Source organism: Salmonella sp. SAL04214 (assembly GCF_046550615.1).
In the GTDB taxonomy this organism is placed as follows: Bacteria; Pseudomonadota; Gammaproteobacteria; order Enterobacterales; family Enterobacteriaceae; genus Salmonella; species Salmonella enterica.
In genome coordinates this window covers 1-57,671 of record NZ_JBGDXT010000004.1, presented here as the reverse complement: position 1 = coordinate 57,671, position 57,671 = coordinate 1, and the positions used below count along the sequence as shown (strand labels likewise).

Below are 57,671 nucleotides of genomic sequence, written 5' to 3'. Positions count from 1 at the left end.
CCGCCGACCGAGGTATGGTTTTCCGCGGTCATCACCAGGCGACCGGGCTTCGACGCCTGCTCAATAATCGCTTTTTCATCAAGTGGCTTGATTGTCGGCACGTGCAGTACGGCCACGCTGATATTATCGGCGCGTAGCTTTTCAACCGCCTCCAGAGCACGCATGGTCATCAGCCCGGAAGAGATAATCAGCACATCATTGCCGTCCTCCAGCAGTTTCGCCTTGCCCAGCTCAAACTGATAGTCGTACTTATCCAGCACCAGCGGCACCTTACCGCGCAGCAGGCGCATATACACCGGGCCGTTATGGTCAGCAATTGCCGGTACCGCCTGCTCTATCTCCAGCGCATCGCAAGGATCGACGATAACCATGCCGGGAATGCCGCGCATAATCGCCAGATCTTCGGTTGCCTGGTGGCTTGGGCCATAACCCGTCGTCAGGCCCGGCAGCGCTGCGCAGATCTTCACGTTCAGATGCTCTTCGGCGATCACCTGATGGATAAAATCATAGGCGCGACGGGTGGCAAACGCAGCGTAGGTGGTAGCGAAGGGAATAAATCCCTCTTTCGCCATGCCCCCCGCCGCGCCCATCAGCAACTGTTCCGCCATTCCCATCTGGAAAAAGCGATCCGGGAAAGCCTGGGCGAAAATATGTAGATCGGTATATTTTGACAGGTCCGCGGTCATACCGACGATTTCCGGGCGCTGCGCCGCCAGTTTTGACAGCGCGACGCCAAACGGCGCAGGGATCGTCGCCTGGCCTTCATCGGCGATAGAAGCAATCATCGCGGACGTTTTTAAACGTGGTTTACTCTGGCTCATTACAGCACTCCTTCCGGTTTGTTAGCGTCCAGCACCGCAATCGCTTTTTGCCACTCGTCAGCATCGACGCGAATAAAATGGTTCTTATCGCGGGTTTCGAGGAACGGCACCCCTTTGCCCATCAGCGTGTCGCAGAGAATGACCCGCGGCTGGTTGCCGGCATGACTTTTCGCGTTGTCAAAGGCCGCAATCACCGCGGCCAGATCGTTACCGTCCACGCGCTGTACGTACCAGCCGAAAGCGGCCCATTTTTCATGCAGCGGCTCAAAGCCGAGGATTTTGCGCGAATCGCCGTCCGCCTGCTGTTTGTTGACATCAACGATGTTAATCAAGTTAGTCAGGCCATAGTGGGCTGCCGACATCGCCGCTTCCCAGGTTGAACCTTCGTCCAGTTCCCCATCCGACATAGAGTTATAAACCCAGGACGTGCTGCTCTTTTGCTTCAGCCCGAGCGCCATTCCTACGGCAATGGACAGCCCCTGCCCCAGCGAACCACCGGACATCTCCATCCCCGGCGTGTAGGTCGCCATCCCCGACATCGGCAGGCGGCTGTCGTCGGAACCGTAGGTTTCCAGCTCCTCTTCCGGGATAATTCCCGCTTCCAGCAGCGCCGCATAATAGGCGATGGCGTAATGGCCGTGAGAGAGCAGGAAGCGGTCGCGCCCTTCCCACTCAGGGTCTTCCGGACGGTAGGTCATCGCGTGGCTGAACGCGGTTGCCAGCACATCGGCATAGCCCAGAGCCTGGCCGATATAGCCCTGTCCCTGAACTTCCCCCATTTGCAGGGCGTAGCGGCGGATGCGCCACGCCGCTGCGGCGACTTTTTGTGATTCGGTCATCTTCATCTCATTGCCTCGCTTAGTGAATTAACATGCCGCCGTTAACATCCAGGGTGATACCGGTGGAGTAGGACGCGAGATCGCTTCCCAGGAACAGCGCGGCGCGCGCGATGTCTACCGCATCGCCCAGGCGGTTCATCGGGATCCCGGCAAGGATGTTGGCCGTCATTTCATCGGTCAGCTTACCGGCGGTGATGTCGGTCTGAATCAGCCCCGGAGTGATGCAGTTTACGCGGACGTTATCGGGGCCAAGCTCACGCGCCATCGCCCGCGCCAGACCGAGCACGCCGGCTTTTGCCGCGCTGTAGTGCGGGCCGCCGAAGATACCGCCGCCGCGCTGGGCGGAAACGGAGGAGATGCAGACAATGCTGCCGGATTTTTGCGCTCTCATGACCGGGATAACCGCCTGTGACATCAACAGCGTGCCGCGCAGGCTGACGTCAAGCACCGCGTCATAATTAGCGCGCTTAATGTCCATTAGCTTCAGCGGCTGAGTAATACCGGCGTTATTCACCAGTACATCGACCCGACCATATTTAGCTATGATCTGTTCAATTGCCGCCTGAACCTGAACTTCGTCAGCGACGTTTGCCGCCAGCCCGAGATGACCTTCGCCTAATGCCGCAGCCGCGGCTTCACTGGCTTCGCCATTGAGGTCGATAATGACCACTTTAGCGCCGTTTTCAGCAAATAATTTCGCGGTAGCAAAACCCAAACCGCGTGCGGAGGCCGCGCCAGTAATAATGGCGACTTTATCTTTTAATAACATATTTTCACTCCATGACATTACGTCATATTAATTAACAGGATATATTTCCGTTATTGTGGCTCATCGAGGAAGAGAATAACCACCAGACCAATTGCTGCGCAGATACCGAAATAGGTAAATACAGAATTAAAGCTGCCGGTCTTATCAAGTAAAAAACCCGCAGCCATCGGAGCGACAAACCCACCGAGGTTGCCGCCGCTATTGATAATAGAAGAGGCAATGGGATAAGTTTTCGTATCCGAAACCGCCATACCGTATGCTGTGAATGCGGGCCAGCCAATATTCAGGCATAAACCGACGAAGAATAACCCAACACATACCGCCCAGGTGCTTGCCGGAATATTCAGCATAATTAACATCATGACCACGGTGGAAATAGCGGTAAACATCATCGTTGGCTTACGACGACGGCCTAATACTTTATCCGAAATCCATCCGCCGCCAATCGCGCCAATAAACCCGCCGATGCACGGCATACTGGCTACAAACCCCATACTCATGACATCAAAACCGCGCTCTTTTACTAAATAGAGCGGAATCCAGGTTAATAAGCCGTACAGCACGCTAACCATCATAAAATAGGCCAGGCAGTCACCGAGGATATTTTTGGAGGTGAATAATCCTTTTGCCGTATCGATAGGCGCCATTTTTTTCACCCGAATAATTTTATCCAGCAAAGTGAAACGATCGGCAATTAATATATTTTCCCGTACGGTGTTTTTATGGATATCACGCCCGGCATTAATCTCCTCCAGCTCACTTTGCGAAACAAATCCGCTCTCTGAAGGTTTTGACTTAACCAGTAAATACCAGGCAATCGCCGCCACGATCCCCGGGATCGCAAAGGAGAAAAAGACCCACCGCCAGCCCCAGGTGACCGCAATCCACACCGCCAACGGCGGCACGATAATCGGCGCAAACATGGTGGCCGCGATATAAACGCCGGTTGCCGTGGCTTTCTCTTTCGGCGGGAACCAGTTATTAATCGTTGAAGCCAGCCCCACCGGGCATGGTCCTTCGCTAAGCCCCAGTCCCAATCGCACCATCTTCAGGCTAAACACCGAACTTACCGTGCCCATCAGCCAGGTGAAAGCGGAAAAGCCGAAAATTGATAGTGAAACTAACCCCCGCGTGCCGCGTTTGGCGATAAAAAAACCTGCCGGGATCTGGCTTACCGCGTAGCCAAGGAAAAACATACTGGCGATGGCTCCGGCTTCAAAGTTGTTGATATGAAACTCATCAATGATAAACGGCAGCACCGCGCCGATATTGGTTCTGTCGGCGTAATTTATTGCATACACCAGGAAAATCATCGTCAAAACCACCAAACGATATTTTGTCTTCCTGGCGTCAGTACAGACTACAGTATCTATACGTGACATAGGGTATCCTCATTATTGTTTTATATTTTCGCGAACCTTACCGCATCGCGCCTTGTTATCAGGCCTGTGGTTGCAATATAACAATCCCCAAAAGAAACGGTATTCAAAAAACCTCAATTATGAATGAGGAAAATTTGCTTCGTGACTGGATTCAAATTATTGTCGAATCAGCTTGACCGACAGAAATGGCAGATAAAACTGTTAACTTCATCACGAATTACCCCATAACTTATTTTTCGCCTATGTTAAGCTGACCAGGTATTAGGGGAGTAACTGCTGAATTTACTTCCTGGGGTAATAAAATTGGGCGATCATCATTCCATTCACCGGAGATAATCATGAACCAGCCACTACAGAATAAAAGCTTGCCTGTGCCATCTTTACGCAATATCCAGGCATTCATTGAAGTGGCTGATACCAACAGCCTGAATCTGGCAGCTGAAAATCTCAATGTTACGGCCTCCGCGGTAAGCCATCAGATAGCCAGTCTGGAACAGTATCTGGGAAAGAAACTTTTTTCGCGCAGCAGTAAAGGCGTCGTATTGACCGCGATTGGTGAAAAATATTTAAAAGAGGTTTCGGGGGCGTTAAACATTATTGGACAGGCTACCAACCAGGTCATAAATGATATTCACCAGGATTATTTACGCATACATTCAGCACCGAGTTTTGGATTACTATGGTTGATGCCCCGTCTGAATAAATTTCGCCAGGCCTGGCCTGAGCTTAAAATTAGCCTGACCTGTTCTTACGAAAGTATTCAGTTCTCCCGTGATAATATCGACATCGATATCCGCCACGGCCTTTCACAATGGCCGACGCTGGTCGTCAAAACCATAAAAAATGAACGTATGCTCCCCTATACGTCATCGACTTATTTAGCGAGTCATAGCATTCAAAACATTGAAGATTTACTGGGTTGCGATCTTATTCATTCAGATAGCACGCTGATCAACTGGAGCAACTGGCTGTCCTGGCATAAGGTTCGCGGCTGGAATAAAAACTTTATTTTTAATTTTGACCGTTCCTATATGAGCATTGAGGCTGCACGTATGGGCATGGGGATTATTCTTGAAAGCAATTTACTGGCCGGACAAAGCGTTAGCCAACGCCACCTGGCGCCCGTTTTTACGACTGACGTGAGTATGCCGGTTAACGCTCACCACTTCGTTTTGCCACACCACAATGAACAAAAAGAGAAAGTGAGGATATTCTTTAATTGGGTTTCCAAAGAGCTAAGCCGCGAAGGATTTCAGATCTAATAGCTGGCGGTAGACAAACCTGAAATGTGCGCCTAAAGTTAATCAATCGATTGATTAAGACTTAGGGCGTGTGATGAATATTCCCACCACGACCACCAAGGGCGAGCAGGCGAAAAGTCAGCTCATTGCCGCCGCGCTGGCACAGTTTGGCGAGTATGGCCTCCATGCCACCACGCGCGATATCGCCGCGCTGGCGGGGCAAAATATTGCCGCTATTACTTACTATTTCGGCTCAAAAGAGGATTTATACCTCGCCTGCGCCCAGTGGATTGCCGATTTTCTTGGCGAAAAATTTCGCCCCCATGCTGAAAAAGCGGAACGTCTGTTTAGCCAGCCTGTCCCTGACCGGGACGCCATACGCGAGCTTATTCTGCTCGCCTGCAAGAACATGATTATGCTGCTGACGCAGGAAGACACCGTTAACCTGAGCAAATTCATTTCACGCGAGCAGCTCTCTCCCACGTCGGCCTATCAATTGGTTCATGAACAGGTTATCGATCCGTTGCACACCCATCTGACAAGATTGGTTGCCGCTTATACCGGCTGCGACGCCAATGATACGCGCATGATTTTGCATACCCATGCCTTACTGGGCGAAGTGCTGGCGTTCCGTCTCGGCAAAGAAACTATTCTGTTACGTACCGGCTGGCCGCAGTTTGATGAAGAAAAAGCGGAGCTGATTTACCAGACGGTAACCTGCCACATCGATCTTATTCTGCACGGTTTAACGCAAAGGAGTCTGGACTGATGAAAAAACCTGTCGTTATCGGACTGGCAATCGCAGCGATCGTCGCTGTGATTGCCGGTGGAACCTGGTGGTATCAAAGTCGGCAGGACGATGGGCTGACGCTATACGGTAATGTCGATATCCGTACCGTCAATATCAGCTTTCGCGTCGGCGGCAGGCTGGCGTCGCTGAATGTTGATGAAGGCGATGCCATCAAAGCCGGACAGGTGCTCGGCGAACTGGATCACGCGCCATACGAAAACGCGCTGATGCAGGCGAAAGCTGGCGTGTCGGTCGCGCAGGCGCAATATGATTTGATGCTGGCAGGCTATCGCGATGAAGAGATAGCCCAGGCCGCCGCCGCCGTCAGACAGGCGCAAGCCGCCTATGACTACGCGCAAAACTTTTATAACCGTCAGCAAGGATTGTGGAAAAGCCGCACCATTTCCGCTAACGATCTGGAAAACGCCCGCTCATCGCGCGATCAGGCGCAGGCGACTCTGAAGTCCGCGCAGGATAAACTGAGCCAGTACCGTACCGGTAATCGTGAACAGGATATCGCCCAGGCGAAAGCCAGCCTGGAACAGGCAAAGGCCCAACTGGCGCAGGCGCAGCTTGATTTACAGGACACCACGCTTATCGCGCCTGCCAACGGAACCTTGCTCACCCGCGCGGTCGAGCCTGGCAGTATGCTGAACGCCGGCAGCACGGTATTAACGCTCTCGCTGACCCGCCCCGTCTGGGTGCGCGCCTATGTTGATGAACGCAACCTCAGTCAGACGCAACCGGGGCGCGACGTTCTGTTGTATACCGACGGTCGTCCTGACAAACCTTACCACGGCAAGATTGGTTTCGTTTCACCCACCGCGGAATTTACGCCGAAAACCGTCGAAACGCCGGATCTGCGTACCGATCTCGTCTATCGCCTGCGCATTATCGTCACCGATGCGGACGATGCGTTACGCCAGGGGATGCCAGTCACGGTGAAATTTAATGACGAGGCACGGCATGAGTGAGGCCGTTATTACGCTGCACGGTCTGACGAAGCGCTTTGCGGGAATGGATAAACCCGCCGTCGCGCCGCTCGACTGTACCATTCATTCCGGTTATGTCACCGGGCTGGTAGGGCCGGACGGCGCAGGAAAAACCACGCTGATGCGTATGCTGGCGGGCCTGCTCAAAGCCGATGGCGGCAACGCGTCCGTATTAGGCTTCGACCCGATACAAAACGACAGCGAGCTGCACGCGGTTCTGGGCTATATGCCGCAGAAATTCGGTCTGTATGAAGATCTTACCGTCATGGAGAACCTTAATCTCTATGCCGATTTGCGCAGCGTTACCGGCGAGATACGGGAAAAGACCTTTGCCCGTTTGTTGGAATTTACCGCCCTCGGCCCTTTCACTGGCCGTCTGGCGGGGAAATTGTCCGGCGGGATGAAGCAAAAACTGGGGCTGGCCTGTACGCTGGTCGGCGAACCGAAAGTGCTGCTGTTGGATGAACCGGGCGTTGGCGTTGACCCGATTTCACGGCGCGAGTTGTGGCAAATGGTCCACGAACTGGCGGGCGACGGGATGCTAATCCTCTGGAGCACCTCCTACCTCGACGAAGCCGAACAGTGCCGCGATGTGCTGCTGATGAATGAAGGCGAGCAGCTCTATCAGGGCGAACCTAAAGCGCTGACGCAAACGATGGCCGGTCGTAGCTTTCTGATGAGCAGTCCACAGGAAAACAACCGTAAGTTGCTACAGAGAGCGCTCAGACTGCCGCAGGTGAGCGACGGCATGATTCAGGGACGTTCGGTACGCCTGATCCTGAAAAAAGAGGCGACCGCAGCAGATATTCGCCAGGCCGAAGGGATGCCGGAAATCACCCTCAATGAGACCGCGCCGCGCTTCGAAGATGCGTTTATCGATCTGCTTGGCGGAGCGGGAACCTCGGAGTCTCCGCTGGGTTCAATCCTGCATACGGTTGAAGGCACTGCCGGCGAAACGGTGATTGAAGCGCAGGAACTGACGAAAAAATTTGGCGATTTCGCGGCCACGGACCATGTTAATTTCGTCGTACAGCGCGGCGAGATTTTTGGCCTGCTCGGCCCGAACGGCGCGGGTAAATCAACCACCTTTAAAATGATGTGCGGCCTGCTGGTGCCGACATCCGGCAAGGCGCTGGTGCTGGATATGGATCTGAAAGTCAGCTCCGGCAAAGCCCGTCAGCATCTGGGCTATATGGCGCAAAAATTTTCGCTTTACGGCAACCTGACGGTTGAGCAGAACCTGCGTTTTTTCTCCGGCGTCTACGGTTTGCGGGGCCGCGCGCAAAATGAAAAAATTCAGCGCATGAGTGAAGCGTTTGGTCTGAAAAGCATCGCGTCGCATCCCACCGATGCGCTGCCGCTGGGCTTTAAACAGCGACTGGCGCTGGCCTGCTCGCTGATGCACGAACCGGATATTTTATTCCTTGATGAACCAACGTCCGGGGTTGATCCCCTCACCCGCCGTGAATTTTGGCTGCACATTAATAGCATGGTGGAAAAAGGGGTCACGGTAATGGTGACGACCCACTTTATGGATGAGGCGGAATATTGCGATCGCATCGGACTGGTTTATCGCGGGAAGCTTATCGCCAGCGGTACGCCGGACGATCTCAAAGCGCAGGCCGCCGATGAGCAACAGGCCGATCCGACGATGGAGCAGGCCTTTATCACTCTCATCAATGACTGGGATAAGGAGCATACGCATGAGTAAGTCTCTCTCCTGGCGCCGCGTGCGTGCGTTGTGCGTCAAAGAGACGCGCCAGATCGTGCGCGATCCCAGTAGCTGGCTGATTGCGGTGGTGATCCCGCTGCTGTTGCTGTTTATTTTTGGTTACGGCATTAACCTTGACTCCAGCAAGCTGCGGGTGGGGATTCTGCTTGAACAGCAAAGCCAGGAGGCGCTGGATTTCACTCATGCGATGACCGGTTCACCCTATATCGACGCGACCATTAGCGATAATCGTCATGAATTAATTGAAAAAATGCAGGCTGGACGCATTCGCGGACTGGTGGTGATTCCGGTGGATTTCGCGCAGCAAATGGCGCGCGACGGTGACAGCGCGCCGATTCAGGTGATTACCGACGGCAGCGAGCCAAACACCGCCAACTTCGTTCAGGGTTATGTTGAAGGCATCTGGCAAATCTGGCAACAGCAGCGGGCGGAAGATCGCGGCGACACCTTTGAACCGCTCATCGACGTCCAGACGCGCTACTGGTTTAACCCGGCGGCGATCAGTCAGCATTTTATTATTCCCGGGGCGGTGACCATTATCATGACGGTAATTGGCGCAATCCTCACCTCGCTGGTCGTTGCCCGCGAATGGGAGCGCGGCACGATGGAGGCGCTGCTCTCAACCGAAGTGACGCGTGTTGAACTGCTGCTGTGTAAGCTTATTCCCTATTACTTTCTCGGTATGCTGGCGATGCTGCTCTGTATGCTGGTATCGGTGTTTATTCTCGGCGTGCCGTATCGCGGTTCGCTGGTGATTCTGTTTATCATCACCAGTCTGTTTTTACTGAGTACGCTGGGGATGGGGCTGTTGATTTCCACCATCACTCGCAACCAGTTTAACGCCGCGCAGGTGGCGCTGAACGCCGCGTTTTTACCCTCGATTATGCTGTCCGGATTTATCTTCCAGATAGACAGTATGCCTGCGGTGATCCGCGCGGTGACCTATATTATTCCGGCGCGCTATTTTGTCAGCACCCTGCAAAGTCTGTTTCTGGCCGGCAATATTCCGGTCGTGTTAGGCGTTAACGTACTGTTTTTAATCGCCTCGGCGGTGATGTTTATTGGCCTGACGTGGCTAAAAACCAAACGACGGCTGGATTAAATATGTGTATGGATAATTGTCGTCGTAGGCCGGATAAGGCGTTCACGCCGCCATCCGGCATTATGCCTGATGCGCTTTGCTTATCAGGCCTACAAACTGGACTGAGAGGACGGACATGTTTCATCGCTTATGGACGTTAATTCGCAAAGAACTGCAATCGCTTTTACGCGAACCGCAAACGCGCGCGATCCTGATTCTGCCGGTGCTGATTCAGGTCATCCTGTTTCCGTTCGCCGCGACGCTTGAAGTCACTAACGCGACTATCGCTATCTACAACGAAGATAACGGCAAACATTCGGTAGAACTTACCCAGCGCTTTGCCCGCGCGAAAGCGTTTACCCATGTGCTATTGCTGAACAGTCCGCAGGAGATCCAGCCGACTATCGATACGCAAAAAGCGCTGCTGCTGGTGCGCTTCCCGGCGGATTTCTCGCGGAATCTGGATACCTTCCAGCCTGCGCCGATGCAACTCATTCTTGATGGACGTAACTCCAACAGCGCGCAAATCGCCGCCAATTATCTGCAACAGATCGTCAAGGAGTATCAGCAGACATTGCTGGACGGCAAGCCAAAGCCCAACAATAGCGAACTGGTGGTACGCAACTGGTATAACCCGAATCTGGACTACAAGTGGTTTGTGGTGCCCTCGCTGATCGCCATGATCACCACTATTGGCGTGATGATCGTCACTTCGCTGTCCGTCGCCCGCGAGCGTGAACAAGGCACTCTGGATCAGCTGCTGGTCTCTCCGCTCACCACCTGGCAGATTTTCGTTGGTAAAGCGGTGCCGGCGCTGATTGTCGCGACCTTCCAGGCCACGATCGTGCTGGCTATCGGCATTTGGGCATACCAAATTCCCTTCGCCGGTTCGTTAGCGCTGTTTTATTTCACGATGGTGATTTACGGGCTGTCGCTGGTAGGGTTTGGCCTACTGATATCATCGCTTTGCGCCACGCAACAGCAGGCGTTTATCGGCGTCTTTGTCTTTATGATGCCGGCGATTTTGCTCTCGGGGTATGTCTCGCCGGTGGAAAATATGCCGGTCTGGCTGCAAAACCTGACGTGGATAAATCCTATCCGCCACTTTACTGATATTACCAAGCAAATTTATCTTAAGGATGCGAGTCTGGGAATTGTCTGGGGAAGTTTGTGGCCGCTACTGGTGATAGCGGCCACCACGGGTTCAGCGGCGTATGCGATGTTTAGACGCAAAGTGATGTAGCTTTTTATCTTTCGCCAGTAGCGAGACCACGGCGGGCCCGGCCAGGATAGCCAGCCCCGCCAGCGCCAGCAAAACATTGTTTTGCAATACGCGGGATAGCAGCCAGAGGACAATCAGCGCGGTGCCGAAGTACCAGGTGGTAGTCAGCTCTTCCAGCACATCCGCCACATCGCGCCAGCGTTGCTCATGATGGCGCTGCAACGCCAGCATCAGCAGTACCGTCACGCCATAAAGCACGCATAATCCCAGGCCGACGCGCACTAATGTGCCGCTCATCCAGCCTATTACCAGCATCGCCACTACCAGTAAATGCAACATAATCTGCCAACAACCGAGGCCGGTTGCGACACGAACGCGTTGTTGCCACTTCATGGCTTTTCTCCTGAAGCATTTTTCTCTCATTATTCAGAGTACCGAACTTTACGGAAAATTCCGTAAGACCGCATCTTTTTGTGACGACGACTACACTATTTCAATCAGGATAGTGACGCGGACAGGAAGAAAATGACTCAACACACGCGAAATTTTTCATTCAAAGTGCTCACAATTAATACGCACAAAGGTTTTACCGCCTTTAATAAACGCTTCATCCTGCCGGAGCTGCGCGACGCCGTCAGAACGGTCGGCGCCGATATCGTCTGTCTGCAAGAAGTGATGGGCGCGCATGAAGTACATCCGCTGCATATCGAAAACTGGCCGGACACTACCCACTATGAATTTTTGGCCGACACCATGTGGAGCGATTTCGCCTATGGCCGCAATGCGGTCTATCCGGAAGGCCATCACGGTAACGCGGTTCTTTCTCGCTATCCCATTGAACATTATGAAAATCGCGACGTCTCGGTCGGCGGTAGCGAAAAACGCGGCGTGCTCTATTGCCGCATTACGCCGCCCATGCTCAACCGCCCTATCCACGTCATGTGCGTACATCTCGGCCTGCGGGAGAGCCACCGCCAGGCGCAGTTAACCATGCTGGCGGGATGGGTGAATGCCTTGCCGGAATCAGAACCGGTGCTGGTGGCCGGAGACTTTAATGACTGGCGGCAAAAGGCCGGCCCGCCGTTAAACGCGGCCGGGCTGGAGGAGATATTCACCCGTGCCCATGGCCGACCGGCGCGCACATTCCCGGTGAGTATGCCGCTGCTGCGACTCGATCGTATTTACGTCAAGAATGCGAACGCCAGTTCTCCTACGGCGCTACCGCTGCGGAACTGGCGACATTTATCAGACCATGCCCCCCTTAGCGCGGAGATCCATCTATGAAATGCGGCTGGCGTGAAGGTAATCAAATTCAGCTACTGGAAAACGGCGACCAGTTCTATCCTGCCGTGTTTGAGGCTATCGCTCAGGCACAGCAAAAAATCATTCTGGAAACCTTTATCTTGTTTGAAGATGAGGTGGGTAAAAAACTCCATGCCGCTCTGCTAAAAGCCGCACAGCGCGGCGTAAAAGCCGAAGTATTACTCGACGGCTACGGCTCTCCCGATCTCAGCGACGCGTTTGTCGGCGAATTAACCTCGGCGGGCGTGATTTTCCGCTATTACGACCCCCGCCCGCGTCTACTGGGGTTGCGAACCAATATCTTCCGCCGAATGCACCGCAAAATTGTGGTGATTGATGATCGTATTGCCTTTGTCGGCGGCATTAACTACTCCGCCGAACATATGTCGGATTACGGCCCGCAGGCGAAACAAGACTACGCGGTACGGGTCGAAGGGCCTGTTGTGGCCGATATCCTGCAATTCGAAGTCGAGAATCTGCCGGGGCAAAGCCCCGCGCGCCGCTGGTGGAAGCGCCATCACCAGGCTGAAGAAAACCGTCACCCCGGCGAAGCGCAGGCGCTGTTTGTCTGGCGGGATAATGAAGAGCACCGCGACGATATCGAACGTCATTATCTGAAAATGCTGACCCAGGCAAAGCGTGAAGTGATTATCGCTAACGCCTATTTTTTCCCCGGCTATCGCTTGCTCCACGCAATGCGTAAAGCCGCCCGCCGTGGCGTGAGCGTAAAACTGATTGTCCAGGGGGAACCAGACATGCCGATAGTCAAAGTCGGCGCGCGGTTGCTCTATAACTATCTGGTGAAGGGCGGCGTGCAGGTTTATGAATACCGACGCCGTCCGCTGCATGGCAAAGTGGCGCTGATGGACGATCACTGGGCCACGGTAGGGTCGAGTAATCTCGATCCGCTCAGCCTGTCGCTTAACCTTGAAGCTAACCTGATCATTCACGATCGTACTTTTAACCAGACCCTGCGCGATAACTTACAAGGCATCATCGTGAACGATTGTAAGCAGGTCGATGAGTCTATGCTGCCGAAACGCACCTGGTGGAACCTGACCAAAAGCGTGCTGGCGTTCCACTTTTTACGTCATTTCCCGGCGCTGGTCGGCTGGCTACCTGCGCATACCCCGCATCTGGCGCAGGTTCCCCCGCCTGCCCAGCCAGAAATGGAAACCCAGGATCGCGTTGATCCAGAAAATACAGGAGTGAAGCCCTAATGGCTAAATCGCATCCGCGCTGGCGGCTGGCTAAAAAAGTGCTGACCTGGCTGTTTTTTATTGCGGTCGTCGTTCTGCTGGTGGTTTATGCTAAAAAGGTCGACTGGGGTGATGTCTGGACCGTCATCCGCGACTATAACCGCACGGCGCTTTTAAGCGCTGTGGGACTGGTGATCGTTAGCTATCTTCTGTACGGCTGCTACGACCTGCTTGGACGGCTTTATTGCGGCCATAAGCTGGCGAAGCGACAGGTGATGTTGGTATCGTTCGTCTGCTATGCCTTTAACCTGACGCTCAGCACCTGGGTCGGCGGGATCGGGATGCGTTACCGACTATACTCTCGCCTCGGGTTGCCCGGCAGTACTATCACGCGTATTTTCTCACTCAGCATTACCACTAACTGGCTGGGCTATATTCTGCTTGGCGGCATCATTTTTACCTTCGGCATTGTCCAGCTTCCCGACCACTGGTATATCGATGAAGGCACGCTACGTATTCTCGGTATCGTTTTATTGTTGATTATCGCGGTCTATCTGTGGTTTTGCGCCTTTGCGAAGCGGCGGCATATGACGATTAAAGGGCAGAAACTGGTGCTGCCGTCATGGAAATTCGCGCTGGCGCAGATGGCGATCTCCAGCGCGAACTGGATGGCGATGGGCGCCATTATCTGGCTGCTGATGGGTCAGGATGTGAACTATTTCTTTGTGCTGGGCGTACTGCTGGTGAGCAGTATCGCGGGCGTCATCGTGCATATTCCGGCAGGCATCGGCGTGCTGGAGGCCGTATTCCTTGCGTTGCTGGCGGGCGAACATACGTCGCAAGGCACGATTATCGCCGCCCTGCTCGCGTACCGCGTGCTTTACTATTTTATTCCCCTGTTGCTGGCGCTGGTGTGCTATCTGATCCTGGAGAGCCGGGCGAAGAAGCTGCGGGCGAAAAACGAGCGGGCGATGGCAAAATAAATTTAAGCAGACGCGTTTTCGCTTTCCTGCACAACGCGTTTTATCCGGTAAAAATAAACATATGCTGAGAAAAAAGACGTATTCATCTGTAAGCGGGAAAAAAGCAGCAATGACCAGCTAAACAGCAGCAGGAGCACTTCGTGAAACTCGCCCATGAATACTGATGACAGGGTACAGAACGTTGCCAACGTAACGGAAATAATGGCCAGTAATAGCGCATAGCGGTAAATAATGACCCCGCTCATTCTTCCTTTAAGCAGGAGCTGATTTGACGGGGTAAGAAAAGCGATATAGCCCACGGCCAGAAAGAAGACCAGCTCCAGATGCTTTTTATTGTGCAGCTCAAACTGCGCAATAACCATGTTTATACTGACGATCCATGTCATGGTCATCATGATCGCCGTAAGCCCAATAACGCCTCCGTGAGGAATACCTTGTTCATACCAGTTTTTTTTGTAGTGGCTGGCCGGATACACAGGTAACTTAATTTCTGGCGGGATCAACTGCCCTTTTTTCACCAGCTCCGCCAGTGTTTTTCCTGTTAGCCACGTCATCAGGTTCATGGGCTTATCATTTCCTTGTCTGTGAGGTGAGATATTTTTGTAATGCGACTCGCACTAATCGACGCCCCAGGCAGAAACGAATCATCATCGTAAACGTTTCGCCATTCATCACCCATCGGCAAAGCACAACCATAATAATAGCGATAACCAGATCACTCTTTAGTTCGCTATTTTGATGGCACAACACGTCAAATAATCCAGTACCGCAGAGCATAATATTTAATAAAAACAGTAAAACGCAGAGGCGCAACCCCAGGATAAACCCCTTGGCAATAAGCCATACCTCAGCCATAACACATAGCATCATACCTATAGCACTGCCAAAATAAATAATTATATTTAGTGGCCAATACAGGATAAACTTATCAAAAACAAAATGCGCACTGCACACACCTCCCACAAGAAGCATAAAACTAAACGCGCAAACAGGCGCAGGATTAGGTAATGAATGTTCCCATGACAATCCGGTAATGAAATGAGAAATCAGCGCTGGTGGGCATTTCTTATTAAAATCCTCGCCGCCATTTTTAATGGCGCGAGTGACGTCTTTAGCTTCACAAAACGCTAACCAAAATTGTTTGCCACATAATTTACTCATTATACCCATCATCACCAACCTGAATAAAAAACCTGCAACGCCTACGGCCTGAAAGATAATAGTATTTCCAGAATCATCAAAATGATATAACGACACAGCGTAACCACAGCATTAATAATGCCAAGGTAAAGCGTCAGCGCGCCAGGTAAAGCGCAACGAGACAGGGATGAAAACTCGCTGTGGTATAACATGCGGGCATAACCATGAAGTGTCGATTTTTCTAGTGCTGTAATCAATGTCCACACCAATACCGTCAGCACACTGACTATCCAGACCAGAGTGCTACTGGCCACCAGGCTATTGACAACTATCGCAGCAATGATCCCGCTTACCGCCATGAAGATTAACGGCCTGAATAGACCAGAACTGATATTCAGGTAGAAAATAAATAAGGCATTAAGACTAAACATGATTCCAACAATCACGAAAATGGTCGCGCCACCTGAGAAAAGGTAAGCTAATGACACGCCGGTAAGCGTAATGATGGCAATATATATCAACGTTACGACAACAGTGCCAAAGCGGGAAAGACAGGTAACGGTCCCATACCCCAGGCCAAGCAAAAGTGCTGATATCCATAAAACAACAACAGGTTGAACGTGGGTTATCAAAAAATGAGTATACAACGTTAACCATATAATGCCGGCGGTACACCATAGTCCCAACGCAGTATACCAATAGGTAAGGGATAACATTGTCGCGGGAATAAATGCTATTTGCCGTATACGTATTGCAGCCAGAGGTCCCACTTGTCATTTATCACTCTTCACATGATCACGGTGATAAGAATGGCAAGCGCAGGAAAACATTTCTAAGATATTTATGCTGTTTCGCCCTAAATATAGTCCTAAAAAAATCCTGGCGCAGGGCCAGGATTTTAAGAGATCGCTATAATTAGCGGCGATTACCAAAAATACGCAGTAACATCAGGAACAGGTTGATAAAGTCCAGGTACAGCGTTAACGCGCCGAGAATCGAATATTTACGCAGATTAGCGCTATCGCGGGTATCTATTTGCTCGCCGATATTTTTCAGTTTCTGCGTGTCATAGGCGGTCAGACCGACAAACACCACCACCCCGATATAGGTTACCGCCCACATCAGCGCTTCACTCTTCAGCCAGAAATTGACCAGCGACGCCAGAACGATACCAATAAGCGCCATAAACAGCATATTGCCGAAACCGCTAAGATCGCGTTTAGTGGTGTACCCGTACAGGCTCATGGCGCCAAACATTCCCCCCGTCACCACAAACGTGCTGGCGATAGAGGAGTAGGTGTAAACGATAAAAATACTGGATAACGTCAATCCGGTTAGCGCCGAATAGAGCATAAACAGCGTGGTCGCCATTCCGGCGCTAAGTTTATGCACCAGTCCCGACAGAACAAACACCAGCGCAAGCTGGGCAATAATTAAGCCAAAGAAGGTGATCTTACTGGAAAAGACAAACATCATGACGGCTGGCGTATTAGCCGCATACCACGCGATAAACGCGGTCAGTAACAGTCCGACCGTCATCCAGCCATACACTTGCGCCATATAGGTCTGCAGGCCGGATCGCGCCTGCACTATTGAATCAGATCGTGGAAATCTGTCCATGATGAACTCCTGTGTGGAAATGATACCCTAAAGCGTATCACATTCTGCTACCAACGTTTCGCCAACTGCTGGTCGCTGTCGCGCGCTTCGACCCAGCGATCGCCTTCCGGCGTGGCTTCACGCTTCCAGAACGGCGCACGGGTTTTCAGATAATCCATAATGAACTGACCGGCGTCGAACGCGCTACTGCGGTGCGCGCTGGTGACGCCGACAAACACAATCTCATCGCCCGGCCATAATTCGCCAACGCGATGAATCACCGTGACCCGCCCCAGCGGCCAGCGGGAACGCGCCTTCGCGACGATCTCCGCCAGAGCTTTCTCAGTCATGCCGGGATAATGCTCCAGCGTCAGCGCCTTAACGCTATCGCCCAGGTTATGATTGCGCACTTTTCCGGTAAAGGTGACGACCGCGCCGTCTTCGTCGCGCGCCGCCAGCCAGGAATATTCCTCCCCGACGCTAAACGGCGCAGGGCCGACTACAATTCGCGTTTCACGCATGTTAGCCCCCCGTGACTGGCGGGAAAAACGCCACTTCATCGCCCGCCGTCAGCGGATGGTCAAAACTTACCAGCGTCTGGTTGACCGCCGCCAACAGCTTGCCGTCTTCCAGCGCCAGCGCCCAACGATCGCTCTTTGTCGCCAGATGCTGTCGCAGCAACTCAACGGTGGAAAAATCTGCTGGAAGATCCAGCGAATCAGTTCCTGTAAGCTCGCGAACCTGGGCGAAGAAAAGCACCTTAATCATGCGTATCCACCTTAAAATCCCCCGATTTGCCGCCGCTTTTCGCCAGCAGGCGCACCGGACCAATTACCATATCTTTTTGTACCGCTTTGCACATGTCGTAGATGGTTAACGCCGCGACGGACGCCGCGGTTAATGCTTCCATTTCGACACCGGTTTTACCGGTCAGACGGCACAGAGACTCAATACGTACGCGGTTATGCTCCGGCTCGGCCTGAAGCTGAATCTCCACTTTACTTAGCAGTAGCGGGTGGCACAGCGGGATCAGCTCCCAGGTGCGTTTGGCGGCCTGAATACCGGCAATTCGGGCGGTCGCGAAAACATCGCCCTTGTGGTGTTTGCCATCAACAATCATCGCCAGCGTTTCACTACGCATGGTAACGAATGCTTCCGCACGCGCTTCACGAACGGTTTCCGCTTTCGCGGAAACGTCCACCATGTGCGCTTCGCCTGCGGCGTTTATATGGGTTAATTGCGACATCGTTATTTCTTTAAATGAGGGTGAAAATTACATGGGCGTGTACGGGCATCCAGCTGCGGCGCAATGATATTCTCCCATGCGGTTCTGCACGCTTTTGTGGAGCCCGGCATGGCGAAAATCAAGGTGTTATTCGCCACGCCAGCTACCGCGCGCGACTGCAGAGTTGCGGTGCCGATCTCTTCAAACGAGAGCATGCGAAACACTTCGCCAAATCCTTCCACTTCACGATCGAACAGCGGCAACAGCGCTTCCGGCGCCTGATCGCCTTCGGTCAAACCGGTCCCACCAGTTATCAATACGACCTGCACCTCATCACTGGCGATCCAGGCGGAAACCTGGGCGCGAATCGCGTAACGGTTTTCTTTAACGATGGCTTTCGCCACCACTTCATGCCCGGCCTCCTGCGCCGAATCACGCAGATAATGACCGGAGGTGTCGTCTTCTTCGCCGCGTCGGCTGGAAACAGTAAGAATAGCGATGCGGGTCGGGATAAATTCAGCGCTGACCTGACTCATCTGAAATCTCCTTATTAAGGATTAACCGCCAATGTAAGATAAATTTTGCGTAATACCAGTATTGCTCTGGTGAAGGAAATGGGTCTGCTTTTTCTCCCGCAACGCGTCGGAAATACGTTCCTCAAGCGCGTATTGCTGCGCATCATCCTGTAACAGGTCGCGTAAACTTACGCCGCCGTCGCCAAACAGACATAAATGCAGCTTACCGACAGACGAAACACGCAGGCGGTTACAGGTGGCGCAGAAATCTTTTTCATACGGCATAATGAGACCGATCTCACCGGCGTAATCGGGATGACAAAAAACCTGCGCCGGACCATCGCTACGCTGGCGGAGCTGGTGGATCCAACCGCGCTTAATCAGCTCGTCGCGTAATACCTGACCCGAAATATGATGTTTGCGGAAGAGATCGCTCCCCTCGCCCGTCTCCATAAGTTCAATGAAGCGTAGCTGAATGGGGCGAGGCTGAATCCAGGCAAGGAAGGTATCCAACTGATGGTGATTCACGTCGCGCATCAGCACTGTGTTGACTTTCACCTTTTCGAAACCGGCGTCAAAGGCGGCATCGATGCCCGCCATCACCTGGCGGAATTTGTCCTGACCGGTAATCGCATGGAACTGACGCGCATCCAGACTATCCACGCTAACATTGACGCCCGTCAGCCCCGCTTCGCGCCAGTTCGCGGCATCGCGCGCCAGTCGATAACCGTTAGTGGTCACCGCGATCTGGCGAATAGCATCATTTTCACCCACGGCGGCAATGATGTCGGTAAAATCGCGGCGTAATGAAGGCTCGCCGCCGGTAAGACGCACCTTCTCCGTGCCAAGACTGGCAAAAGCGCGCGTAACGCGACGAATTTCATCGACGGTAAGGAAACCGTTGTTAGTGACGCCGCCAGGTTTGTAGCCATCCGGCAGGCAGTAGGTGCAACGAAAGTTACACACATCGGTAATCGACAAACGCAAGTAGTAAAACTTACGCGCGAAAGCATCGGTAAGTTGTGAAGCCATGTACACCTTTCCAAATACGGGAGGCGGAGTCATTTCTTCCTGCGCCCTGGTGGCAAACGTTAAACGTTGTCACGGCCAAAGCACCATATCAAAAATGACCCAGGTGCAGAGGCTAGAGTGTTTACTGTGGTTACGCCGATACTAGCGTGTAAATGACAATTTCGCCATCACGCTTTCGCTATATAAACATATACATAGCGATATGATCGTGCTATTTAGCGACAGAATACGTGAAAATCACACTTTTACATTGATATATATCATTTAGCCGTGGTAACGCCCTCGCTATAAAGGGGTAGTCGGGAATAATTAATTGTCTTTTAGCCGGTCGGCTAATTGCTGAAAACCCGCGACTTGCGCTACTGTAGCGCTGCTTATTTGACTTCAGGAATTTTTATGCGCAATCGTACGCTGGCTGACCTTGATCGTGTCGTTGCCCTCGGCGGAGGGCATGGATTAGGACGCGTCCTCTCCTCGCTTTCTTCTTTAGGTTCGCGCCTGACCGGCATTGTGACTACCACAGATAACGGGGGGTCAACTGGCCGTATTCGCCGCTCGGAAGGCGGGATCGCCTGGGGCGATATGCGCAACTGTCTGAATCAGTTAATTACCGAACCCAGCGTCGCATCCGCTATGTTTGAGTATCGTTTTGGCGGTAATGGCGAACTTTCTGGTCATAACCTCGGAAATTTGATGTTAAAGGCGTTAGATCACCTGAGCGTGCGGCCTCTGGAAGCGATTAATTTAATTCGTAATCTGCTTAAAGTGGACGCGCAGCTGATCCCGATGTCGGAGCTACCGGTAGATCTGATGGCGATTGACGATCAGGGGCATGAGATTTATGGCGAGGTGAATATCGATCAGTTAGCGACTCCGCCGCAGGAGATCATGTTAACGCCAAACGTTCCGGCGACGCGGGAAGCGGTACAGGCCATTAATTACGCGGATCTGATTCTGATTGGCCCTGGCAGTTTTTATACCAGCCTGATGCCTTGCCTGCTGCTGGATGAACTGGCGCAGGCGCTGCGGCGCACCCCAGCGCCAATGGTGTATATCGGCAATCTGGGTCGCGAACTGAGTCTGCCCGCCGCCAGTTTAACGCTGGTCGATAAGCTGGCAATGATGGAGCAATATATTGGCAAAAAAGTCATTGACGCAGTAGTGGTTGGGCCGCGAGTTGACGTCAGTGCGGTGAACGATCGGCTGGTGATTCAGGAAGTGCTGGAGGCCAGCGATATCCCCTATCGCCACGATCGTCAGTTATTACATAATGCGCTGGAAAAAGCGCTACAGGCGTTGGGTTAAGCCCGTTTACCGACGACGCTGCGCTTATCAGAAGCCTGTTTACACCGAAGGGTAAACAGGCTCTCTCCCCCTTCTGATAAACTGCGTTCAGCTACCGCCAGTAGGCGCTCATGAGCGAGCTCACCTCTTTTTTCAGCAATATATTCTCCATGAGCTCAGTACAGAGTGACTGATTAATTTCTTCCATTATTTTTTTCCCAATAGCACGCTCTGCGTCAGAGTCGTCTGCTATTCCTAACGCTTCCAGTTCAGCATTGACCCGGCTCTGATACTCATCCGTTTCAATACACTCAGCCCTTTTGTCCATCATTTCACGCCACTCTTCTGGCGCTATACGCTCCAGCACTTTATGCCACGGCCCCCACAGCGCAAACCATTTGTGAAAATCCCTATTTTCAGCAATTTTTATCCTTATTTCCGCATCGTCCAGGTCAGACTCAGTAATACCCGAAACGTTATAGAACCGCATATCCTGGGTCATTGTTGTCAGCGACAGCGACTCTCGTAACTGATTCTGAAAACCCAGGTATACTTCGACTTCGTCAATAAAAAACAGCCGTTTTACCTTTTCTCTGGCGAGCGATTCTATTTGCTCCAGCCGAAAAATTTCACGCCCCGCCATAATCAGTTCCGCTAAGTGGCTATCAAAGGCGCCTCTTTCAGCATCATGAACCAACGTCGCTTCCTGCATTTGGTGGTATGCCAGTGTGACCCGATCTTCACAGCTTATCGTTGCATCCATCGCTATAAAAAATGCGGTTTCTCTTAGTGTGCTATCATCAGCCAGGCGCATTAGCCAGGCGGAGACTTGTTCCTTAAAATCCGGGTGTCGGGTGTTCTGCGTATCGCTAAGACGATCCAGAAACATGCTGAAGGCTGCCGCGTTTACTTCCGTCTCAAACGCCCGCCATTGGTTGACGTCTTCCTCCTCGAGATTGGTTAGCCACCCCTGGACAGCTTGATGCAGTGGTCGAGTTACCCGAACAATTGAAAAGTCGCCCATGGCAAAAAATACCTCGGGTCCCTGATAACCCGCAGAGGACATTAGCCGCTGCATATTCTGTATCGTTCGTTCTGAAAAAGGATTATGTTCTACGATTATTCTTGTAGGTCGAGGTCCCTCACCACGAAAACGGGGTAACGACTCCGGGAGACGGACCAGGCGATTGCGAGAGGCCTGCATTATTTGTAATGCCGCCGGGAGGTTTTCCGGTAGATTACTCAATGCGTTACGGGAAACGTCCAGCGTTGTTATCGTGGGAGGTAGTGTTTCAGGCAGAACAGTAATCTGATTTTTACTTACATCCAGGAACTGTAATTCTGGTGGTAACGATGCGGGCAGACTGGTTAAGGCATTTTCACCGGCCTCCAGATTCTTCAGGCCCGGCGGCAATGTTTCAGGCAGAGCGGTTAACGAATTACTCTGCACATTCAAATGGGTAATCCCTGACGGAAGATGTTCTGGCAGTGTCCTTATGCGGTTATCATAAACGCTCAGGTACCGAAGTTCCTCAGGTAGATTTTCAGGTAAGGAACTAATTTTATTATGGAAAAGATCCAGCGATTGAAGCGCTGAAGGCAAACGTTCCGGTAATTCAGTAATACGGTTAATGCTCAGCTCCATTTTCTTTATGGTATCCGGTAACGTGGCAGGGATACTGGTTAGCTGATTACTGCTGGCATACAGGGTCTTTATATTTCCCTGTAAATTTTCCGGAAAACTTTTCAGTTCATTGTTATCGAGTATCAGAGTAGTTATCTGCTCAGGAATACAGGCGGGTATAGTGGTAAGTCCTAATATTTTCAGACGGAGTTCCGTCTTATTATTTTTCAGGCAGTCACGCATCCGTTGTACGGCTTCTTCACGATTTGCTGCCTCTTCCGCTGGCGCCGCTTTTACCCACTCAGACCAGATTAACTCATAATTCACAGCATCTTTGGAGCCGGAAGCGCTACTCGCCTGCTCGCTTTCTGTCACACGGGTATAGGTGACTGACTTTCCCCCTCCCTCAACGGTATAGCCCTCTGTATTAAAAACTATAGACAGAATTTCCTGACTATTTTCACTCAAAATACAGTATTGGTCTGCCCCCCCTCTACTATACTGAATATTATCCGCATACGCCGGGAAAGCTAACATCCTTAAACATTCAAACTTGCTTTTGATCTCTTCTGGCGAGGCGGTTTCAGGTGGATGACAAAGATAAGCGATGCAGCTTTGTGCTTCAACCTGATGTTCTGAAGAGAAAAAGGCACTTATTTTATTCCATATCTCTTCTTTTAAAGGCACCTCTGTTGATGCCTCATTGCTAATACTTTGCTGCCTTGCCGTAGATTGTATATTAGTAATATTAAACATATTTTCCCTACCTGATCTGAACGTAACCTAAAGTAACAGATAAGGATATTCTCAACTTTAAATAAGAGGTCCTGGTCGTCATTATTTCGGACAAATCATTCAGTATTTGCAGCGCTTGACTTATAAATGCTCACGCTTCCATCACCTCTTTTTTATGTAGGATGATGTTATCTGTTGCCATGACACGATTTCAACGAACTCACATAAGATTAAAATGACGATCATAAGGATAGCTATACCGATAATACGGGGCGTTTTTTTTCATAGCCGAGGAGAGAGGGAAAATTAGCGTTGGGTTCAGCCTCAACGCTAATTTTCTTCAGTTGTGATTAAACTAGCTAACTCATTGATGTTTTTAGTTTTTCGACAATCCCGTTAGTCAAAGCCTGTCACTGTTTTTCATTCCTGACTGACTTAGCCCTTACTATTGCACTGAAATTCTCAAAAGCGAGCCATGGTAACGATGACTCGCTGGCGATCGACACATTGTCAGGACGCCGCGATAAACAACTCGCGTAACTGGTGCAACTGGTCGCGAATTTGCGCGGCTTCTTCAAACTCCAGATTTTGCGCGTGCTGCATCATTTGCCCTTCCAGTTCATGAATTTTCTGCTGCAACGCTTTCGGCGTCATATCCAGTTCGACAATTCCGGCTTTTGCCGTAGAACGGCCCTTGCCTTTCCCCTTCGCTTTGGTTTTCGCAATGTTCTGCCCCAGCGCCAGAATGTCGACCACTTTTTTATTCAGCCCCTGCGGAGTGATACCGTGCTCTTCGTTGTACTTCTGCTGCTTCTCGCGACGTCGCTCGGTTTCGCCAATCGCCTTCGCCATCGACGGCGTGATTTTATCGCCATACAGAATCGCTTTACCATTAACGTTACGCGCCGCGCGTCCTATGGTCTGAATCAGGGAGCGCTCGGAGCGCAGAAAGCCCTCTTTATCGGCGTCCAGAATCGCCACCAGCGAGACTTCCGGCATATCCAGCCCTTCGCGCAGCAGGTTAATCCCCACCAGAACGTCAAACTCGCCCAGACGCAAATCGCGGATGATTTCCATGCGCTCCACGGTATCAATATCTGAGTGCAGGTAACGCACGCGCTCGCCGTGCTCTTCCAGATATTCGGTCAAATCTTCCGCCATCCGTTTGGTGAGCGTAGTGACAAGGACACGCTCATTAATGGCCGCACGCTGACGAATTTCGGACAGCAGATCGTCCACCTGGGTCGCCACCGGACGCACTTCAATAATCGGGTCCAGCAGCCCGGTCGGTCGCACGACCTGATCCACCACCTCATCACCAGATTTTTCCAGCTCATAGTTGCCGGGCGTGGCGGAAACATAGATAGTTTGCGGCGCTAAGGCTTCAAACTCCTCAAACTTCAGCGGACGGTTATCCAGCGCCGAAGGCAGACGGAAGCCATACTCGACCAGCGTCTCTTTGCGCGCCCGGTCGCCGCGGTACATGCCGCCTATCTGCGGGATGGTGACATGAGACTCATCCACCACCAGCAGTCCGTCGGCGGGCAGATAATCGAACAAGGTTGGCGGCGGTTCGCCCGGCCCGCGGCCCGACAGAAAGCGGGAATAGTTTTCAATGCCTGAGCAGTAGCCCAGCTCGTTCATCATCTCTAAATCGAACTGCGTGCGCTGGCTTAATCGCTGCTCTTCAAGCAGCTTATTATTTGCCAGCAAGACCTTACGCCTGTCCGCCAGCTCATCTTTTATCTCTTCCATCGCCTGCAGAATACGCTCGCGCGGCGTCACGTAGTGCGTTTTGGGATAGATAGTATAACGTGGCACCGTTGACTCTACCTGCCCGGTTAACGGGTCGAACAGCGACAGGCGTTCCACTTCTTCATCAAACAGCTCAACGCGTAGCGCGATGTCGTCAGATTCAGCCGGGAAGATGTCGATCACTTCGCCGCGCACGCGAAAGGTACCACGCTGAAAAGCTTGATCGTTACGGGTGTATTGCAATTCCGCCAGCCGACGCAAAATCGCGCGCTGGTCAATCAGCATTCCCACCGTCAGATGCAGCATCATTTTCAGGTAGAGATCCGGATCGCCCAGACCGTAAATCGCGGACACGGAAGCCACCACCACGACATCGCGTCGCTCAAGCAACGCTTTCGTTGCCGACAACCGCATTTGCTCAATATGTTCGTTTACCGAAGCGTCTTTTTCGATAAACGTATCCGAACTTGGCACATACGCTTCCGGCTGATAGTAGTCATAGTAGGAGACGAAATACTCGACCGCGTTTTCCGGGAAAAACTCTTTCATTTCGCCGTAGAGCTGCGCCGCCAGGGTTTTATTGGGCGCAAGCACCATCGTTGGCCGCTGCAAGTCCGCAATGACGTTGGCGATGGTGAATGTCTTCCCGGAGCCGGTCACGCCCAATAACGTCTGATGCGCCAGCCCGTCCTCCAGCCCCTCTTCCAGACGACGTATAGCGTCCGGCTGATCGCCAGAAGGTTTAAAAGCGGAATTCAGTTTGAACGGTTTACTCATGAGCGGCTACCTGAAGGAGTGAGCGGGCAGGGGTGTAATTTTACTCTCGACGGTGAATATTGCCAATAAAAAATACTGGATGAAAAAACAGTAACACTCCAGTGTATAATGGCTATCGGCAGATACCCCACGCTATTTAGAGGTAAAACATAGACAGTCGCGGGGTAAAATTCCAGCAGTGTGCTGGTTATCCCCAGACCAGAGTCTTTTTTAACATTTGTCAAGTCGAATGATGAAAGTTTTATGTCAACGTATCCCCCTTCCTTTACAACCATTGATTTTATATAACTTGCTGTCTGAAAAGGGATATTTTCTCAAGCCGTCTTTCGCGCCAATTTAGTCGCAGGCCGCGTCGCCTCTCGCTTACGTTGTGTTTTCTAACTCTAATACACAAGGTTATCCACAGGAATAGTGGATAACTGCTTCCAGCCCGTATCCCCTGCCGCCTGGCAAAATCAGCCCCTGACGTTTTCGCCGGGCGATAAAAAAAAATTATCGCTATTTTTGGCAGATTATTGGCTAACGAGAAGGGAAAAATTGAAGCGTACACGCTCACATTTTGCACATTTTTAGCATGGCGACGTCAGGAGGGTCTGGCGAAAGAACAGCAGGATCGTCTGATCCTGCAAGAAGGCGGTTTTTAGGCGCGGTCAGGCGTGTTCCAGGGGGCTAAGGTCCAGATACTGTCCTGTCGCCGCCTGCGATGGAGAAACGCCCAGCCACGGGATTTCCCCTAACAGCGGGGCCGGTATGACGCGGCGAAGCGTCGCGAGATATTCACCATGACGCGCGCCTGGCGGCTGTACGTCGTTGGCTATCCATCCGACAAGCGGTAATCCGGCCTGTTCTACCGCCAGCGCCGTCAGCATGGCGTGATTAATACAGCCCAGCTTGACGCCAACAACCAGAATCACCGGCAGCTGCTCCGTCTGTACCCAGTCGGCAAACGTCAGCGTGGCAGAGAGCGGTGTAAACCAGCCGCCCGCCCCTTCTGTCAACACCCAGTCTGCCTGCGCCTCCAGCGTTCGCAATCCGCGTGATAATACCGCCGCGTCTATCGCCCGGCCTTCGTCGGCGCTAACGATGTGGGGAGAGGTAGGCTCGGCAAAAGTATAAGGATTGATAGCGGAATAAGGTTGCGGCAGGCTGCTGTTACGCTGCAAGGCCAGGGCATCGCCATTGCGTAGCCCGTCGGTTGTCATTTCGCTGCCGGAAGCGACGGGCTTATAGCCTACGGTTTGATAACCTAATTGCGTTGCGGCCTGCAATAAGGCGCAACTGGCAACCGTTTTACCGACTTCAGTATCAGTACCGGTCACAAAATAGCGTTTAGTCACGTTCAATCACTCCCATAAAAAGATGGTACGTCAGCGGATATTTCCCCTGCCGCTGCGGCCATGCCAACTGAATCTGTCTAAGCCGGGCGCGGGTTAATACATCCGACTCCCGCCCTTCATGAAGATGGGTGGCGCCAATGCCTTTAAGCGAGCGCATCGCGCTCAGGGCATCCTCAAACCACAATGTCATCGCCTGAGTATGACGAGACGCCCGCCAGCCGCGCAGCGCGTGGTCAATGGCCTCTTCCGGCAAAAAGCTATTCGCGTGAGCGCGATTATCGACGGCCTGCCATGCCTGACGCAGCTCCGGCAACGACCCCTGGCACAAGGTGGTAAACGCCACCACGCCGCCGGGCCGTACAACCCGATACAACTCGCTCAACGCATCACGTAAATCGCTACACCACTGGACCGCCAGGTTGCTCCAGGCCAGGTCAAAAACTTCGGCGTCATGGGGAATCGCTTCGATATCCGCCAGCAAATAGTGATGCGCCGCCTGACGATCGCGAGCCTGTTGCAGCATCGGCAGCGAAAGATCCAGGGCGGTCACTTCGCTCCCCCGCTCTCGCCAGTAACGACTCATACGTCCGGGGCCGCAGCCTGCGTCCAACACACTGGCAAACTGGCGGCCTGCCAACAGCGTCAGCAGCGCATCCGCGCTGTGTTGCTGCAAAGAGGCGTGCTGTTCATATTGCGATGCGGCCCGGCCAAACGCCGCCGCAATAGCCTGCTTATTCACCTGCGCCATGCAGCACCTCCAGCAGACGGTCGATATCACACGCTTCATGCGCCTGCGTTAACGTTAAGCGCAGGCGCGCCGTACCGACAGGCACCGTCGGCGGACGAATCGCCGTCGTCCAGCATCCTTGTTGACGCAGCGCCTCCGCCAGGCGCAATGCACGGCTGTTATCGCCCACGATTAACGGCTGGATGGCGCTATGGGCATTCAGTAGCGTAAACCGGGACGCGTTAACGCCGGCCCGAAAGCGCTGAACCAGAGCGGCGAGTTTTTCGCGCCGTTCACGACCTTCATCGCTACGGATCACCGCCAGCGAGGCGCTTAACGCCTGCGCCTGGGCGGGCGGCATACTGGTGCTGTAAACCAGATGACGGGCAAATTGCAGCAGATAATCCGCGACGCTTTCCGAGCAGAGCACCGCTGCGCCGCTGACGCCAAACCCCTTACCGAAAGTCACCACCAGCAACTCAGGCTTCACCCCCCGTTGCCAGCAGGTGCCGCGCCCCTCATCGCCAGTCACGCCGATGCCGTGCGCATCATCAACCAACAGCCAGGCATGATGCCTGCGGGCAATGTGCTGGATTTCCGCCAGCGGCGCGCTGTCGCCGTCCATGCTGTATACACCTTCTGTCACCACCAGTTGCTGGCCCACGCAGGGCGATTGCAGTAAACGCGACAGATGCTGCGTATCGTTATGGATAAAGCGGCGAAGCTGCGCCGGACTCAGATTGGCGGCCTCCAGCAGGGAAGCATGACTCAACCTGTCGGCCACAATCCGGTCATTTTTTTTCATTAAGGCGGTAATGACCGCCTGATTCGCCGCAAAGCCAGAGATAAACAGCAGCGCGCGTGGATATCCTAACCATTGCGCCAGTTCCTCCTCTAACGCCTGGTGCGCCACGGAATAACCGCTGATATGACCCGACCCGCCGCTGCCGACGCCAAAACGTATCGCTGCCTGTTGCCAGGCGCGAATAATCTGCGGGTGTTGACTTAAGCCGAGGTAATCATTGCTGGAGAAGTTAAGATACTGTCGCCCGTTCGCTACCAGCCAGCGTCCGGCGCCCTGCGACACCACATAGCGGCGGCGCAACGTATCCGTCGCCCGACGCGCCGTCAGCGCATCGTCGACGCGTTGTTGCCAACTCATAAGGCTGCCGCGTTGTAATAATCATCGGTGTCAGGCGTCATCAGCGTCTGCTCCAGACGTTGCTGCTGCTCGTTATCGCCCGCCAGCACCCTGGTCTGCTGCGGATTCAGCCCCAGCTTACGGAATAACTGCAGATCCTTGTCCTCTGCCGGATTTGGCGTAGTTAACAATTTGCAGCCATAGAAAATCGAGTTCGCCCCGGCCATAAAGCACATCGCCTGGGTCTGCTCGTTCATCTGTTCACGTCCTGCGGAAAGACGCACGTATGAGGTCGGCATCATGATGCGCGCTACGGCGATAGTACGAATAAAATCAAACGCATCCACGTCATCGTTATCCGCAAGCGGCGTGCCTTTCACCTTCACCAGCATGTTAATTGGCACGCTTTCCGGCGGCGTCGGCAGGTTCGCCAACTGCAACAACAGTCCGGCGCGATCGGTAACCGTTTCGCCCAGACCCACAATGCCGCCGGAGCACACTTTAATCCCTGCTTCACGGACTTTTTCCAGCGTGTCGAGGCGCTCCTGATAGGTACGGGTAGTGATGATATTGCCGTAAAACTCCGGCGAGGTATCGAGGTTGTGGTTGTAGTAATCCAGCCCGGCGTTAGCCAGACGCTGCGCCTGGCTCTCGTTCAACATGCCGAGCGTCATACAGGTTTCCAGCCCCATCGCTTTGACGCCCTGTACAATCTGCTCCAGATAAGGCATATCGCGTTCATGCGGATTCTTCCAGGCCGCCCCCATACAGAAGCGGGTCGAACCGGCGTTTTTCGCTTTACGGGCGGAGTCCAGTACCTGCTCTACCTCCATTAAACGCTCGGCTTCCAGCCCGGTTTTATAGCGCGAGCTCTGCGGGCAGTATTTACAATCCTCCGGGCAGGCGCCGGTTTTGATCGACAGCAGCGTACTAACCTGTACCTGCTGCGGATCGAAATGCTGGCGATGAATTTGCTGCGCTTCAAACAGCAATTCCAGCAGTGGTTTTTCAAATAATTCGGTTACTTGCGACAGTGTCCAGCGTGGGTGGCGAGCCATCGGGCTTCTCCAAAATATGTTGTTTGTTTTTGATATGGTGTAGACTCGTAAACCTAAATCTTTTTAATTTGGTTTACAAGTCGATTATGACAACGGACGATCTGGCCTTCGATAAACGCCATATTTGGCATCCTTACACTTCCATGACCTCGCCGCTGCCGGTATATCCCGTTGAGCGGGCCGAAGGCTGCGAGCTGGTTCTCGCCTCGGGCGAACGCCTGATTGAGGGGATGTCCTCCTGGTGGGCGGCCATTCATGGTTATAACCACCCGCAATTGAATGCGGCGATGAAAGCGCAAATTGACGCCATGTCGCATGTCATGTTCGGCGGCATAACCCATCAACCTGCGGTGAATCTGTGCCGTAAGCTGGTCGCGATAACGCCTGAGCCGCTGGAGTGTGTCTTTCTGGCCGACTCTGGTTCGGTGTCGGTAGAAGTGGCCATGAAGATGGCGCTGCAATACTGGCAGGCGCGGGGCGAATCGCGTCAGCGTTTTCTGACGTTTCGCCACGGTTATCATGGCGACACGTTCGGCGCGATGTCGGTGTGCGATCCGGATAACTCCATGCACAGCTTGTGGAAAGGCTATCTGCCGGAGAATCTGTTCGCGCCGGCGCCGCAAAGCCGGATGGATGGCGAATGGGATGAAAGCGACATCGCGCCATTTGCTCGCCTGATGGCCGCGCATCGCCATGAAATAGCCGCCGTGATTCTGGAACCTATCGTTCAGGGCGCGGGCGGGATGCGCATATATCATCCACAATGGCTCAGGCGTATTCGTAACATGTGCGATCGCGAAGGCATTCTGCTGATTGCCGATGAAATAGCCACCGGGTTTGGCCGTACCGGCAAACTGTTCGCCTGCGAGCACGCCGGGATCGCGCCGGATATTCTGTGTCTCGGCAAAGCCTTAACCGGCGGCACCATGACCCTCTCGGCAACGCTCACGACACGCCAGGTTGCAGAGACTATTAGCAACGGCGAGGCGGGGTGTTTTATGCATGGCCCGACGTTTATGGGGAATCCGCTGGCCTGCGCCGTCGCCTGCGCCAGCCTGACGCTGCTGGAAAGCGGCGAATGGCGTCAGCAGGTGGCGTCTATCGAGTCTCAGTTACGTGCTGAGTTAGCCCCCGCGCAAAGTTCGCCCTGGGTGGCGGATGTGCGGGTGTTGGGCGCGATTGGGGTGGTTGAAACCACGCACCCGGTCAATATGGCGGCGCTTCAACGCTTCTTCGTCGGGCAAGGCGTCTGGATCAGGCCGTTCGGCAAGCTAATCTACCTGATGCCGCCCTACATTATTCGTCCGGATCAACTGCGCCGTTTGACCCAGGCGGTCAATGACGCGGTACACAATGAAACATTTTTTAGCCATTAATCAGCGGTAAGCGATGCTGCTTCTGGCTACACTTCTGGTGAGTCAAAAGGAGAGCGCATGAAACTTATCAGCAACGATTTGCGCGATGGAGATAAACTTCCTCATCGCCACGTTTTTAACGGTATGGGCTATGATGGCGATAATATTTCGCCGCATCTGGCCTGGGACGACGTGCCGATGGGCACCAAAAGTTTTGTCGTGACCTGTTACGATCCCGACGCGCCGACCGGCTCCGGCTGGTGGCACTGGGTGGTGGTGAACCTCCCGGCGGATACGCGCGTACTGACCCAGGGGTTCGGCTCAGGCCTGGTGGCCGTACCAGACGGCGTCATTCAGACGCGTACCGATTTCGGTAAAGCGGGCTACGGCGGCGCGGCGCCGCCTAAAGGGGAAACGCACCGCTATATCTTTACGGTTCACGCGCTGGACGTCGAGCGTCTTGATGTTGATGAAGACGCCAGCGGCGCGATGGTCGGCTTTAACGTGCATTTCCATTCGCTCGCCAGCGCCTCGATCACGGCGATGTTCAGTTAAACGCTGTGCCGGATGGCGGCGTAAACGTCTTACCCTGCCAACGGGTTGGGTAAGCCGAATAAACGCCGCGCCATCCGGCAGCATTCACATAAAGTCCGGCACCAGACGCTGTAACGCGCCTTGCGCCAGCAGCGCCGTCGCACACTCAATATCGGGCGCGAAAAAACGATCCTGCGTATAGTGCGCCACCCGCTCGCGCAGTGTCTGCCGCGCCTGTTCCAGTAACGAGCTGGAGGTTAACCCTTCCCGTAAATCTATCCCCTGACAGGCCGCCAGCCACTCCACGGCAATGATGCCGCGGGTATTCGCCGCCATTTCCCAGAGTCGCCGTCCTGCCGCCGGGGCCATTGAGACATGATCTTCCTGATTCGCCGAGGTCGGCAGGCTATCCACGCTGTGCGGGTGCGCCAGCGCTTTATTCTCGCTGGCGAGCGCCGCGGCGGTGACCTGGGCAATCATAAAACCGGAATTAACGCCGCCATTTTTCACCAGGAACGGCGGTAACTGCGACATATGTTTATCCATCATCAGCGCGATGCGCCGCTCCGATAGCGCGCCGATTTCCGCTATCGCCAGCGCCAGATTATCCGCCGCCATGGCAACCGGTTCAGCATGGAAGTTACCGCCGGAGATCACCTCCCCCGCATCGGCAAAGACCAGCGGATTATCGGATACCGCGTTGGCCTCAGCCAGCAGTACCTCTTTCGTCTGACGTAACTGGGTCAGACAAGCGCCCATTACCTGCGGCTGGCAGCGAAGGGAATACGGGTCCTGAACTTTATGACAGTGGTGATGTGATTCAGCAATAGCACTGGTATCGGTCAACAGATGCCGGAACAACCGCGCGGCGTCAATTTGCCCCTGTTGTCCGCGCGCGGCATGAATGCGCGCATCAAAAGGACGGCGCGATCCCAGTACGGCTTCGGTGGTCAGCGCGCCGCAGACGACGGCGGAGGCAAATAACTCCTGTGCCTCAAACAAACCGCGCAGCGCGAAGGCCGTTGACGCCTGGGTGCCGTTAAGCAGCGCCAGCCCCTCTTTGGCCGCCAGCGCGACAGGCTCCAGTCCGGCCTTTTTTAGCGCCGTCTGCGCCGGAAGCCATTCACCCTGCCAGCGCGCTTTTCCTTCGCCAAGCAGCGTCAGCGACAGATGCGCCAGCGGCGCTAAGTCGCCCGACGCGCCAACCGAGCCTTTTGCCGGAATCAGCGGATACACGCCAGCATTCACCAGAGCGATGAGCGCCTCTATCACGCTCAACCGAATCCCGGAAAACCCGCGCGCCAGACTATTGATTTTCAATACCATGATCAGACGCACCATCGCGTCATCCAGTGGGTCGCCTACGCCCGCGGCGTGAGACAGCACCAACGATCGCTGTAGATTTTGCAAGTCTTCATCAGCGATGCGCGTCTGCGCCAGCAGGCCGAAACCGGTGTTGATGCCGTAGGCGGTACGCCCTTCGGCAACGATATCATTGACGCACGCGACGCTGGCGTTAATGCCGTCAATGGCGCTGGCGTCCAGCCGAAGCTGTACCGGATGACGCCAGACATCGTACAGTTGAGAGAGGCTTAGCTGCCCCGGAGTGAGAGTCATGGTGTTCATATCAGCCTTTCCCCTGCGTCGCCGCAACCATCGGTAAATTCAGACCTTGCTCAACAGCGCATTCCACCGCGAGATCATATCCGGCATCGGCATGGCGCATGACGCCCGTCGCCGGATCGTTGTGTAACACGCGGCGAATACGCGCGGCGGCCTCATCAGTGCCATCACAGACAATCACCATACCGGCGTGTTGCGAAAAACCCATCCCCACCCCGCCGCCATGATGGAGCGATACCCATGTCGCCCCGCTGGCGGTATTCAGCAACGCATTTAACAGCGGCCAGTCGGAAACCGCGTCGGAACTGTCGCGCATCGCTTCGGTTTCACGGTTAGGGCTGGCGACAGAACCGGAATCCAGGTGATCGCGGCCAATCACAATGGGCGCGGATACCTCGCCGCAACGCACCATTTCGTTGAACGCCAGTCCCAGTTTTTGCCGCCACTCCAGGCCTACCCAGCAGATACGCGCCGGTAACCCCTGAAAATGAATGCGCTCGCGCGCCATATCCAGCCAGTGATGCAGATGTTTATCCTCCGCCACTATCTCTTTGACTTTGGCATCGGTTTTATAGATATCCTGCGGATCGCCGGACAGCGCCACCCAGCGAAACGGCCCGATACCACGACAGAACAGCGGACGAATATAGGCTGGCACAAATCCCGGAAAATCAAAGGCGTTTTCCACCCCCATCTCTTTCGCCATCTGGCGAATATTGTTGCCATAGTCAAAGGTCGGCACGCCCATTTGACTGAACGCCAGCATCGCCCGAACATGCGCCGCCATGGAACGTTTCGCTGCCTGCATCGTCCCGTGGGGATCGGATTGCGCGTTTTTCTGATACTCCTCCCAGCGCCAGCCGGAGGGCAAATAGCCATGTAGCGGATCGTGGGCGCTGGTCTGATCGGTCACCAGGTCCGGGCGCACGCCGCGATTAACCAGTTCCGGCAGGATATCCGCCGCATTCGCGCACAGGGCGACGGACACGGCTTTCCCCTCGCGGGTGTAGCGCGTAATGCGGGCCAGCGCGTCATCCAGCGTGGCGGCCTGCTCATCCACGTAGCGAGTACGCAGACGAAAATCGATACGGCTTTGCTGGCATTCAATCGTCAGCGAACACGCTCCGGCCAGCGTCGCGGCTAGCGGTTGCGCGCCGCCCATGCCGCCCAGTCCGGCGGTCAGCACCCAGCGTCCCGCCAGCGTGCCGTTATAGTGCTGACGCCCCGCCTCGACAAAGGTTTCGTATGTTCCCTGCACGATTCCCTGGCTGCCGATATAGATCCAGCTTCCGGCCGTCATCTGACCGTACATCGCCAGCCCTTTCGCATCCAGTTCGTTAAAGTGTTCCCATGTCGCCCAGTGGGGAACCAGGTTGGAGTTGGCGATTAATACCCGCGGCGCGTTGTCGTGCGTTTTAAATACGCCGACCGGTTTGCCAGACTGAATAAGCAACGTTTCGTCCGCCTCCAGCCGGGTGAGCGCATCAACAATAGCGTCATAGCATTCCCAGTTGCGCGCGGCGCGACCAATCCCGCCGTAGACCACCAGCTCATGCGGATTTTCCGCCACGTCAGGATCGAGATTATTCATTAACATCCGCAGCGGGGCTTCTGTCAGCCAGCTTTTCGCCGTTAATACCGTGCCTCGGGGCGCGCGGATAGTCTGCTGACGATACTTGCTTTCAGGCATAGCAATGACTCCTCATTATTATCGGTCTGCCATCGCCAAATAACGCTAAAACGCCACTATCAGGCACCGCCGCAGACCCACAGATAAGAATCAGACATATACTTGTCTATACAAGTAAGCACAAGAATAGAATTAACAAAAATGATACAATTTTGTTATATTGTGTCAGCAATCACGTTTTCCGGCAGCAGTCCGCTCAGGAGATAAATCGTCCCTGTAGCCGGTAGCGCGACCCGGGGAAAAGTAAGCGGGCGTGAGAAACAATCCGCGACGCGGACCAGGTTGTACGACGAATGAGCAGACAAGGCTCATGCTCTTTGATAGTTAACCACGCGCACTCTTGCGCCGTGGCGCGCACCGCCTCCACAATATGTTCCCCTTCCGTTAGCGGCGCGATCCGCGACAAATAAGCGTGCGGCGTGGTCTGACGGTAATCCTGCGTCAGGTAATCCACGGCAATATCCGCATTCACGCAGCGATCTTCAATTTGTACCGGCAGATCGTTTTCATAATGCACCATGATGGAATGGAAAATGACATCGCTCTCATTGACGTTGAGAGCGCTGGCCTGGATGGCGTTTGCCCGCACGCGCTCCAGCGTGAGCACCTCACAACGATGCTGATGACGGCGGGCGGCTATCTCCTCGGCGATACTGCGGACTTCAAACAGCGCGGACTGGCCTTTTGGTTCGGCGACAAACGTCCCCACGCCCTGTAAACGCACCAGCCACCCTTCATCCGTCAGCTCACGCAGCGCCCGGTTGATGGTCATTCGGCTAAAGCCATACTGAGCGACCAGTTCAGCTTCCGACGGAATGCGATCGTGCGGCTGCCAGACGCCGCCGGCTATTTTTTTACAGATGTCCTGTTTCACCGTTTCGTAAAAAGGCGCAGGCGCAGAACGGGAGCGGGATGAATACATGCGTGAAGCCTTCCTTATGCGGATAGTGTTTTCCGGATGACAGATTAACGCCACCAGTGCGCGATTTGCCAGCCAAGCCGCGCCGCCACGCGCGCCGCTGCGCCATCGTCATCAAAGCGTGGATTAAACTCAACCAGATCCGCCGCCTGTAATTTTCCGCTGCGGCAAACCGGCTCAATTAAACGCAGAACCTGTATCAGCGGCACGCCCAGCGCTGCGGGAGCGGAGACGGCTGGCATTTCCCAGACAGGCAATACGTCGAGATCGATAGTCAGATAAATTTTATCCACCTTGTCGATAAACTGCGTCATCTGCGCCAGCGCGTCATGGCAGTCAAGATCCTCCACCACGGTAACATTCCGCCACTGCGCTTCCCGCCACAACGCCTGCGTATTCGCCGCACGGCTCACGCCGAAACAGGCATAATGAAACGCGCGGCTCTGCGCGTCGCATAGCTGCGCCAGTTGACGAAACGGCGTCCCGGATGTTGCCCGGTCGGTCTGACGGAGATCCAGATGCGCATCAAGATTAATGATCCCTACGCTTTCCTGCGCAAACGCGTCCAGCACCCCCGCGCCGTGTCCAAATGCGGTTTCATGCCCGCCGCCCAGCACCAGCGTGCGCATCCCGGCCCGCAGGCAGCGGCTTACCGCATCGCGCAAGGCCTGCTGCGCGCCTTCCAGATCGGGCGTCGGCGCAACCCAATTGCCTAAATCCACCAGCCGTTCATGTCCCTGGTGGCTGGCCATATTCGCCAGCGCTTTACGCAACGCGTCCGGGCCGCCTGCCGCGCCGGGACGCCCTGCATTGCGTTTTACCCCCTCGTCGCAGGCAAATCCCATTAACGCGATCTTTTGCTGCCAGTTTTCGGGGAAAAAGGTCTCGCTGCGCGTGACGGTCTGAAACAGACGCCGCGCATCCGGCGCTTCTATACTGTCATCGCGCCCCTGCCAGAGCGCCGGAGAAGCCGGATACCATTGCGTCATGAGATTTGTCCTCTGTATACCCGCTGATATAAAGGATTACGCCCCGGCTCATACACAATCTCTACCGGCTGTTCAGCATCCCACACCACAAAATCCGCCCGGTAGTCGGCCCTGATCTGCCCATGCGTCGCCTGTCTTCCCAACGCGCGTGCGGCATGGCGCGTAACGCCCGCCCATGCCTCTTCCGGCGTCAGACCAAACTGTACGCAGGCCATATTCATCGCCAGATGCAAACTGCAAAACGGGCTGGTGCCGGGATTGAAATCGCTGGCGACGGCGACAGGCACCTGATAGCGGCGCAGCAGTTCTACCGGCGGGCGCTGCGTCTCGCGCAGAAAATAAAACGCGCCGGGCAATAATACGCCGACAGTACCGCCGTCACGCATCGCCGCGACGCCCGCTTCATCAAGATATTCGATATGATCCGCCGATAAACCCTGATAACGACTCACCAGCTGCGCGCCGCCCAACAGCGAAAGCTGCTCAACATGGCCTTTAACGGGAATACCTAACGCCTTCGCCGTCTGCAACACGCGCTCACTCTGGGCCACATTAAAGCCGACGCTCTCGCAAAAGAGGTCTACCGCATCAAATAACCCTTTTTGCCAGAGCTGCGGAATCATCGTCTCGCAGACCAGAGTGATGTAGCCGTCCGGGTCGTCACGATACTCCGCTGGCGTAGCATGAGCGGCCAATAGCGTGGGGCTAATGTCGATAGCGTTTTCGGCAGCAAGTTTTGCAGCGACGCGCAACAGCTTTTCTTCTGTCGCCAGCTCCAGACCATAGCCGGATTTAATCTCCAGCAGCGTAACGCCTTCGCTGGCAAGGCGCATCATGCGTTCGCGCGCCAGCAGGTAGAGCGGCTCCTCCGCACAGGCGCGGGTTGCTGATACCGTCGCGTTAATGCCGCCGCCCTGAGCGCTAATATGCTGGTATGACGCGCCGTTAAGCCGCTGCTCCCACTCTGCGGCGCGGTTACCGGCAAACACCAGATGCGTGTGGCAATCGATAAGTCCCGGGGTTACCAGTCGTCCCTGCATATCATGGATATTGTCCCCACTGACAGGAAGCTGCGTCTCTGGCACGATATCGCAAATATGCCCTTCGCGTACAATCAGCGCCTGGTTATCCACCAGCCCGTACGGGGCTTGCCGCTGCGGGTCCATTGTCGCCAGCCTGATGTTTCGCCAGACAGTATCGCCCGGTAAAAGTTGCCGCATTCCTGTCGCTCTCTTGCCTGTCATGAGTTGTATAGACATTTATTTTCTTTCTGCTCCGGATTGTCAACTCAAAGCGCGAAAGTTGTTGCTTAATTGTGATAAAACTATCTGATGCGACAGGTGTTTCCAGCCTGAAAAGGAACTTTTTACCTTTTCGCCTTCCCGTTTCGTTCAACTTAGTATAAAAAAGCAGGCTTCAATGGATGTCATTTAACTTTTTCAAGCCCGGAGCAACCTGTGAATACATTATCGGTTTCCCGTCTGGCGCTGGCACTGGCTTTTGGCGTGACGCTGAGCGCCTGTAGCTCTACGCCACCCGATCAGATCCCTTCCGATCAAACCGCGCCTGGCACCGCCTCGCGCCCAATTCTGTCGGCAAATGAAGCGAAAAACTTCGTTGCGGCGCGCTATTTTGCCTCCCTGACGCCGAATACCGCCCCGTGGTCGCCGTCGCCGATTACCCTGCCCGCACAGCCTGACTTTGTGGTGGGGCCGGCAGGTACGCCAGGCGTTACGCACACCTCAATTCAGGCCGCGGTCGATGCGGCGATGGTTAAACGCACGAACAAACGCCAGTACATTGCTATTATGCCGGGCGACTATCAGGGGACCGTGTATGTTCCCGCCGCGCCGGGAAGTCTGACCCTGTACGGGACCGGTGAAAAACCGATCGATGTGAAAATTGGGATGGCGATTGATGGTGAAATGAGCGTCGCTGACTGGCGCCGCGCGGTGAATCCCGGCGGGAAATATATGCCTGGTAAACCCGCCTGGTATATGTTCGATAACTGCCAAAGCAAACACGCCGCGACGATCGGCGTAATGTGTTCTGCCGCGTTCTGGTCGCAGAATAACGGTCTGCAGCTACAAAATCTGACCATCGAGAACACGCTGGGCGACAGTGTCGATGCCGGAAACCATCCGGCGGTGGCGCTGCGTACCGATGGCGACAAAGTCCAGATTAACAAGGTCAATATCCTTGGCCGCCAGAACACCTTCTTTGTGACCAACAGCGGCGTGCAGAACCGTCTGCAAACCGATCGCCAGCCGCGTACGCTGGTGACGAACAGCTATATTGAAGGCGATGTGGATATGGTTTCCGGACGCGGCGCCGTGGTGTTCGATAACACCAACTTCCAGGTCGTCAACTCCCGCACACAGCAGGAAGCCTACGTCTTCGCCCCGGCGACGCTGTCCAATATTTACTATGGCTTTTTGGCGATCAACAGCCGCTTTAACGCCTCCGGCGATGGCGTTGCGCAGCTTGGCCGCTCGCTGGATGTCGACGCCAACACCAACGGTCAGGTAGTGATCCGCGACAGCGTGATTAACGAGGGCTTCAACGTTGCCAAACCGTGGGCCGACGCGGTCATCTCGAAACGTCCGTTTGCCGGAAATACGGGAACCGTGGATGACAAAGACGAGGTGCAGCGTAATCTGAACGACACGAACTACAACCGCATGTGGGAATACAACAACCGCGGTGTAGGCAGTAAAGTAGTGGCGGAACCTAAGCAGTAATCGCCGTTCCGGTTCAGGTTTATAAACGGGCCGCAGCAGCAGATGTGGCGGCCCGTGGTTTTACTGCAAGCGATGTTTATTGAAATTAATCAGGCATCCCGCCTTGATGAGCTCCAGCCCGCCGCCCTCCGGCACACAGCGCTTTAGTACGCGTTCACCACAACCCACATCGGCCCCTGCCCGACGGCATAACGGCCTTTTTCCGTCAGCAACCCCTGAGTGCCCGTAATTTCATAGACCGCGATATGATGTGATTTTTGACCCGCTGCAATCAGGTATTTTCCGCTATTGTCGATATTAAAGCCGCGCGGTTGGGCTTCCGTCGGCTGGAAGCCTTCAACGCTCAGTACGCTGCCATCTTCGGAGACACTAAAGACGGTAATCAGACTGGCGGTGCGGTCACAGGCATACAGATGCCGTCCATCCGGCGTAATATGAATATCCGCCGCCCAGCGGGTATCGGAAAAATCGGCGGGCATCATATCCAGCGTTTGTACGCACTCTATCTCGCCATGCGGATTTTTAAGCTGCCAGACATCCACCGAACTGTTCAGTTCATTGACGCAATAGGCATATTGTCGATTCGGGTGGAAGACCATATGACGCGGGCCTGCCCCTTCAACCGTATTCACTTCCGCCGGCTCCTGGGCCACCAGATGGCCGTCATCGCTTAGCGTAAACAGACAAATGCGATCCTGTTTTAGCGCAGGCACCCACAGGGTGCGGTTATCAGGCGTAATATTTGCCGAGTGGCAGCCGTCCAGCCCTTCCACCACATCCACCAGCTCAACCGGCAGGCCATCCTGTAAGCGCGTCACGCTGACATTACCGGCGTTATACGATCCGACAAAGACAAAACGACCATGATGATCGGTAGAAATATGGGTCGGGCTACCCGGCAGGGCGGATTCGGCGGCAAACGTTAGCGCGCCATCATCCGGCGCAATACGATACGCCAGGACACGAAACTCCGGGCGTACGCCGACATAGAGGTAGCGTTTATCCGGACTGACCACCATCGGCTGAACCTGACCGGGCACATCCACGACCTGCACCAGTGTCAGCGTCCCTTCGTGGTTCAGGCTCCAGACGTGAATTTGCTGACTCTCAGGGCTGGCGGTATAGACTGTTTGTTTCATGAATACTCCTTTGCATATGGCATGTAGCTGCAATAACAGGACACAGCTTAACGTAGTCGCTTTTGACGGCGAATGCTGAATTCAGACGCAGAATTTTGTCTGCTTACCGTCCCGGTGTACCATGCCGACAGACGGAATTATTACTCTTAATCTGGAAAAAATTATGACTGCACGCGTGATTGCCCTCGATTTAGACGGAACGTTATTAACCCCGCATAAAACCTTACTCCCTTCCTCGCTTGACGCGCTATCACGCGCCAAAGAGGCGGGCTTTCAACTTATCATTGTCACTGGTCGCCATCACGTTGCTATTCATCCTTTTTATCAGGCGCTGGCGCTGGAAACACCTGCTATTTGCTGCAACGGCACCTATTTGTATGATTATCAAGCTAAAACTGTCCTGGATGCCGATCCTATGCCCGTGGATAAGGCGTTGCAGTTGATTGATTTACTGGATGAGCATCAGATTCACGGCCTGATGTATGTTGATGACGCTATGCTTTACGAACACCCAACCGGTCACGTCGTGCGTACCTCCCGGTGGGCGCAGACCTTGCCGCCGGAGCAACGTCCGACCTTTACACAGGTCTCTTCGTTGGCGCAGGCGGCGCGCGACGTGAATGCCGTGTGGAAGTTTGCGCTTACCGATGAAGATATTCCCAGGCTACAGCGGTTCGGTCAGCATGTTGAACAAGCGCTTGATCTGGAGTGCGAATGGTCATGGCACGATCAGGTTGATATCGCGCGCAAAGGCAACAGTAAAGGCAAGCGCCTTACCCAGTGGATAGAAGCGCAGGGAGGGTCAATGAAAAATGTGATCGCTTTCGGCGATAACTACAACGACATCAGTATGCTGGAGGCGGCAGGCACCGGCGTTGCGATGGGCAACGCCGATGAGGCGGTGAAAGCGCGCGCTGACGTCGTGATCGGCGATAACACTACCGACAGCATCGCCAAATTTATTTACACCCACCTGCTATAGTCAGGCGGTGATAGAAACGCTTTTCACCTGCGCGTAAAGCCACAGGCCAGGCTTGATACCCAGCTCATCCCTGGCCCACGGGCTTATTCGCGCCCACAGCGTTCTGCCGCCTATCTCAAGCTGGACTTCCACCTGCCCGTTATCGTCATAACAATTCGCCACTTTTGCCCGCAATACGTTGCGGATACTGGTCTGCTGCGGCGGCTGTAGTACCAGCGAGACATCCGACGCCTGTATACGAATACGCAGTGTGGATTGCAGCGGCTGATTGAGTTTATTTACCCACAGGTGCTGGTCGCCAAGCGCCAAAGCGGTCATGGCATAATGCGGGTGATGCTCCAGCACGCTGACTTTCAGAATACTGCTCTGTTGCTCTTTCGGCAGCCACGGGTGCATAACGCTGCTTCCCCAGACCTCCTCCAGCGGGCCAAACGCTTTAACCTGTCCATCCTCCAGCACCATGACTTTATCCGCCAGGTGGAGAATTTCATCGAGAGAATGGCTGACATACAGCATGGGAATATTGATTTCTCGCGCCAGCCGTTGCAGGTACGGCAGTAATTCGCGTTTACGCGGGATATCCAGCGAGGCCAACGGTTCGTCCAACAACAGCAACTCCGGGGCGGTGAGCAATGCCCGGCCTATCGCTACGCGCTGTTTTTCTCCGCCGGACAAGCTCCCCGGCAGGCGATCAAGCAACGCTTCAATTCCCAGCAGCGACACCAGCTTATCAAACTGGCCGGTCATGCTTTTCGCCATGCCGTAGCGCAAATTGCCGCGTACTTTGTAATGGGGGAACAGGCGCGCATCCTGGAAAACATAACCGATGCGGCGCTTTTCCGGCGTTAAACAGATACCGTTTTCCGCGTCATGCAACACCCGGCCATTCAGCGCGATGCGTCCTTTTTGCGGGCGAGTCAAACCGCTGATGGCATTAATCAGCGAGGTTTTTCCCGCGCCGGAGACGCCAAAGATAGCCGTGATCCCACTGGCTGGCAGCGTTTCGTTGAGGGTTAAACTGTGCGTTCCCAGCGTCTGGGAAAAATTAAGCTCCAGCATGGTTAGCGCCCCGTCCGTTCACGGCTAATCCGCGCCAGCCATTCAGAAATCAACAGCGAAATCAGCGCTAATACAATCGAAATCACGCACAGTCTCGCCGCCGCGCTCTCTCCGCCAGGCGTCTGAATCAAAGTATACATGGCGGAAGGTATGGTGCGGGTTTCGCCCGGAATATTGGAAACAAAGGTAATGGTCGCGCCAAATTCGCCAAGCGAACGGGCAAACGCCAGCACCGTACCAACAATAATGCCCGGCAGGGTAAGCGGTAAGGTGATCGTCAGAAAAACGCGCCAGCGCCCGGCGCCCAGCGTTCTGGCGGCCTGTTCAAGCTTGATATCCACCCCCTCCAGCGCCAGCCGAATGGCCCGCACCATCAGCGGGAAGGACATCACCGCCGCCGCCAGCACGGCGCCGCGCCAGCTAAAGGCAAACGTGAGACCGAACCAGTCATACAGCCACTGGCCAATAAACCCGCGTCGCCCCATCGACACCAGCAGCAGATAACCGACCACCACCGGCGGCAGCACCAACGGCAGATGCAGGACGCTATCAAGTAAGGCTTTGCCCGGAAACCGGCATCGCACCAGTAACCAGGCAAAAAAGATCCCAAACGGCAGGCTAAACAGCACGGCCAGGGAAGACACTTTCAGGCTAAGAAGGACAGCCTGCCATTCTGGATCGGTCAGTATCATTACTTCGTCGTAAATCCATAACGTTTAAAGATTGCCGAGGCCTGCGGTCCTTTCAGGTAATCATAGAACGCGCTGACGGTCGCATTTTTATGCCCCTCCACGATAGCGATGGGGTATTCCACTTTTTTATGTGAATCTTCCGGGAACGTCGCCACCACGTTGACCCCCTTGCTGGCGACCGCATCAGAACCGTATACAATGCCCAAAGGCGCTTCGTTACGTTCGACCAGCGCCAACGCGCCGCGCACATCCTCGCCCGGCGCCAGTTTCGGTTCAAGCGTTTGCCATGCGCCCAGCTTTTGCAGCGCTTCTTTGGCATAAATTCCCGCCGGTACGTGTTGCGGATCGCCCACCGCCAGACGCCCGCCGTTCAGCAGACGAATCCAGTCCGTTTTGTTGTCGATGGTAAACGGTTTCTGCTCGCTGGCTTTCGGCGCTACCACCACCAGGCTATTGCCAAGCAATGTTTCGCGCGTCGTGGTATCCACCGCTTTTTTATCGGCTGCGTAATCCATCCATTTCTGGTCAGCAGAGATGAACAGATCCGCCGGCGCGCCCGCTTCTATCTGGCGCGCCAGCGTTGAAGAGGAGGCGAATGAGGAGACCACATCCACATTTTTCTCTTTTTTATATTCTGCCGCAATGTCTTGCATCGCGTTCGTTAGCGACGCGGCGGCGAATACGGTGATCTTGCCTTCATCCGCCAGCGCATGACCAGCGATGACGAAAGATAATGTCGCCCCTGCGACCAGGCGTAACCAGGAATGCGCCATCTGTAACTCCTTGTGCGTTTCGTTATGTAAACGACAATATAACGATAATCTCAGGGGTTTCCCAGCGGTTATTCATACCCATTAACGATTAAACACAGAAAATATCGGCAGGAAAAGCAGGATCTTGAGTAACAAAAACGCCCGACTGAGCGGGCGTTTGGGGAAATCAGCGGTTCTGTCTGGACTGGTCTTTCTGACCGATACCGGAAAAAATGTTGAACACCTCACCCAGACCGTAAATCAGACCGAGGATGATGGCCATCACTACCGGTACCATGATGACGGCGAATACCAGACTTTTTAATAACTCTAACATGGGCAACTCCAGATATAGTCCTTTTTGTATTTTAACCGCATCACACAGAAAAGCACTCCCCTTTTGTGCGGTCGGCTTTGCGCTGACGCGCTTTTCAGTCACAATAGTCTTTTTACCAGGAGCTGGTTATGCAGGCCGAAATCCTTCTTACCCTGAAACTTCAGCAAAAGCTTTTTGCCGATCCCCGACGTATCTCTCTGCTGAAACACATTGCGCTTTCCGGCTCGATTAGTCAGGGCGCGAAAGACGCGGGAATCAGTTATAAGAGCGCCTGGGATGCGATAAACGACATGAACCAGCTTAGCGAACATATGCTGGTTGAACGCGCAACAGGCGGCAAAGGCGGCGGCGGCGCGGTATTAACCCGCTATGGTCAGCGTCTGATCCAGCTTTACGATTTGCTGGGCCAAATTCAGCAAAAAGCGTTCGATGTGTTAAGCGACGATGACGCCCTGCCGCTTGACAGTCTGCTGGCCGCTATCTCCCGCTTTTCACTGCAAACCAGCGCCCGAAATCAGTGGTTCGGCACCATTACCGCCCGCGATCGCGATCAGGTGCAACAGCATGTCGACGTGCTGCTGGCCGACGGCAAAACGCGGCTCAAAGTCGCGCTGACGGCGCAAAGCGGCGAGCGTCTCGGCCTGGAGGAGGGAAAAGAAGTGCTGATCCTGCTAAAAGCGCCGTGGGTTGGCATTACCCGGGATGCAGCCGTTGCGCGCGCCGCTGACAATCAGTTGTCGGGAACGATCAGCCATATCGAGCGCGGCGCGGAACAGTGTGAAGTGTTGATGGCGCTGCCGGACGGCCAGACGCTGTGCGCCACGATACCGACTGCGGATGCCGCCACGTTAAAGGAAGGCGATGACGTGATTGCCTGGTTTAATGCGGACAGAGTGATTATTGCAACGTTGTGCTAAGCACATTGACATCCGTTGCCGAAAGACGTATCCCTGTCATTCATCGCTGCAAAAAATGGGATGCAAAATGTCATCGTTGCAAATTTCGCAAGGCACGTTTCGTCTGAGCGATACAAAAACACTTCATCTGGATTCGCTGACGCTCAATGCGGGCGATAGCTGGGCATTCGTTGGGGCTAACGGGAGCGGGAAGTCGGCGCTCGCCCGCGCGCTGGCGGGTGAACTGCCGTTATTAACTGGCGAGCGCCAGTGTCGGTTTACCCGCATTACTCGTCTGTCCTTTGAACAATTGCAAAAGCTGGTCAGCGATGAGTGGCAACGTAATAACACCGATATGCTCAGTCCTGGCGAAGACGATACCGGGCGCACTACCGCGGAAATTATTCAGGATGAAGTTCACCATCCTGCCCGCTGTGCGATGCTGGCGCAGCAGTTCGGCATTTCCGCTTTACTCGACAGGCGTTTTAAATACCTTTCTACCGGCGAGACGCGAAAAGCGCTGCTGTGTCAGGCGCTGATGTCTGAGCCGGAGTTATTGATCCTTGATGAACCGTTCGACGGGCTTGACGTGACCGCCCGTCAACAACTGGCGCAACGCCTGACGGCGTTGAACCAGGCGGGTATGACCCTGGCGCTGGTACTCAACCGTTTTGATGAAATCCCGGACTTCGTGCAGTTTGCCGGCGTGCTTGCCGACTGTACGCTGGCGGAGACCGGAACGACGACAGAGTTACTGCAACGGGCGTTGGTCGCTCAACTCGCGCACAGCGAGCGTCTGACCGACGTACAATTACCCGAACCGGACGAACCTTCCGCCCGCCATGCGTTACCCGATGGCGAACCACGGATCGTACTTAACGATGGCGTAGTCTCGTATAACGATCGCCCTATCCTCCACCACCTAAGCTGGCGAGTAAATCCAGGCGAACACTGGCAGATCGTCGGTCCTAACGGAGCGGGTAAGTCTACGTTGCTTAGCCTTATTACTGGCGATCATCCGCAAGGCTACAGCAACGATCTTACGCTGTTCGGGCGGCGGCGAGGAAGCGGCGAAACAATCTGGGATATCAAAAAACATATCGGCTACGTCAGCAGCAGTTTACATCTGGATTACCGCGTCAGTACCACGGTACGCAATGTCATTCTCTCCGGCTATTTCGATTCTATCGGCATTTACCTGGCCGTTTCAGACAGGCAACGAAAACTGGCGCAACAGTGGCTGGATATTCTGGGAATCGATAAGCGTACGGCGGATGCCCCCTTCCACAGTCTCTCCTGGGGACAGCAGCGGCTGGCGCTAATCGTGCGCGCGCTGGTTAAACATCCGACAGTGTTGATTCTGGATGAGCCGCTGCAAGGGTTGGACCCGCTGAACCGCCAACTGGTACGCCGTTTTGTAGATGTATTAATTCGCCAGGGAGAGACCCAACTGCTGTTCGTTTCCCATCATGCAGAGGATGCGCCTGCCTGTATTACCCACCGGCTGGAATTTGTACCAGATGGCGAACGTTATAAGTACGTTTCCGGACGATGCAATAATTAAATGTATTATCAGAATGGCGCCGCGCGCCATTCTGGAACCACTCTCCTTTTATTAAGAATAATAATAACGGTCGATAAGCTTACTATCTCTTGAATCGCTGACCGCCTCATTGTCATAATAATCCTGAAATTTTCGACAATGATGTCGTATGTGAATATAAGGGATTCATTATGGCTTTTCGTTTTCCACAAATAATACTATTTTTACTGGCAGCTATTTTATTTTGCCCCAGCAGTTATGCTGAGCAAAAGCCGACCGCTGCGCAGGAAGCGCGTAAAACCGCTGTTGAGGTCGCTGTTGAAGGCATGAGTCGCGCCGCCGTTGCGGGTCCGACAAAGATTAGTTTAGGTGATAAAGCCACGCTTAATCTGCCGGAAGGATTTACCTGGATACCCGCAAAAGAAGCGGCGATATTTATGCGTGAAATTGGTAACTATGTTGACGATGAATATTTTTACGGCCTCGTATTTAAAAAGGAAATGAATGGATTTATTTCTATCGAATATGATGATTCTGGTTATGTAAAAGATGATGATGCAAAAAACTGGGATGCCGATGAATTAATGGATAACCTGCGCAAAGGCACAAAAGAAGCGAATAAAGATCGTATTGCAAAAGGCATTGAGCCGATAGAAATTATTGGCTGGATCGAGAAGCCTACCTACGATGCAACCAATCATCGTCTGATCTGGTCCGCCGCCATCCAGGATATCGGCACCAACGAACCACTGAATGAACAAGGCGTGAACTACAACACCTATCTGCTGGGACGTGAAGGCTATTTTTCTTTAAATCTGGTGACCGACAGAGGTTCTGTTGACCATGAAATCCCTCTGGCGAAAAGAATTCTCAGTTCCGTCAAGTTCAACGCTGGACAACGCTACGCTGACTTCAACGAATCAACGGACAAAATAGCGGAGTATGGGCTCGCCGCGCTGATTGGCGGTATCGCGGCCAAGAAAGTAGGACTGCTTGCTATGCTCGGTATCGCGTTGCTTAAATTCTGGAAAGTGACCGCCATCGGCGTCGTCGCTGTCGGGGCGCTCGCCAGGAAGCTACTCTCGCGTAAAAAAGACTGACAGCTCCTGCCCCGTCCGTTTCATTCCCAGGCGCGTAACGCGCCTTTTTTTCGGATAAAAAGCAGAAGCATTCTCAAGCCAGATGATTTGTAATCATTTAATTGATATAAATGCGTAAAATCACCAGTGTGTAAACGATTCCACTAATTTATTACATGTCACACTTTTCGCATCTTTGTTATGCTATGGTTATTCCATACCATAGGCTTAACGGAGCGAATTATGAGAGTATTGGTTACAGGTGGTAGCGGTTACATTGGAAGTCATACCTGCGTACAATTGCTGCAAAATGGTCATGACGTCGTCATCCTCGATAACCTCTGCAACAGCAAGCGCAGCGTGCTGCCCGTTATTGAACGTCTGGGCGGTAAGCACCCGACCTTTGTCGAAGGCGATATTCGCAACGAAGCGCTTATAACCGAAATTCTGCACGATCACGCGATTGATACCGTGATTCACTTTGCCGGCCTGAAAGCCGTCGGCGAATCGGTCGCCAGACCGCTGGAGTACTATGACAACAACGTCAACGGTACGCTGCGGTTGGTCAGCGCCATGCGTGCGGCCAACGTTAAAAACCTTATTTTTAGCTCCTCCGCCACCGTTTATGGCGATCAGCCCAAAATTCCTTACGTCGAAAGTTTTCCTACCGGCACGCCGCAAAGCCCCTACGGCAAAAGTAAATTGATGGTAGAACAGATCCTCACCGATCTGCAAAAAGCCCAGCCGGAGTGGAGTATTGCGCTGCTGCGTTATTTCAACCCGGTCGGCGCGCACCCGTCGGGCGACATGGGAGAAGATCCGCAAGGTATTCCGAATAACCTGATGCCCTATATCGCCCAGGTCGCCGTGGGTCGTCGCGAATCGCTCGCCGTTTTCGGCAACGATTACCCGACCGAGGATGGCACCGGCGTACGCGATTACATTCACGTTATGGACTTAGCCGACGGGCACGTCGTGGCGATGGAAAAACTGGCGGACAAATCCGGCGTACATATTTATAACCTCGGCGCGGGTGTCGGCAGTAGCGTCCTGGATGTGGTCAACGCCTTTAGTAAAGCCTGCGGTAAACCCATTAATTACCACTTCGCGCCGCGTCGCGACGGCGATCTCCCGGCGTATTGGGCGGATGCCAGCAAAGCCGATCGCGAGCTCAACTGGCGCGTCACCCGCACGCTTGACGAAATGGCGCAGGACACCTGGCACTGGCAGTCACGCCATCCGCAGGGATACCCAGATTAAGGACGTTGTTATGACCCCATTTAATCCCATCGATCATCCGCATCGCCGTTATAACCCGCTTACCGGCCAGTGGGTTCTGGTTTCGCCGCATCGCGCAAAGCGCCCCTGGCAGGGGGCGCAGGAAACGCCGTCTCAGCAAATGCTGCCGGCCCACGATCCCGACTGCTTCCTGTGTGCGGGCAATACGCGTGTCACCGGCGATAAAAATCCCGATTACAAAGGGACTTACGTCTTTACTAACGATTTCGCGGCGCTGATGGCCGACACGCCGGATGCTCCGGACAGCCACGATCCGCTGATGCGCTGTCAGAGCGCGCGCGGCACCAGCCGCGTGATCTGCTTTTCTCCCGATCACAGTAAAACGCTGCCGGAGTTGAGCCTGCCCGCGCTGACGGAAATCGTCAGAACCTGGCAGACGCAGACCGCCGAGTTAGGCAAAACCTATCCGTGGGTGCAGGTCTTTGAAAATAAAGGCGCGGCGATGGGCTGTTCGAACCCGCATCCGCATGGCCAGGTCTGGGCCAACAGCTTCCTGCCGAATGAGGCCGAACGCGAAGATCGTTTACAAAAAGCCTACTTCGCCGAGCAGCGCTCGCCAATGCTGGTGGATTATGTCCAGCGAGAACTGGCGGACGGCAGCCGCACCGTGGTCGAAACCGAACACTGGCTGGCGGTGGTGCCTTACTGGGCGGCGTGGCCGTTCGAAACGCTACTGTTACCCAAAACGCATGTCCTGCGCATTACCGATTTAAGCGACGAGCAGCGCGACTCTCTGGCGCTGGCGTTGAAAAAGCTGACCAGTCGTTATGACAACCTGTTTCAGTGTTCCTTCCCCTACTCAATGGGCTGGCACGGCGCGCCGTTTAACGGTGAAGAAAACGCACACTGGCAGTTGCACGCACACTTTTATCCGCCGCTGCTGCGCTCTGCGACCGTCCGTAAATTTATGGTCGGCTATGAAATGCTGGCGGAAACCCAGCGTGATTTAACCGCAGAACAAGCGGCTGAACGCCTGCGCGCGGTCAGCGACATCCATTTTCGCGAATCCGGAGTATAAAAATGAATCTGAAAGAGAAAACGCGCGCGCTGTTTGCTGAAATTTTCGGCTACCCTGCCACCCACACGATTCAGGCGCCAGGCCGCGTCAATCTGATCGGCGAACACACTGATTACAATGATGGTTTTGTTCTGCCCTGCGCTATTGATTACCAGACCGTAATTAGCTGTGCGCCGCGCGACGATCGTACCGTACGGGTGATTGCCGCCGATTACGACAATCAGGTGGACGAATTTTCACTGGATGCGCCGATCGTGACCCACGATAGCCAGCAGTGGTCTAACTATGTGCGCGGCGTAGTGAAACACCTGCAACAGCGTAACAACGCGTTTGGCGGCGTGGATATGGTCATCAGCGGCAATGTGCCGCAGGGCGCCGGGTTAAGCTCCTCCGCTTCGCTGGAAGTGGCGGTGGGCACCGTCTTCCAGCAGCTTTATCACCTGCCGCTGGACGGCGCGCAAATTGCGCTCAACGGACAAGAGGCCGAGAACCAGTTTGTCGGCTGTAACTGCGGCATTATGGATCAGCTCATCTCTGCGCTCGGCAAAAAAGATCATGCGTTGCTGATTGATTGCCGTACGCTCGGCGCCAAAGCGGTTTCCATGCCGAAAGGTGTCGCCGTGGTGATCATCAACAGTAACTTTAAGCGCACGCTGGTGGGCAGCGAGTATAATACCCGCCGTGAACAGTGCGAAACCGGCGCCCGTTTCTTCCAGCAGCCAGCCCTGCGCGATGTCAGCCTTGAGGCGTTCAATGCCGTCGCCAGCGAACTGGACCCGGTAGTCGCAAAACGCGTTCGCCATGTATTGAGCGAAAATGCGCGCACCGTTGAAGCGGCAAGCGCGCTGGAGAAAGGTGATTTGCAACGTATGGGCCAACTGATGGCGGAGTCCCATGCCTCAATGCGCGATGATTTCGAAATTACCGTCCCGCAGATAGACACGCTGGTAGACATTGTCAAAGCGACCATCGGCGATCAAGGCGGCGTGCGCATGACCGGCGGCGGCTTTGGCGGCTGTGTTGTCGCGCTGATCCCGGAAGATCTGGTTCCCGCTGTGCAGCAGGCCGTTGCGCAACAGTACGAAGCGAAAACCGGAATCAAAGAAACCTTTTATGTATGCAAACCGTCACAAGGAGCAGGACAGTGCTAAATGAAACGCCCGCACTGGCCCCCGATGGTCAACCGTACCGCCTGCTAACCCTGCGCAACAGCGCAGGGATGGTGGTAACGCTGATGGACTGGGGAGCCACTCTTCTTTCCGCCCGTATTCCGCTGTCTGACGGCAGCGTTCGGGAAGCATTGCTGGGCTGCGCCAGCCCGGAACACTACCCTGAACAGACGTCATTCCTCGGCGCCTCTATTGGCCGTTACGCGAACCGTATCGCCAATAGCCGCTATACGTTTGCCGGCGAAACCGTACAGTTAAGCCCAAGCCAGGGCGAGAACCAGCTACACGGCGGACCGGAAGGCTTTGACAAGCGCCGCTGGCAAATTGTGAACCAGAACGATCGCCAGGTATTATTCGCGCTCACCTCTGATGACGGCGACCAGGGCTTTCCTGGCCATCTGTGCGCCACGGCGCAATATCGTCTGACCGATGACAATAGAATCTCCATCACCTACCGGGCGACGGTCGATAAACCCTGTCCGGTGAATTTGACCAACCACGTCTATTTTAATCTGGACGGCGATCGGACCGACGTGCGCCAGCATAAGCTGCAAATTCTGGCGGATGAGTATCTGCCGGTAGATGAATCCGGTATTCCACGCCAGGGGCTAAAATCGGTAGCCAATACCTCGTTTGACTTCCGGATGCCAAAAGTCATTGCCAGTGAATTTCTCGCCGATGACGATCAGCGCAAGGTTAAAGGCTACGATCATGCTTTCCTGCTACAGACGCAGGGTGATGGCAAAAAGCCGGCGGCCCGTCTGTGGTCACAGGATGGAAAGCTACAAATGATGGTTTACACCACCGCCCCGGCGTTACAGTTTTATTCCGGCAATTATCTGGCGGGTACACCTTCCCGCGGGCCGGAACCTTATGCCGACTGGCAAGGGCTGGCGCTGGAAAGCGAACTGCTGCCGGACAGTCCGAATCATCCTGAATGGCCGCAGCCTGACTGTATCCTTCGCCCTGGCGAGGAGTACGCCAGCCTGACCGAGTATCAGTTTATTCCGTTCTAACGATATGCCGCTACATGCCCGATGACGCAAGCTTATCGGGCCTACGCGCCATTGCCCTGCTCAAACCTCCACCACTTAAAGACAAAATCGCAACTCTGAGTTCACAAGAACCTTACACTGCGCCACTATTTTCGCTATGGTTATGCGTAAGCATTGCCGCCAACATCTCGCGGCAATATAATGAGAATTATTATCATTACATATGATTTATAGGAGTGAGAGTATGGCTGTAACTAAGCTGGTTCTGGTACGTCACGGTGAAAGTCAATGGAACAAAGAGAACCGTTTCACCGGCTGGTATGATGTTGACCTGTCTGAAAAAGGCGTAAGCGAAGCAAAAGCAGCGGGTAAACTGCTAAAAGAAGAAGGTTTCAGCTTTGATTTTGCCTACACTTCCGTACTGAAACGCGCTATCCATACGCTGTGGAACGTACTGGATGAACTGGATCAGGCGTGGCTGCCGGTGGAAAAATCCTGGAAACTCAATGAACGTCACTATGGCGCGTTGCAGGGGCTGAATAAAGCGGAAACGGCAGAAAAATATGGTGACGAGCAGGTTAAGCAGTGGCGCCGCGGTTTTGCCGTGACGCCGCCGGAACTGACCAAAGATGATGAGCGTTATCCGGGTCACGATCCACGTTATGCCAAACTGAGCGAGAAAGAGCTGCCGTTGACCGAAAGTCTGGCGCTGACCATCGACCGCGTTATTCCTTACTGGAACGACACCATCCTGCCGCGTATGAAGAGCGGTGAGCGCGTGATCATCGCCGCTCACGGTAACTCATTGCGTGCGCTGGTGAAATACCTGGATAACATGAGTGAAGATGAGATTCTTGAGTTAAACATCCCGACCGGCGTGCCGCTGGTGTATGAGTTCGACGAAAACTTCAAGCCGATCAAACATTACTATCTGGGCAACGCTGACGAGATCGCTGCGAAAGCGGCTGCCGTGGCGAATCAGGGTAAAGCGAAGTAATCACCTTTGCCGGATGGCGGTATAACTGCCTTATCCGGCCTACGAGCAATGGGTAGGCCGGATAAGCGCAGCGCCATCAGGCAATATGTCTTAAACAGCGATCACGCCGTCCAGCACCACCTGCAATTTACCCTGCGAACAGCGCTCCACGCGTCCTCGTACCCGGTACACTTCAGCCAGACGCTCCGCAGTAATCACCGTCTCCGGCGCGCCGCTGGCGACCAGCCTGCCGTCTTTTAGCATCAGGACATGGTCACCATGACGCAGTGCAATATTAATGTCATGCGCCACGACTATCGTCACCCTATTTTGCGCCTGGGTATCCCGACGCACGAGATCCATTACGTGAAACTGATAGTTTAAATCCAGCGCGCTGAGCGGCTCATCCAGCAACAGAAGTTCAGGGCGACGAATCAGCGATTGCGCCAGCCCCACTAACTGCCGCTGACCGCCGGAAAGCTGGTCGAGATACTGCAACGCCAGATGCGTTATGCCCAATTGCTCAAGGATAGCCAGTATCTGCGCTCTGCCCTGCGCATTGTCTCTGCCGCCTGATGCCCGCAGTACCACGATAATCGACTCCAGTACATGCAGATGCACGCCCTGCGGTAATGACTGCGGCAAAAACACAACTTTCTGCGCCCGCTCGGCAAACGATAACGACATGAGATCTTCGCCATCAAGCAGCGCCTCGCCGTCGGCGTTATTCAGCCCGGCCAGCGAACGTAGTAACGTCGATTTACCACAGCCGTTCGGCCCCAGCAAAATGGTAATTTTCCCGCGCGGCAGTAAGGGAACGTTGAGATCTGCAATAACCGGCTGAGTGGAATAGCCGGCGCTAAATGAGCGGAGCATTAACCCGCGCATCAGAGACTCCCCCGATGTCGCAATACAATGCTTAAAAAGAACGGAACCCCGACCAGCGAGGTGACAATCCCCACCGGCACCATAACGCCCGGAATACTATTTTTCGCCGCAATAGAGGCCAGCGATAACACCAGCCCGCCTATCAGCACGCTGCCCGGAAGGTAGAAACGGTGATCTTCCCCCAAAAGTATTCGCGCAATGTGCGGCGCAACGAGACCAATAAAACCAATCGGCCCGACGAAAGCTACCGTCAGCGCTGATAACAAGCTGATACGCAACAATGACAGCAGGCGTAAACGGCGGACATGAATCCCAAAGCTCATCGCCCTCTCTTCGCCCAGACGTAATGCCGTAAGTTGCCAGGCGCTTCGTAACGCGCAAAAAAGCACAGCAATAAACACCACGGCCAGTACGCCCAATTTTTCCCACGACGCGCGGACCAGGCTCCCCATCGTCCAGAATACCAGCCCCTGCAGCGTATCTTCATCAGCCACAAACTGCATAATGGCGACCAACGCGTTAAAGGTGAATACCAGCGCAATACCGAACAACACCACTCCGGATGCGGCGACGCCTGTCCAACGGGTAATACCGTCCAGGAGTAACGCGGATAAAAGCGCAAAGATGAACGCATTGGCCGGGATAAACCAGGCGGCAGGAATACCGGGAATACCGATCCCCAACACAATCGCCAGCGCAGCGCCAAAAGCCGCTGCGGACGATACGCCAAGGGTAAACGGCGTCGCCAGCGGATTATTTAAAATGGTTTGCATTTCGGCGCCCGCTAACCCTAACGCCATGCCCACCAGTAGGGCCATCAGGGCATAGGGTAAACGAATATCCCAGACAATAACGTGTATGCCCGCATTCACCTTTTCCGGTTGAAAAAGCGCCTGCCATAGCGCACTGAGCGGTAAACCAGAAGACCCACAGGTTACATCCACCATCAGTGAAGCCATCATCGCCAACGCAATAGCTAACATGAGCACAGCCCGTTTGCGTATGATCTGGCGATAGCGCGGAATGATGGGCGTGGAAGCGAGAGCGGGGGCTAAAAGTGATTTGTCCTGACAGGTCATGGTTCGGGCTACGTTATTAATCAGAAGAGAATTATAGCGCCGAATTATTTCGTTATATATTTATTTATATTTCGATTGATGACACGGTGGCCTATCTCATCGGTTTCCAATAAATATCCTCCGGCATAGCCCTGTCTCTTGATCAGATCTCCTGATCAAGAGACAGGGCCTGGCTGGGGGTTTTCCATAGACAAAAAAAGCGTGGAGCCATCTACGCTTGAGGCTGCTGACAACGTGTAACCAGGTGGCAATGTTCCAACCACGGACCTACAAAAAGTACGTAATCTGTTGATATTCTCATTTCGTAAGTCAGGCAAAGCGCTAGCTGCCTCTCGCAGAAATGCCAACACAATAGATAATTGTCAGCAGTCCTCATTTTTCAGTCAGCAAATATCGGTCCGGCAGGGAATTTCGCCAGAAACCCGGTGACGGCCAGCAGCGACCATAGCCCGGGCCACTCAATCTGGCGCTCCCGCAGTTCATCATCCAGCGTCATAAGCGCAAACTCACCTTTATCGCCCAGCACGCCGCCCTGCCAGAGCAGCCGCTGCGCCTGCTGCCGCGCCCAGGGAGAATCGCTCTTCCAGGCCAGCAGGTGCAGCAGAGCCTGCTGCAGGCAGACACCGTGAGAATGTTGATCCCGCAACAGCCGCCGGTAAACCGGCAGCGATATGCTGCGCACGGTATAAAAACCGCTGCGGGTTTCGCTGTCAACATCTGCCATGCCAGCACAGAACTGACTGGCCAGGTCACATAAACGATTGTGCGTCAGCGGCTGGCGCAGGGCATCCAGACGACCTGCTGCGGCACACAGCAGCCCGCTCCTTTGCCGTTCTTGTGGCAGCGAATCAGGCAAAACCGCTACCGTTTCAGCCGCCCCGGCCTGCGCATGCTGTACGCCCGCGTCATAACAACGGACAAAGAAATCATGGCTGCCACGGACGATTGACGGGTGCGCCAGCAGATTCAGCGCCGGGTGCAGTTGTTCAAGCTCGTCCAGTGATGCCAGCGTATAATTGACAACCACATCTTTTATCGATGCCCGGCCTTCCGGACGAAATGCTATGGTTTCATTCATCAAAGTCTCCTTATGGGACATTCCCGGAGGCGATGCTGCGCATCTGTCCGGGCTGCAATCCGGTAGCCCGGACAGGCGCAACGCGCCGCCTCCGGGAAAGGAACAGATTTACATCGCCAGCACGTACTTCAGCATCACCCCGGCGGCTATCGCCGAGCCAATCACCCCCGCCACGTTCGGGCCCATCGCGTGCATCAGCAGGAAGTTCTGCGGGTCCGACTCCAGGCCCACCTTGTTCGACACCCTGGCCGCCATCGGCACCGCCGACACCCCGGCTGAACCGATAAGCGGGTTGATTTTGTTCTTACTGCACAGGTTCAGCAGCTTCGCCATCAGTACCCCGGCCGCCGTCCCGATACCAAAGGCAACCACCCCCAGCAGCAGAATGCCCAGCGTCTGTGGCTGCAGGAACTTGTCCGCCACCAGCTTCGCGCCTACCGACAGCCCGAGGAAAATGGTCACGATATTAATCAGCCCGTTCTGTACCGTGTCGCTCAGACGCTCCACCACGCCGCTTTCACGCATCAGATTGCCAAA

At 54.2% G+C, this 57,671-nt stretch carries 56 protein-coding genes, 1 pseudogene and 1 riboswitch (1 of these 58 running past the window's edge); of the genes and pseudogenes, 22 read left to right on the top strand and 35 right to left on the bottom strand.

All coding sequences use genetic code 11. The features are described 5' to 3' along the window. The 4 genes in view from ACLJQD_RS08500 to ACLJQD_RS08485 are tightly spaced (at most 50 nt apart) and all read right to left on the bottom strand, a layout consistent with a single transcriptional unit that may run on beyond the window. Positions 1-821, bottom strand: the 5' portion of a protein-coding gene (locus tag ACLJQD_RS08500; protein WP_000083414.1) for a transketolase family protein. It extends 172 nt beyond the left edge of the window; only the first 821 of its 993 coding nucleotides appear in the window; it begins with the start codon at positions 819-821; the stop codon falls past the left edge of the window. Next, positions 821-1,666, bottom strand: a complete 846-nt coding sequence (locus ACLJQD_RS08495; RefSeq protein WP_000784291.1) for a transketolase — start codon at positions 1,664-1,666, stop codon at positions 821-823. The genes ACLJQD_RS08500 and ACLJQD_RS08495 overlap by 1 nt, the downstream gene beginning before the upstream one ends. 13 nt (positions 1,667-1,679) lie before the next feature. Beyond that, complete coding sequence (locus ACLJQD_RS08490) at positions 1,680-2,429, bottom strand: SDR family NAD(P)-dependent oxidoreductase (protein WP_000924695.1); 750 nt, start codon at positions 2,427-2,429, stop codon at positions 1,680-1,682. Positions 2,430-2,479: 50 nt separating this feature from the next. Next, on the bottom strand, positions 2,480-3,811 hold the full coding sequence (locus ACLJQD_RS08485; protein WP_001518324.1) for an MFS transporter: 1,332 nt from the start codon (positions 3,809-3,811) through the stop codon (positions 2,480-2,482). A 338-nt stretch (positions 3,812-4,149) separates the two neighbouring features. Here ACLJQD_RS08485 and ACLJQD_RS08480 point away from each other — a divergent pair, with 338 nt between their 5' ends. The 6 genes from ACLJQD_RS08480 to ACLJQD_RS08455 all read left to right on the top strand — a co-directional run bounded on the left by ACLJQD_RS08480 (position 4,150) and on the right by ACLJQD_RS08455 (position 10,890). After that, a complete protein-coding gene (locus tag ACLJQD_RS08480) occupies positions 4,150-5,073 on the top strand; it encodes a LysR substrate-binding domain-containing protein (RefSeq protein WP_001075547.1) in 924 nt (307 codons plus the stop codon). Between the two features lie 73 nt (positions 5,074-5,146). Then, positions 5,147-5,821, top strand: a complete 675-nt coding sequence (cecR, locus tag ACLJQD_RS08475) for a transcriptional regulator CecR (protein WP_001025260.1) — start codon at positions 5,147-5,149, stop codon at positions 5,819-5,821. Then, positions 5,821-6,816, top strand: a complete 996-nt coding sequence (gene hlyD / locus ACLJQD_RS08470) for a secretion protein HlyD (protein WP_017441932.1) — start codon at positions 5,821-5,823, stop codon at positions 6,814-6,816. Before cecR ends, hlyD begins: the two co-directional genes overlap by 1 nt. After that, positions 6,809-8,545 carry an ATP-binding cassette domain-containing protein gene (locus tag ACLJQD_RS08465; RefSeq protein WP_017441931.1) on the top strand — a complete coding sequence of 579 codons (1,737 nt, stop codon included), beginning with the start codon at positions 6,809-6,811 and terminating at the stop codon, positions 8,543-8,545. The genes hlyD and ACLJQD_RS08465 overlap by 8 nt, the downstream gene beginning before the upstream one ends. Next, entirely contained in the window at positions 8,538-9,668 is a 1,131-nt protein-coding gene (locus tag ACLJQD_RS08460; RefSeq protein WP_000045765.1) for an ABC transporter permease, read from the top strand. The genes ACLJQD_RS08465 and ACLJQD_RS08460 overlap by 8 nt, the downstream gene beginning before the upstream one ends. A gap of 115 nt (positions 9,669-9,783) precedes the next feature. Then, complete coding sequence (locus tag ACLJQD_RS08455) at positions 9,784-10,890, top strand: ABC transporter permease (RefSeq protein WP_000469044.1); 1,107 nt, start codon at positions 9,784-9,786, stop codon at positions 10,888-10,890. Here the strand turns inward: ACLJQD_RS08455 and ACLJQD_RS08450 are convergent. Continuing rightward, the gene (locus tag ACLJQD_RS08450) at positions 10,852-11,262 is read right to left on the bottom strand and encodes a YbhQ family protein (RefSeq protein WP_000871970.1); all 411 of its coding nucleotides are present in this window, start codon (positions 11,260-11,262) and stop codon (positions 10,852-10,854) included. The two genes, ACLJQD_RS08455 and ACLJQD_RS08450, sit on opposite strands and share 39 nt — an antisense overlap. Positions 11,263-11,394: 132 nt before the next feature. On the opposite strand from ACLJQD_RS08450, the gene ACLJQD_RS08445 reads away from it, so the two are divergent. Genes ACLJQD_RS08445 through ACLJQD_RS08435 form a run of 3 tightly spaced genes read left to right on the top strand, consistent with a single transcriptional unit; the run spans position 11,395 to position 14,353 of the window. Continuing rightward, positions 11,395-12,153 (top strand): endonuclease/exonuclease/phosphatase family protein, encoded by a 759-nt coding sequence (locus ACLJQD_RS08445; protein WP_000192039.1) that lies wholly within the window; start codon positions 11,395-11,397, stop codon positions 12,151-12,153. Further along, positions 12,150-13,391, top strand: coding sequence for a cardiolipin synthase ClsB (gene clsB, locus ACLJQD_RS08440; RefSeq protein WP_000649639.1), 1,242 nt, complete (start codon positions 12,150-12,152; stop codon positions 13,389-13,391). The genes ACLJQD_RS08445 and clsB overlap by 4 nt, the downstream gene beginning before the upstream one ends. Then, positions 13,391-14,353, top strand: coding sequence for a YbhN family protein (locus ACLJQD_RS08435; protein ID WP_001129817.1), 963 nt, complete (start codon positions 13,391-13,393; stop codon positions 14,351-14,353). The genes clsB and ACLJQD_RS08435 overlap by 1 nt, the downstream gene beginning before the upstream one ends. A 2-nt stretch (positions 14,354-14,355) precedes the next feature. On the opposite strand, the gene ACLJQD_RS08430 is transcribed toward ACLJQD_RS08435, so the two are convergent. From ACLJQD_RS08430 to moaA, 9 genes are all read right to left on the bottom strand, one after another. Continuing rightward, positions 14,356-14,916 carry a hypothetical protein gene (locus ACLJQD_RS08430; protein WP_017441930.1) on the bottom strand — a complete coding sequence of 187 codons (561 nt, stop codon included), beginning with the start codon at positions 14,914-14,916 and terminating at the stop codon, positions 14,356-14,358. Between the two features lie 7 nt (positions 14,917-14,923). Then, positions 14,924-15,532 carry a hypothetical protein gene (locus ACLJQD_RS08425; RefSeq protein WP_077248404.1) on the bottom strand — a complete coding sequence of 203 codons (609 nt, stop codon included), beginning with the start codon at positions 15,530-15,532 and terminating at the stop codon, positions 14,924-14,926. Positions 15,533-15,555: 23 nt separating this feature from the next. Then, positions 15,556-16,263, bottom strand: a complete 708-nt coding sequence (locus tag ACLJQD_RS08420; RefSeq protein WP_017441928.1) for a Bax inhibitor-1 family protein — start codon at positions 16,261-16,263, stop codon at positions 15,556-15,558. 145 nt (positions 16,264-16,408) lie between these two features. After that, positions 16,409-17,113, bottom strand: coding sequence for a Bax inhibitor-1 family protein (locus tag ACLJQD_RS08415; protein WP_000373611.1), 705 nt, complete (start codon positions 17,111-17,113; stop codon positions 16,409-16,411). Between the two features lie 47 nt (positions 17,114-17,160). After that, complete coding sequence (gene moaE / locus ACLJQD_RS08410; protein WP_001209384.1) at positions 17,161-17,613, bottom strand: molybdopterin synthase catalytic subunit MoaE; 453 nt, start codon at positions 17,611-17,613, stop codon at positions 17,161-17,163. 1 nt (position 17,614) lies between these two features. Beyond that, complete coding sequence (moaD, locus tag ACLJQD_RS08405) at positions 17,615-17,860, bottom strand: molybdopterin synthase sulfur carrier subunit (RefSeq protein WP_017441927.1); 246 nt, start codon at positions 17,858-17,860, stop codon at positions 17,615-17,617. Beyond that, positions 17,853-18,338: a cyclic pyranopterin monophosphate synthase MoaC gene (gene moaC / locus ACLJQD_RS08400; protein ID WP_000080895.1), complete on the bottom strand. Its 486-nt coding sequence runs from the start codon at positions 18,336-18,338 to the stop codon at positions 17,853-17,855. Before moaC ends, moaD begins: the two co-directional genes overlap by 8 nt. Before the next feature lie 2 nt (positions 18,339-18,340). After that, positions 18,341-18,853 (bottom strand): molybdenum cofactor biosynthesis protein B, encoded by a 513-nt coding sequence (gene moaB, locus ACLJQD_RS08395; RefSeq protein WP_000084604.1) that lies wholly within the window; start codon positions 18,851-18,853, stop codon positions 18,341-18,343. Positions 18,854-18,874: 21 nt separating this feature from the next. Beyond that, positions 18,875-19,864 carry a GTP 3',8-cyclase MoaA gene (moaA, locus tag ACLJQD_RS08390; protein ID WP_000168180.1) on the bottom strand — a complete coding sequence of 330 codons (990 nt, stop codon included), beginning with the start codon at positions 19,862-19,864 and terminating at the stop codon, positions 18,875-18,877. Next, a riboswitch (molybdenum cofactor riboswitch) is annotated at positions 19,852-19,996 on the bottom strand. Its footprint overlaps the gene before it by 13 nt. A gap of 264 nt (positions 19,997-20,260) precedes the next feature. Here moaA and yvcK point away from each other — a divergent pair. Beyond that, positions 20,261-21,169, top strand: coding sequence for a uridine diphosphate-N-acetylglucosamine-binding protein YvcK (gene yvcK, locus ACLJQD_RS08385; RefSeq protein WP_017441926.1), 909 nt, complete (start codon positions 20,261-20,263; stop codon positions 21,167-21,169). 91 nt (positions 21,170-21,260) lie between these two features. On the opposite strand, the gene slrP is transcribed toward yvcK, so the two are convergent. From slrP to bioB, 7 genes and pseudogenes are all read right to left on the bottom strand, one after another. Then, positions 21,261-23,528, bottom strand: coding sequence for an SPI-1 type III secretion system effector E3 ubiquitin transferase SlrP (slrP, locus tag ACLJQD_RS08380; RefSeq protein WP_017441925.1), 2,268 nt, complete (start codon positions 23,526-23,528; stop codon positions 21,261-21,263). Positions 23,529-23,535: 7 nt separating this feature from the next. Further along, positions 23,536-23,709, bottom strand: a pseudogene (locus ACLJQD_RS08375) (hypothetical protein). Positions 23,710-24,017: 308 nt separating this feature from the next. Beyond that, on the bottom strand, positions 24,018-26,039 hold the full coding sequence (uvrB, locus tag ACLJQD_RS08370; RefSeq protein WP_000042502.1) for an excinuclease ABC subunit UvrB: 2,022 nt from the start codon (positions 26,037-26,039) through the stop codon (positions 24,018-24,020). A 650-nt stretch (positions 26,040-26,689) separates the two neighbouring features. Continuing rightward, complete coding sequence (gene bioD, locus ACLJQD_RS08365) at positions 26,690-27,376, bottom strand: dethiobiotin synthase (protein WP_017441924.1); 687 nt, start codon at positions 27,374-27,376, stop codon at positions 26,690-26,692. Beyond that, complete coding sequence (gene bioC, locus ACLJQD_RS08360) at positions 27,369-28,124, bottom strand: malonyl-ACP O-methyltransferase BioC (protein WP_017441923.1); 756 nt, start codon at positions 28,122-28,124, stop codon at positions 27,369-27,371. Before bioC ends, bioD begins: the two co-directional genes overlap by 8 nt. Next, positions 28,108-29,265, bottom strand: coding sequence for an 8-amino-7-oxononanoate synthase (gene bioF / locus ACLJQD_RS08355; protein ID WP_017441922.1), 1,158 nt, complete (start codon positions 29,263-29,265; stop codon positions 28,108-28,110). Before bioF ends, bioC begins: the two co-directional genes overlap by 17 nt. Continuing rightward, the gene (gene bioB / locus ACLJQD_RS08350) at positions 29,262-30,302 is read right to left on the bottom strand and encodes a biotin synthase BioB (protein ID WP_000090727.1); all 1,041 of its coding nucleotides are present in this window, start codon (positions 30,300-30,302) and stop codon (positions 29,262-29,264) included. The genes bioF and bioB overlap by 4 nt, the downstream gene beginning before the upstream one ends. Positions 30,303-30,388: 86 nt before the next feature. On the opposite strand from bioB, the gene bioA reads away from it, so the two are divergent. Then, a complete protein-coding gene (bioA, locus tag ACLJQD_RS08345; protein WP_000205503.1) occupies positions 30,389-31,678 on the top strand; it encodes an adenosylmethionine--8-amino-7-oxononanoate transaminase in 1,290 nt (429 codons plus the stop codon). 57 nt (positions 31,679-31,735) lie between these two features. Beyond that, positions 31,736-32,212: a kinase inhibitor gene (locus ACLJQD_RS08340; RefSeq protein WP_000767403.1), complete on the top strand. Its 477-nt coding sequence runs from the start codon at positions 31,736-31,738 to the stop codon at positions 32,210-32,212. Positions 32,213-32,296: 84 nt separating this feature from the next. On the opposite strand, the gene hutH is transcribed toward ACLJQD_RS08340, so the two are convergent. From hutH to hutI, 5 genes are all read right to left on the bottom strand, one after another. Beyond that, positions 32,297-33,817: a histidine ammonia-lyase gene (hutH, locus tag ACLJQD_RS08335; RefSeq protein ID WP_017441921.1), complete on the bottom strand. Its 1,521-nt coding sequence runs from the start codon at positions 33,815-33,817 to the stop codon at positions 32,297-32,299. Between the two features lies 1 nt (position 33,818). Then, a complete protein-coding gene (gene hutU, locus ACLJQD_RS08330) occupies positions 33,819-35,504 on the bottom strand; it encodes a urocanate hydratase (protein ID WP_017441920.1) in 1,686 nt (561 codons plus the stop codon). Positions 35,505-35,700: 196 nt separating this feature from the next. Then, positions 35,701-36,426, bottom strand: coding sequence for a histidine utilization repressor (locus ACLJQD_RS08325; protein WP_000287413.1), 726 nt, complete (start codon positions 36,424-36,426; stop codon positions 35,701-35,703). 44 nt (positions 36,427-36,470) lie between these two features. Then, a complete protein-coding gene (gene hutG / locus ACLJQD_RS08320) occupies positions 36,471-37,412 on the bottom strand; it encodes a formimidoylglutamase (RefSeq protein WP_017441919.1) in 942 nt (313 codons plus the stop codon). Beyond that, entirely contained in the window at positions 37,409-38,632 is a 1,224-nt protein-coding gene (hutI, locus tag ACLJQD_RS08315; RefSeq protein ID WP_017441918.1) for an imidazolonepropionase, read from the bottom strand. The genes hutG and hutI overlap by 4 nt, the downstream gene beginning before the upstream one ends. Before the next feature lie 237 nt (positions 38,633-38,869). On the opposite strand from hutI, the gene ACLJQD_RS08310 reads away from it, so the two are divergent. Beyond that, positions 38,870-40,153: a putative acyl-CoA thioester hydrolase gene (locus tag ACLJQD_RS08310; RefSeq protein WP_001094776.1), complete on the top strand. Its 1,284-nt coding sequence runs from the start codon at positions 38,870-38,872 to the stop codon at positions 40,151-40,153. Positions 40,154-40,296: 143 nt separating this feature from the next. Here the strand turns inward: ACLJQD_RS08310 and pgl are convergent, their stop codons facing one another. Next, positions 40,297-41,292 (bottom strand): 6-phosphogluconolactonase, encoded by a 996-nt coding sequence (pgl, locus tag ACLJQD_RS08305; RefSeq protein WP_000815468.1) that lies wholly within the window; start codon positions 41,290-41,292, stop codon positions 40,297-40,299. A 163-nt stretch (positions 41,293-41,455) separates the two neighbouring features. Here pgl and ACLJQD_RS08300 point away from each other — a divergent pair, with 163 nt between their 5' ends. Further along, positions 41,456-42,274, top strand: coding sequence for a pyridoxal phosphatase (locus ACLJQD_RS08300; protein ID WP_023230847.1), 819 nt, complete (start codon positions 41,456-41,458; stop codon positions 42,272-42,274). Here ACLJQD_RS08300 and modC read toward each other — a convergent pair whose 3' ends face one another. The 4 genes from modC to ACLJQD_RS08280 form a co-directional block, all read right to left on the bottom strand. Continuing rightward, complete coding sequence (modC, locus tag ACLJQD_RS08295; protein ID WP_017441916.1) at positions 42,275-43,333, bottom strand: molybdenum ABC transporter ATP-binding protein ModC; 1,059 nt, start codon at positions 43,331-43,333, stop codon at positions 42,275-42,277. A 2-nt stretch (positions 43,334-43,335) separates the two neighbouring features. Next, positions 43,336-44,025 carry a molybdate ABC transporter permease subunit gene (modB, locus tag ACLJQD_RS08290; protein ID WP_000604026.1) on the bottom strand — a complete coding sequence of 230 codons (690 nt, stop codon included), beginning with the start codon at positions 44,023-44,025 and terminating at the stop codon, positions 43,336-43,338. Next, the gene (modA, locus tag ACLJQD_RS08285; RefSeq protein ID WP_000951416.1) at positions 44,025-44,798 is read right to left on the bottom strand and encodes a molybdate ABC transporter substrate-binding protein; all 774 of its coding nucleotides are present in this window, start codon (positions 44,796-44,798) and stop codon (positions 44,025-44,027) included. The genes modB and modA overlap by 1 nt, the downstream gene beginning before the upstream one ends. A 166-nt stretch (positions 44,799-44,964) precedes the next feature. After that, positions 44,965-45,114 carry an AcrZ family multidrug efflux pump-associated protein gene (locus ACLJQD_RS08280; RefSeq protein ID WP_000891513.1) on the bottom strand — a complete coding sequence of 50 codons (150 nt, stop codon included), beginning with the start codon at positions 45,112-45,114 and terminating at the stop codon, positions 44,965-44,967. Positions 45,115-45,242: 128 nt separating this feature from the next. On the opposite strand from ACLJQD_RS08280, the gene modE reads away from it, so the two are divergent. From modE to gpmA, 8 genes are all read left to right on the top strand, one after another. Further along, a complete protein-coding gene (gene modE / locus ACLJQD_RS08275; protein ID WP_001147416.1) occupies positions 45,243-46,031 on the top strand; it encodes a molybdenum-dependent transcriptional regulator in 789 nt (262 codons plus the stop codon). A gap of 67 nt (positions 46,032-46,098) precedes the next feature. Further along, the gene (gene modF / locus ACLJQD_RS08270; RefSeq protein WP_017441915.1) at positions 46,099-47,574 is read left to right on the top strand and encodes a molybdate ABC transporter ATP-binding protein ModF; all 1,476 of its coding nucleotides are present in this window, start codon (positions 46,099-46,101) and stop codon (positions 47,572-47,574) included. Positions 47,575-47,744: 170 nt separating this feature from the next. Next, entirely contained in the window at positions 47,745-48,653 is a 909-nt protein-coding gene (locus ACLJQD_RS08265) for a DUF2167 domain-containing protein (RefSeq protein ID WP_017441914.1), read from the top strand. 222 nt (positions 48,654-48,875) lie between these two features. Beyond that, on the top strand, positions 48,876-49,892 hold the full coding sequence (gene galE, locus ACLJQD_RS08260; RefSeq protein ID WP_001265465.1) for a UDP-glucose 4-epimerase GalE: 1,017 nt from the start codon (positions 48,876-48,878) through the stop codon (positions 49,890-49,892). Positions 49,893-49,902: 10 nt separating this feature from the next. Then, positions 49,903-50,949: a galactose-1-phosphate uridylyltransferase gene (gene galT / locus ACLJQD_RS08255; protein ID WP_000187473.1), complete on the top strand. Its 1,047-nt coding sequence runs from the start codon at positions 49,903-49,905 to the stop codon at positions 50,947-50,949. 2 nt (positions 50,950-50,951) lie between these two features. After that, the gene (gene galK / locus ACLJQD_RS08250) at positions 50,952-52,100 is read left to right on the top strand and encodes a galactokinase (protein ID WP_001049364.1); all 1,149 of its coding nucleotides are present in this window, start codon (positions 50,952-50,954) and stop codon (positions 52,098-52,100) included. Next, complete coding sequence (gene galM / locus ACLJQD_RS08245) at positions 52,094-53,134, top strand: galactose-1-epimerase (protein WP_000931428.1); 1,041 nt, start codon at positions 52,094-52,096, stop codon at positions 53,132-53,134. Before galK ends, galM begins: the two co-directional genes overlap by 7 nt. Before the next feature lie 223 nt (positions 53,135-53,357). Beyond that, on the top strand, positions 53,358-54,110 hold the full coding sequence (gene gpmA / locus ACLJQD_RS08240) for a 2,3-diphosphoglycerate-dependent phosphoglycerate mutase (protein ID WP_000301554.1): 753 nt from the start codon (positions 53,358-53,360) through the stop codon (positions 54,108-54,110). A gap of 90 nt (positions 54,111-54,200) precedes the next feature. Here gpmA and ACLJQD_RS08235 read toward each other — a convergent pair whose 3' ends face one another. The 4 genes from ACLJQD_RS08235 to ACLJQD_RS08220 all read right to left on the bottom strand — a co-directional run. Continuing rightward, complete coding sequence (locus ACLJQD_RS08235; RefSeq protein WP_001214710.1) at positions 54,201-54,977, bottom strand: ABC transporter ATP-binding protein; 777 nt, start codon at positions 54,975-54,977, stop codon at positions 54,201-54,203. Next, positions 54,977-56,056 carry a FecCD family ABC transporter permease gene (locus tag ACLJQD_RS08230; protein ID WP_017441913.1) on the bottom strand — a complete coding sequence of 360 codons (1,080 nt, stop codon included), beginning with the start codon at positions 56,054-56,056 and terminating at the stop codon, positions 54,977-54,979. The genes ACLJQD_RS08235 and ACLJQD_RS08230 overlap by 1 nt, the downstream gene beginning before the upstream one ends. Positions 56,057-56,435: 379 nt before the next feature. Beyond that, a complete protein-coding gene (locus ACLJQD_RS08225; protein WP_017441912.1) occupies positions 56,436-57,134 on the bottom strand; it encodes a triphosphoribosyl-dephospho-CoA synthase in 699 nt (232 codons plus the stop codon). 108 nt (positions 57,135-57,242) lie between these two features. Beyond that, a partial coding sequence (locus ACLJQD_RS08220) for a sodium ion-translocating decarboxylase subunit beta (RefSeq protein ID WP_031612365.1) occupies positions 57,243-57,671 on the bottom strand: 429 nt, incomplete at its 5' end.

Bases quoted from the DNA above. Each gene is read 5' to 3' on its own strand.
- hutH (WP_017441921.1), bottom strand. From the start codon at position 33,817: ATGAACACCATGACTCTCACTCCGGGGCAGCTAAGCCTCTCTCAACTG.
- ACLJQD_RS08465 (WP_017441931.1), top strand. From the start codon at position 6,809: ATGAGTGAGGCCGTTATTACGCTGCACGGTCTGACGAAGCGCTTTGCG.
- ACLJQD_RS08435 (WP_001129817.1), top strand. From the start codon at position 13,391: ATGGCTAAATCGCATCCGCGCTGGCGGCTGGCTAAAAAAGTGCTGACC.
- ACLJQD_RS08280 (WP_000891513.1), bottom strand. From the start codon at position 45,114: ATGTTAGAGTTATTAAAAAGTCTGGTATTCGCCGTCATCATGGTACCG.
- ACLJQD_RS08485 (WP_001518324.1), bottom strand. From the start codon at position 3,811: ATGTCACGTATAGATACTGTAGTCTGTACTGACGCCAGGAAGACAAAA.
- bioB (WP_000090727.1), bottom strand. From the start codon at position 30,302: ATGGCTCGCCACCCACGCTGGACACTGTCGCAAGTAACCGAATTATTT.
- ACLJQD_RS08450 (WP_000871970.1), bottom strand. From the start codon at position 11,262: ATGAAGTGGCAACAACGCGTTCGTGTCGCAACCGGCCTCGGTTGTTGG.
- ACLJQD_RS08265 (WP_017441914.1), top strand. From the start codon at position 47,745: ATGGCTTTTCGTTTTCCACAAATAATACTATTTTTACTGGCAGCTATT.
- ACLJQD_RS08455 (WP_000469044.1), top strand. From the start codon at position 9,784: ATGTTTCATCGCTTATGGACGTTAATTCGCAAAGAACTGCAATCGCTT.
- ACLJQD_RS08235 (WP_001214710.1), bottom strand. From the start codon at position 54,977: ATGCGCGGGTTAATGCTCCGCTCATTTAGCGCCGGCTATTCCACTCAG.
- modC (WP_017441916.1), bottom strand. From the start codon at position 43,333: ATGCTGGAGCTTAATTTTTCCCAGACGCTGGGAACGCACAGTTTAACC.
- modF (WP_017441915.1), top strand. From the start codon at position 46,099: ATGTCATCGTTGCAAATTTCGCAAGGCACGTTTCGTCTGAGCGATACA.
- clsB (WP_000649639.1), top strand. From the start codon at position 12,150: ATGAAATGCGGCTGGCGTGAAGGTAATCAAATTCAGCTACTGGAAAAC.
- ACLJQD_RS08460 (WP_000045765.1), top strand. From the start codon at position 8,538: ATGAGTAAGTCTCTCTCCTGGCGCCGCGTGCGTGCGTTGTGCGTCAAA.
- ACLJQD_RS08300 (WP_023230847.1), top strand. From the start codon at position 41,456: ATGACTGCACGCGTGATTGCCCTCGATTTAGACGGAACGTTATTAACC.
- modB (WP_000604026.1), bottom strand. From the start codon at position 44,025: ATGATACTGACCGATCCAGAATGGCAGGCTGTCCTTCTTAGCCTGAAA.
- yvcK (WP_017441926.1), top strand. From the start codon at position 20,261: ATGCGCAATCGTACGCTGGCTGACCTTGATCGTGTCGTTGCCCTCGGC.
- bioC (WP_017441923.1), bottom strand. From the start codon at position 28,124: ATGGCGCAGGTGAATAAGCAGGCTATTGCGGCGGCGTTTGGCCGGGCC.
- modE (WP_001147416.1), top strand. From the start codon at position 45,243: ATGCAGGCCGAAATCCTTCTTACCCTGAAACTTCAGCAAAAGCTTTTT.
- pgl (WP_000815468.1), bottom strand. From the start codon at position 41,292: ATGAAACAAACAGTCTATACCGCCAGCCCTGAGAGTCAGCAAATTCAC.
- moaA (WP_000168180.1), bottom strand. From the start codon at position 19,864: ATGGCTTCACAACTTACCGATGCTTTCGCGCGTAAGTTTTACTACTTG.
- hutG (WP_017441919.1), bottom strand. From the start codon at position 37,412: ATGACGCAATGGTATCCGGCTTCTCCGGCGCTCTGGCAGGGGCGCGAT.
- moaC (WP_000080895.1), bottom strand. From the start codon at position 18,338: ATGTCGCAATTAACCCATATAAACGCCGCAGGCGAAGCGCACATGGTG.
- bioA (WP_000205503.1), top strand. From the start codon at position 30,389: ATGACAACGGACGATCTGGCCTTCGATAAACGCCATATTTGGCATCCT.
- ACLJQD_RS08325 (WP_000287413.1), bottom strand. From the start codon at position 36,426: ATGTATTCATCCCGCTCCCGTTCTGCGCCTGCGCCTTTTTACGAAACG.
- moaE (WP_001209384.1), bottom strand. From the start codon at position 17,613: ATGCGTGAAACGCGAATTGTAGTCGGCCCTGCGCCGTTTAGCGTCGGG.
- ACLJQD_RS08445 (WP_000192039.1), top strand. From the start codon at position 11,395: ATGACTCAACACACGCGAAATTTTTCATTCAAAGTGCTCACAATTAAT.
- uvrB (WP_000042502.1), bottom strand. From the start codon at position 26,039: ATGAGTAAACCGTTCAAACTGAATTCCGCTTTTAAACCTTCTGGCGAT.
- bioF (WP_017441922.1), bottom strand. From the start codon at position 29,265: ATGAGTTGGCAACAACGCGTCGACGATGCGCTGACGGCGCGTCGGGCG.
- slrP (WP_017441925.1), bottom strand. From the start codon at position 23,528: ATGTTTAATATTACTAATATACAATCTACGGCAAGGCAGCAAAGTATT.
- cecR (WP_001025260.1), top strand. From the start codon at position 5,147: ATGAATATTCCCACCACGACCACCAAGGGCGAGCAGGCGAAAAGTCAG.
- ACLJQD_RS08230 (WP_017441913.1), bottom strand. From the start codon at position 56,056: ATGACCTGTCAGGACAAATCACTTTTAGCCCCCGCTCTCGCTTCCACG.
- moaB (WP_000084604.1), bottom strand. From the start codon at position 18,853: ATGAGTCAGGTCAGCGCTGAATTTATCCCGACCCGCATCGCTATTCTT.
- ACLJQD_RS08340 (WP_000767403.1), top strand. From the start codon at position 31,736: ATGAAACTTATCAGCAACGATTTGCGCGATGGAGATAAACTTCCTCAT.
- ACLJQD_RS08480 (WP_001075547.1), top strand. From the start codon at position 4,150: ATGAACCAGCCACTACAGAATAAAAGCTTGCCTGTGCCATCTTTACGC.
- ACLJQD_RS08225 (WP_017441912.1), bottom strand. From the start codon at position 57,134: ATGAATGAAACCATAGCATTTCGTCCGGAAGGCCGGGCATCGATAAAA.
- ACLJQD_RS08495 (WP_000784291.1), bottom strand. From the start codon at position 1,666: ATGAAGATGACCGAATCACAAAAAGTCGCCGCAGCGGCGTGGCGCATC.
- hutI (WP_017441918.1), bottom strand. From the start codon at position 38,632: ATGCGGCAACTTTTACCGGGCGATACTGTCTGGCGAAACATCAGGCTG.
- galK (WP_001049364.1), top strand. From the start codon at position 50,952: ATGAATCTGAAAGAGAAAACGCGCGCGCTGTTTGCTGAAATTTTCGGC.
- ACLJQD_RS08430 (WP_017441930.1), bottom strand. From the start codon at position 14,916: ATGAACCTGATGACGTGGCTAACAGGAAAAACACTGGCGGAGCTGGTG.
- ACLJQD_RS08490 (WP_000924695.1), bottom strand. From the start codon at position 2,429: ATGTTATTAAAAGATAAAGTCGCCATTATTACTGGCGCGGCCTCCGCA.
- modA (WP_000951416.1), bottom strand. From the start codon at position 44,798: ATGGCGCATTCCTGGTTACGCCTGGTCGCAGGGGCGACATTATCTTTC.
- ACLJQD_RS08415 (WP_000373611.1), bottom strand. From the start codon at position 17,113: ATGGACAGATTTCCACGATCTGATTCAATAGTGCAGGCGCGATCCGGC.
- hlyD (WP_017441932.1), top strand. From the start codon at position 5,821: ATGAAAAAACCTGTCGTTATCGGACTGGCAATCGCAGCGATCGTCGCT.
- galT (WP_000187473.1), top strand. From the start codon at position 49,903: ATGACCCCATTTAATCCCATCGATCATCCGCATCGCCGTTATAACCCG.
- hutU (WP_017441920.1), bottom strand. From the start codon at position 35,504: ATGCCTGAAAGCAAGTATCGTCAGCAGACTATCCGCGCGCCCCGAGGC.
- moaD (WP_017441927.1), bottom strand. From the start codon at position 17,860: ATGATTAAGGTGCTTTTCTTCGCCCAGGTTCGCGAGCTTACAGGAACT.
- gpmA (WP_000301554.1), top strand. From the start codon at position 53,358: ATGGCTGTAACTAAGCTGGTTCTGGTACGTCACGGTGAAAGTCAATGG.
- galE (WP_001265465.1), top strand. From the start codon at position 48,876: ATGAGAGTATTGGTTACAGGTGGTAGCGGTTACATTGGAAGTCATACC.